Below are 55,392 nucleotides of genomic sequence, written 5' to 3' on the forward strand. Positions count from 1 at the left end.
AAATCATAGGAAGGGCCTACCCGATATGGTAATCCAACTAAAAGTCACGAAGTTTCGCAAAGCTCTCATCGCATTGGCCGTGTTTAGTAGCATGGCCTATTCTGTCAGTGCGGCATCACTGCCTTTGACGGATTTACCCTCTCGCCCTGCTGAGGTAACGGATAATGAGAAGGCCGATATTGATAGCCTCATCCGTGTAGCAAGAGAGCAACAAAAAAATGAAGAAGCTAATGCAAAGTCAGCGCGTGAAAATAACCGCGAAATGCTTCGAAAAATGCCAGAAACGCGTACTGACAATGAAATGATAAGTGACACTGTCACTGGCGCAATTGCAGATGCTGACGTTGCGGACGGTAAACAAAACAAAATGGCCGGTGATTTTTACTATGTGCTAGTTTCTGCATCACTGTCTGATAAGGAAATTAAAGACATGATGACCGACTACGATGGCCGCAGGGATGTCTCGTTGGTTATTCGTGGCGTTACTGATAAAGCAAAATTAATGGACGAACTCACTCGCTGGCAACAGCTGGTGCTCGACTCCGGTGCAGAAGTGACAGTTAATCTGGATCCGGTCATCTTCAAAGATAATGCCGTTACCGCAGTTCCAACCATCATCCATGAGAAAGATGGTGAGTTTGTAGCCAGCGTATCTGGCATCTCGAATATCGACTTCCTGAAGGGTAAAACCGGTAAGCTGGGTACCGCAGGCCCTACGAAAGAAGTCGTGGAGCGCAGCCTGCTGGACATGATTGAAGAAGGGGTTAAAAATCTCGACTTTGAGCAAATGAAAAAAGACGCTTTGAACAACTATTGGCCTCGCCAGCGCCAGGAATTTGAAGTGTTCCCGACAGTTAAGAAGCGCGCAACCCACACCATCGATCCTACGGTAATCATTCCCCAAGATATTGTCACGCCTGAAGGGGTTGTCGTCGCTAAAAAAGGAAAGGTGAATCCGTTAGATGTGATTCCGTTCGGCCAGAAGCTGATAGTGTTTGATGCCAGCGTGCCGTGGCAGCGTGACTTTGCGCGCCATGAGTACGAAAACACGGAGCCAGGCATCAATCCCATTCTGATCACAACGAACGTATACGGTGATGGCTGGGATACGTTCAAAGATGCAGCGCAGCATTACGGTGAGAAAGCCCGACTCTACATGATCCTGCCAGGTATGTCTGAGCGCTTTGGTATTGAAGCGGTACCCAGTATCGTCACTGCTGACAGAAAAGTATTCATCATCAATGAGTACCCTGAAGCCAACTATGCTAATAAGGTGGCAAAATGAAATCCTTACACAAAAAATTAAAATCATTCAGTTTGCACCTAATCGCTGCCACGGCTGTTTCCTTATGCTTTGCAGGCAATGCAATGGCTGATAAAACAGCCGAGACTGCGCCTGCGGTGAATGAGGTATGCCGTGATAATCAACTTCTTTCCTTCAAGCTTTTTACCGACGTATGCTGGGGGTGTATTTTCCCAATCAAGGTTGCAGGAATTACAATGGGCCCCTCCGGTAAAGTGCCAGACAATGCCGCTAGTGGTATGGCGTGTGCTTGCCAAGACGGTCTTGGGGTGTATCACCCAGGCGTGCTGACAGCTATGTGGGAGCCCCGCAAAATCATCGAACTAACACGCACGCCAGGCTGCATGTCTTCGCTGGGAGGGGTTAACCTTAACCTCGGCAATAACCTTCAGTACGGCATCCAAACCGACGGCGGTGATGAAGAGCGACGTAATAAGTTTTCAATCAGCTTCTATAACGCCCACATGTACGCTCTTCCTCTGTTGCGTATGCTTGACCTGTATTTGCCGGGGCAATGTACTGCTGACCCGTACAGTGACTTTGATGTGGTTAGTTTCTCTGAGATTGACCCAACCTGGAACAACACAGCTTTGGCTTTCTTCCAGAACCCGGAATCGGCTGCGGTTGCAAACGTCGTGGCACAGCAAGCTTGTGCATTAGAGGCAGCGGCTCAATTCGCGGGGAAACAACCAATGGACTCGCTTTGGTGGTGTGCGGGCTCTTGGGGAGGGCAATACCCATTGACGGGATCGGTGCGCAGTATGGACACGACTCGAACAACCAGCTTGGCCGGTATTCGCGAGCTTGCTGTTGAACACCGTCGTGGTTTGGCTTACCGGACTATGGGGAATGATACAGTCTGCCGGTCAAAGATCTACCCGACCTTACCTAAGCAGCAATACAAACTGAATATGTTCAGTCCGACACCTGAAACCAAAGAAGGCCATGAAGTCGGTGAATCCCCATATCAGTGGCAAGGTGGAATGTATCGCTACCCCACAGGAAAAGGCCAAGACTCAACATACATGATCTATCAATGGATGGATTGCTGCCGAACTATTTAACTCGCAGTTTTGATTGAATCAGACCCTTGTATATCTACAAGGGTTTTTTATTACCACCCTATTTGTGGAGTTACCGTAATATCACATTCTTTTGAAGAACTTTGTCTGCATGAATCTTTCAATTTTTCAAAAGCGATTATGTATTCTTCAGCTGGCTTATACCCTTTAACCTTTGCTTTATTAATCAGAAAAATACCGAAATCAACATCTTTGGGAAATCCAGCACCATCTATATACATTGTTCCTAATGTAAATTCCGCCCTGGCAGAGCCTTGACCTGCGGCCTGGTGAAACCAATATCCTGCTAACCGATAGTTAACCTTACCGTTTTTTCCGAAGTAATAATGTAACGCAAGGGATTCCTGGGATTTAAGATGGTTTTGTTTGGCAGCTTTAAGAAATGATTGTTCTGCGAGGTCGAACTTACCCTCGTTCGAATACCGCCAACCTTCTTGATACAGATTTTCAAGATCGTTCGTGATTTGCGTGTGGGGGGGATTTGTATTTTGTTGCTGTGTATTTGCACCTAGGGCAGGAAGGCACAAGGAGAAAGTTAGCAGAGCAATGGCTGTCTTCTTCATAGAAACCTATTTGTTATTTTATTAATTAAATCAAACAGAGGATGCGAAGAACGTTAACAAATATTTCACTAATTGCAAGCAAGCGCATACAGAAAAGGCAGGTGGGTGGCCTGCCTTGGTGAGGGGGCTTGATGAGAGGGTAATTACGCTTCGGTATGGCTTTCGGTTTGCGTGGCTTCAGCTTCGCTTTGCTCTTTGTTCGCTGGGCTCGCAACATCTGCATTCTTGCCATTATTGTCGTTCAGTTCTTCGACAGTGGCCGATGCGTGCCGGTCAAGGGTGTTAACCATGTTGCGAATACTGTCGCGCAAGCGGGTTTTATAGTCATCCACTTCATCCTGATTAAACAGGTTGTTCAACCACAAGCGATCAAGCAGCGTTATCAGCTCATCGAAGCTACGGAACAAACGCACTACACGCATGGCATCAGGAGTACGTACTCGAATGCTGTAGTCGCGCGGGGCCGTATACGAAACCTCTTCAATACGACTCGTTCCAGAAGCCTCGGCCTCTTCAAGAACTTTAGTCAGCGTTGAAATGCCGAAGCTAATTTCTTTTTCTGGTCCCGCCAGGATTTCACTCACGGCTTTTTTGGTGCGGTCAATCGCCCCTTTTACACCGAGGCGTTCCAGTCCGGTGCTGTTAATGGTCAGATTAAACAGCGCCTTTGACATCAAATTGTAGTGGCGTTGCTGCATGCGAATACCTTCTTGCGTTTGCAGCTGGAACGGTACGGTGATCTCCGGGTTAGAGTATTCGCGGCGTTCGCGTGTAGGTGCCTGCCCTTTGTTTTGCGTAGGCTCCGGCGAACGTGTACGGTTGCCACGGTTGTTACGTTTGATTTGACCCTGCTTTGCGTTATCAGTCACTTTAGCCTTCTCTGTAGTTGCCATGATTTATCCTCACATTTAGTCGCATTTAAGCCTGACTATTTAGTCATACGAAAACGGTCAAGTCATGGGAAAAGGCCAGCATTTCGCGGAAGAAAAACAGTTCTTGATTTGACTGGTTATCTGAAGTAGGCTTTTGTAACAGCCTAGCTGATGGCCTACTCTCTTCTCAGCATAACTTCAAACGCGAACCCGTAACTTCGGTGTGAATATACCACCGCCCCCTGGTAGCCTAACTGGCTTTCCTCACGGGTTTCGCACGCCTAAATCAGGCCAGAGCATCTCTGACGTGTTCTTGTTCTTTGAACAAAACATGTCACCTTGCCGCCCTAGCAAAGGGTATTTTTGGATCTCAATCCAAACCAAAAAAATTGTTAACTTCCTCTTATCTCAACTCCTGCGTTTTGTCTGTGTCCGGACTTCGTTTTTACGATGTCTGTCGCTTTGTTTACATCCATTGAATCCTCACATTTCAGGGTGTTTCTCTGTGGCCGGACTTCGCATATAAATTTATGGTGAATATTATGTCTTCTTTCGAATTGCAAGGCTTTGTTTATATTGGCATGTTCCTCTCGTTGTTCTGGCGTCCTAAGAACGCTTCGTTCGTAGTGCCAGCTGGCATTGCTTTTTATATTTTCACGGCTGGATTTGTGCAATCCACTATTCCTTTAATCATTGCCTGTGGCTGTCTGACTCTGTCAGCTGTTGTTCTGGCTGTTCAAATCATGTCTCGTTTCTCTACTGAAGATGACGAACTTGATGAGTCTGACGATTCTGATGATTCCACCACTTCAAGCGCCAAGCGTCCTTCTCGCACTGTTATCACTGAGCACGAAGGTAAGTTGGTTTCTTTTGGTATGGCTCATTGGAAAAATGACCGTTCAAACGATATGTCCTTCTATGTTGAAATCGAAGGGCAAAATAAAGTTTGGGCTATTGGTCTTAAAAAAGCTGTCGAGAATTCTGGTGCTAAAATTGGTGACACTGTTGTTTTCTGGAAAGACTCCGAAGTGCGCACCAGTAAAGCTCAGGTTCTTGATCGCAAGGGTAATGTGACTGGTTATCGCGACCTTGAAACTGACAAACGTCGTGGTCTCTGGATCATGGAAGTTGTTAGCTGATATTCACTAATCTCTCTTAAACAAGCCCAGATTCCTGGGCTTTTAACTATTTTAAATCTATTAATTTCAAGGTGATTTATGATTATCATTAATGCTTCCACGTTCGAAAACTGTATTCGTTGTGGTAGTCCTTGTCAGTTGGAAGGCTTTGATGCTTCCCGCAATACCTATACCCTCAATTGTAATGATTGTGGATGGCATTGCTGTCACCATGAAGGTGCTGATGATTGCCCTCTTTGTATCAGTCAAAATGATGATATTGCACTTCGTGAATGCGGCGTTAAAAACCGGACTGAAGCTATCAAGTTGATGGCCAAAGTTAAATTCATGTTGGCTTCAGTAGCATGCAATATTGGTAAGAATCGATTGAGAAAAAAAGATCGTTCACGTCTAGAAGACGCATTCATGATCTTTGTCCATCTGGATGGAACGAGCTACTCCAATAGCTTTACCTATCGCGCCACCCTGGACTTCATTCATCGTCGATACCTTCAATTAGCTGCTGCGTATCATTGAGTTTCGAATGTTCTTCTATCATTTTTCATCTTAACCTCCCAAGAAACCCAGCCTATGCTGGGTTTTTTTTTGCCTTTCGATTGACCCTTACGCTCCTATCGCTTACTCTGTTCTGGCGATTACATCGCATAACTTCCGGCAATAGCCCTTAACCAAAACACCTAATTTCGGCCACCAGCGCCTCTACGAATGAATCCCGCATTCATTCTCACGGCTTTTTCATGCCTACAAAACAGAATTCGACAGCCCGGTGCCCTATAAGGCTCCGGGCTTTTTGCTGCTCGTCGAACCGGTGTTTTTCCTCACGCTGAGGAATATCAGTGCGTCCAGTCACTCTACTGGGCATTGCAATACCCTTAACTTCCCTTCCTAAACAGACTGTACCTGAGATTTAACCTCAGGCTAGTCAGGCCTTTCCAGGCATAAACTTTCTAAATATTTTAAATCTATTAATTGAGGTATTAACTATGTTCTCCAAAGCTAAAGGTAAAGTAGCGATCGACCCTCGTTATACTCCCGCTAAAAACGGTAATGACTCTGTCATTTTTTTCCGTTTGGGTTGTGAAATGAAGATCAACTCGCAAAAAGTGATTGAGTTTTTCCCTATCAAGGCTTTCGGTAAAGTTGCTGATTTTCTCCACAATACCATCAAGAAAGACTCTGAGATCTCTATCGAAGCTATCGCTCGCACAGCTCGCTATGTGAAAGATGGTTCCGATGTTCAGCGTACTGAGTTCCATGCATTCTCCGTTCACGATATTGCGACCAACCTGGTCGTTGATACGCGAATTAATGATGCTAATCCTCAGTCTTACGTTGCTCCAATCACTGCTTCGACACCAACTCAACAACCACTGCGTTCGCCTGAATTACAGGCGCGTCTGGATGCTGAGTTAGTTGTTCAGAAGATGAGTTATGACGAAGTGAAAACGATCGGTAACAAGTTCCGTGCAGCACTCCAGCAAGCACAGAAAAGTGCCGCAGCCAAGAGAGAAGCCAAACAACAGCCGCCCGCTCAACAACCTACCGTTAAGCAAACTGTGACAGCTCGTAGCAGTGCGATCTTCGTACCTTCTACAAAGCCTACCGTCACAGACCAACTCATTGCAGCTCGTGCAATGGTTAGTAATGGCAGTTATTCCGATATGCGCGGTTAATACTCCGCAGTAAACGCCACTCGTTGAGTGGCGTTTTCATATCTGTTTGGTCAATTTTTAAATCTATTAAATATGAGGTACTACCATGTCTTATTCGAACAATGCCCGTCGCGCTTATGACAACAATAACGCGAAAAGAGCCAACACTGACATCACGGTCAGAGTTGACACAGTGACCCGTCACATGATGACTCTAGGTAGTCAGTTTGAAAAGGCTGCAATGCACCCACATATCTCTTTCCAGAGAGAGTGTGTGTTTGCCAAGCACATCATTAACAACAGTGACTATCTCACTGGTATTGCGTTAACTAACCCGCGTTCTTTCGAGACTGCGTTTTTACAGTTAGCGAGTTCCGGTTTGACACTCGACCCTGCACAGAAACAGGCATATCTGGTTCCACGCAATAATCGGGTGATCTTGGATGTCTCTTATCTCGGCCTGATCAAAATGGCTACAGATGAAGGACTCTGCCAAGACATTGTTGCTGAATTGGTGTTTGAGAATGATGCAGTATTTAAGCCACAAGGTCGTCGTAATAGTCCGATCCATGAGTTTGACCCATTTGCTAGCAAAGGGGATTTGATTCTGACGGTGACGGATAAAGGTACCTTAGGCGCTCGCGGTAACTTCCGTGGTGTCTATGTGGACTTTCTCATGCGAGATGGCCGCAACCTCGTTTACTTTGTAACTGTTGAAGATTTAGCCGCTGCTCGCGCAGTTTCTGAATCTTGGAAAAAAGTTGATAAAAGAGCATTATCTCCGTGGACAACATTCCCGTGGAAAATGGTTCTGAAATCCGCCCTTAAACAAACCGTTCATTTAATCCCAGGCAACCGAACTCGAATCAGCGCAGTGATTGATTATCTCAATACCTACGGTGAAGAAGGGTTCAAGTCTTCCGCTCATGTCCCTGTTGAAGCTGCTGCTGCTGAAATGGCTCAACGTCAAGCTGCTCAGGCTGCTAACAATGATGTTGCTTCATCTCAGCCTATTGTTGCTGACGACAGTGTTATTGAGGGTGAAATTGTTGCTCATGATGACGTCGCTCCCCCTGCGCAATCGGCCCAACCCGTTGAGAAGGCATCTCAGCCTGCGTCACAGGAAGCTCAGTCAGCTCCAGTTGATGTTCAACCCAAGTCTGATGCGGGTGGATCTCAGCCAGAAGAACTTCAAGTTCCGATGTCTGAAATTCCAGGTGTTCGTCAAAGCAGTTTCAAACGAATTGCGAAACTCGTTACCCGCGCAGAAAAAACGCTGGCTTACGAAACCATGATCGCCGAACTGAAAGACGCATTTTCTTTCAACGACAGCGAATTGGCTTACGCAAAACGTCAATTGGAACAATCGCGCCGTGACCTGCTCAGTACGAAAGTTTCTGAGTCAGTTCACATGTGTGATTTTGGGATCGCAAATGACTTTGTTAATCGTCTTGCTGACGGGGAGTTTAAAGCCAGTGCAGCCCAGTGGGTTTCTTCTGTTGAAGCTGAAACTAACTCCATGCAAGTGCTCTACTCTCAAGCTCTTCAGTCCGGTCAATTCGACGAACTTGAATCTGCCTTGAATTCAGTCAAACACAAAGGTCTCAAAGAGATGTTGTGCAACCTGATTTCAACAGCTAAAGCAGCATAAAACATAACCGGCATTTATTGCCGGTTTTTTAATTTTATAAATTTATTAATGGTGATCGTATGTCTGATTCAATCTGTGAAATTGTCGATATTGAACAAGGAACTCCAGAGTGGCACAAATGGCGTAGAACAGGTGTTACGGCAACATGCTCCCCAATTCTCTTGGGTGCGCCTGGAGCTATGAAAACGCCTTATCAGTTATACCTTCAGTATGCAGGCTTGCTTGCTTCTGAAGATCTATCTGCGATTAAGCAGGTGGATGCCGGTAACAAACTCGAAGCGCTTGCGCGGTCTTACTGCGAAAGTGAATTGGGGCAAATAGCCTCACCCTTTTGCGTTCGACATGCCAAGTACCCGTTCATGATAGCTTCGCTTGATGGACAGCTCGATGACCGTTCTGTACTGGAGATCAAGAATCTCTCAGAGAAAAAACATTTAGCTATCCTCGAACAAGGTTCAGCCTCGCCGGAATTTAAATATTACTTCTGGCAGGTGCAGCATCAGTTATTCGTAACAGGTGCCCCGCAAGCTTATCTTGTTTTCTGGTCCGCTAAAGATCAGCCGAAGATTTTCCTTATCAAACCTAACCAGGGCGCTTTCACACGTTTGTTTGCTGCATGCAAAGAGTTCTGGGAACGTTTAAATCAAAAGGTAGCTCCGGCTTTTGATAAACAGCAAGACATCCTGCTGGTTTCTGATGCCGATATTCTGGCCCAAACCAGTGAATTTACTGCTCCAGATGATCTCTCTGCTCGTATCGCTGACATCCGCCGTCAAGTTGCGAATGTCCGCGCCAAAGAAGCCGAGTTTGAAGCCGTGAAAGCCCAGTTGTCTAATCTTGAAGAAACGCTTAAGGCGTCGATTCAAGGTCTTGCAACAGGTCTTGGTTTCAAAAGCACAGACCCTGTCCGTATTGATGGGTTTGGTTTTCGCTATCTGGAAAGTAAAGTCAAAGGTCGCACTAACTGGAAAATGATCGCTGAGCGTCTTAATGTGACTGCTGAGCAATATCCGGACTGTGTGACTCAGGAGTCTCTTCGCTCCAGCCTGTCTGTCTATGAGTATGAAGCTTCCCCAGAGGACAGCGTTTATATTCCACCTGAAGCCATCAAACCTGTTGTGGCAGAAGGAGATGCACTCACCGGTGTTGAAGACAATGCCTTGTTGTTGTTTTAACTCTCTCACACCCGACTTCGGTCGGGTTTTTTCTTGTTGACCCAGCTGTAAGAATTGATTATTGTAGCGGTGCGGTACACACCGCCTAACTTCTGGCAACCTGCCCCTAAACACCTAATTTCGGCCATATCGCCATTCTGAATGCGTTTACTCTCATTCACACGGCACACGCATATCTGTACCAAATTCGATAGCCCGTTGCTTTTTAAGCAGCGGGTTTTTTTATGCGTCGAAAACGGTGTTTCGTTCTCAAGCTGAGAACAACAAGTGCCTCCAGTCACTCTACTGGAACTTTGCAATACCTTAAATCTCGCCTCTTTTCTGAGGCCTTAAACCTTTTAAATCTATTAATTTTAGGAGTCTCTCCATGTCCATCGTTAATCTGACTGCATATAAAGCATCCGACGCACAACGCGAAATGGGTGTGATTGATGTTGAACGTGACATTTCACAAATCATTCGTGAAAAACTCTCGTTCAATGACTGCCCCACCGTTTCGTTAATGCAGCAACGTGCCGACGAACTAGCAGATATCGCTTTGCTGCTGTGTTCCCGTCACCAGGCTGAAGGTGTTTTGGTTTATGCCAAAACCTACTTTATGCCAACCCTGATCACCGCGCTTTCCGAGCGTGGTATTACGGCGTTTGCCACTTATGCACCTAAGTCGATTGTCTGTGAACAAGGACAAATGAGTAGCCGGTATACACATTCCAATCTGGTTTGCTGTTCTCCTGCTGCTTAATTCGACGACTCTTCACTTTTAAATTCCCTAACTCTTTTAAATCTATCTAAATTATTGAGGTAATACATGTCTACTTTTAACACTACTCTAGCTGCTGATACCCTGGTTCGTAACGTCGCAATCTCTCCGGAATTATTCGGCGTTGTCATTCCAGAACACATGAAAGCGCAGGTTAAACCGTATGCTGGTTTCGCTGCGGATAATGCATTCAGTGCTGCCATCCCTAGCCGAAATGATCATTACGTGTTTGAGCCGTCTCTGCGTGCGTCTGTCCTGATGTGGATTAACTACCCTCAGGGTCAGTCGCTGTGGATCTCCGGCCCTACAGGCTGCGGTAAAACCAGTATTGTTGAGCAAGTTGCCGCTCGACTGAACTGGCCTTTGATGAAAACAACAGCTTCTCAGGATTTGGACATTAATAGTCTTGTCGGTGGTCTTCGTCTCGTTTGCGACACAATGACCGGTGATACCCGTACAGACTTCCTTTATGGTCCTCTGGCACTTGCTTACAAATTTGGCCTCATTTTCCTTTTGGATGAATACGACCAACTTGACCCAAGCTGTGCTAACGCTTTTAACGCGATCTTAGAAGGTGGGAATCTTGTTATTCCTGAAACCAACGAAGTGATCAAAAAGCATCCTAACTTCCGTTTTGTCGCTACAGCCAACTCGATCGGCCAAGGTGATTTAACGGGTGTCTATGGTGGTGTAAAAGTGCTGAACGTCGCGAACCTCGATCGCTATATGTTCATCAACGCGAATTACATGCCAAAAGACGTTGAAACCTCGTTAATCAAGAAGTTCATTTCAGATGAAGTGCTCGCAGGTAAGTTTGTTGAAATCGCTAACATCATTCGTAAGTTGTTTGTCGGCAGTGATATCGCTGGTGATTTTAATCAGTCCAATGACAGTTCTTCTGTCAAGGTATCCGCTGTTTCGCCAGACACGCGATTGTCTGTTACGTGCTCTACTCGCTCGCTGATTGCCTGGGTTGAACGTTTCTCGCTGATGAATAAGGCCAAAATGCCTGAAGCTCTGCAAGTTTCCTTCGACTTACAAATCGGTAACCGTGCCGGTGCTGATGATAAGCGTGCTCTGCATGCCATCCTCAAAGCGGTATTCGGTTAAACCTTGTTAACACCTCTCTAAATGCAATTCTCTAAATAAATAATGGCCCATTTCTGGGCCTTTTTAATATTTTAAATTTATAAATAAAAGGTAACTAATATGTCTACGAATAACCAAACTCACACTCAAGTTTTAGACCAATTAATCCTGGTTTCTCTTTCTGAGATTTCCTGCATTAGCGGCCGTAAAAAGCTGCAACGTCAAGACTTAGGTGAAAATGCCGAACTGCCACCAGAAGTCATGGTGTCTCTTGGTTCTAAGAAAGTGATTGACCCGCAGTTGATTAACCCGTTTGAACGCTTTAAGAACAAGGCTAAGAAAGCTTGTTTGTCCTACGGTGTTGCTTTCATGGGCGGCTATGCTGTCCCAACGGATAAGGTCAATGCACTCATCGATGAACTGAAGGATGTGAAGCAAGAGTTTTATGACTACAAAAAAGAATTTTTGAAGGCTGATTTTAATGGCTGGATTAATTCATTTGAGGAAAAGTATCGTGCAATCCTTGTGCGCGATGCCGCGATTGATATCGGCTATATGGATTCCCAAATTCAATTTGGGTTTACTGCGATTCATATCACTCCTTATGGCAATGCCATCATTCAAGATGGTTTTGCAAGTCAGGTAAAAAGTCTGGCAGATGAAGTCTATGAAGACGTTGCCTCCGTTGCTGACAAGTTCTTAAAGAACCTGAATAGCAAAGATGCAATCAGTCAACACACACTGAATCCGCTACGTCGTTCTGCTGAAAAACTTCGTACTCTGGCGTTTATTGACCCCAGTGTTGAAGGTCTGTGCGAGTACATGTCTCAAGTGCTTGATAACTTACCTTTGACAGGCAAAGTTACCGGTCAAGACTACAACAATGCATTATCCCTTCTAAACAACCTCCGCGATCCACAAGCTGCTAAGTCGTTTGTATCGTTGCTTTCAAATCCGCAAGCTGATTCTGGTTTGGATGCCTCTTTGGTTCTCGACGCCTCTTTTGAGTTGCCGACTACCGATTTGGTTTCTCCACCAGCACAACCTGCTTTGGAAACAACACCAGCCACTCCTGCTGACGTGGTTCCACACACGAACGCATTCGCTGTTGCTGAAACGATTGATGATAGCTTCTTGGCCGACCTGCCACTCGACTTGCCTCCGGCCGGTCCTGTTGCAGACCCGGTTGTTACAGTGGCTGATACGTCAAGCACTGTTGAAGTTAATCAGCCTGCTGGTTCTGTTGAAGTTGTTGATGATAGCGCGCTGCTGAGTTCTTTCGTCGTTCCTGCTGCCGCTGTCGATTTGAATGCCCCGGCTTCTGCTACTCCAGTTAATCTGGATTTTGCTGATACCGATTCAGACGATGGGATCATGATGTTCTAAATCTAAGGCCCCTTTACGGGCCTTTTTTAATTTCCTAAATATGGACTTGGTTATGCAAAAGTATCTTTTGTGCAACAACGAGTTACTTGTTGAGTTTAGTAAATACGGTGAGCAGCTTCCTATGGCTTTTGCTGTGTTGTTTGGTAATACCCTGCCCTGGCTTGGTGTTTCTGAAACTGATTTCGACATCCTCCGTTTAGGCCCGTCTCACTCTCTCTACCGCTTTACCTGGCAACAGGTACTGCAAAACGCCTCGGTGACTTTGGATAGCAAAACGTTTTTTTTACGTTTGGCTGACAACGGTGACCTTCGCACCTGTTTGAAACGTCCTTAACGACTCGTTTTCGTCCTTTTAAATTTATATTAAATCTATTGTGAGGTAAGTATGGGTATTTATAACTCTCTGCCCGTCGTTGCACGCGCCCTGAGCGATCAGCTCGGAGTGAATGTAACTGTTGGTGGTTCTACGGCTTGTGCTTCTCAGCAAGGTTCTTCATTCACTATCAACATTCCTTTCTATAAGGATGCTGAAAAATTGTCTGACGTCCTTCTGGGTTATTTGGTTCACGAAGCTGCGCATGTCAAATACACAGAATTTCCGATTCTGAAAGAAGACATTCCTGCTCGTGCCAAACAAGGCTACAACCCAAGTGTTCTTGGTAAGTTGGTAAACATAACCGAAGATCTTCGTATTGAACGTGCGATAGGTCGTCGCTTTCCCGGAGTGCCTTCATTTCTCAAAGCGTTAAATCACTTTGTTTTTAATGAGGACACGAAACCAACTGATGATCCTGCTGTAGCATTTATCAACGGTTTACTCTTGTGTGGTTTCAAACGGTATCACGCACTTAACATTCCTGTTGATCAAGCCCAATCAGACTTCATTCGCTTATTCGGACAAAACATGTTTGATACAGCGATGGACATTCTCGGTTTGGCGATTAACGCGCCTTCCATTGCCGACTGTCTGGATATTTCCTGTCGTCTTTACGATCTTGCAGTAGATGCTTTTAACGATAATCAACAAGACCAACATGATCTGCCTCCTGAGACCGGTGACGATTCACAATCCGAACCAAGCAGTGATAACTCACAGCCTGGCGAAGATAATGATAGTGCTGACTCTAATGTAGATGCTGGCGATGGCTCTTCTGACGGTCAATCGTCTCAAGGTACTTCCGCTCAGCCTGGTAATGAACCTGAAAATGGTGACAGCCCTGCTTCTGGCAGTGATGTTTCCACCAGCGTTTCTACCAGCTCAACACCGTCTAAATCAGACCATTCAGACCCTTTTGCCAATGTCACTGATGATAATCTCAACGAGGTTATTAAAGGTGCTGGTGAACGCTTGAATGACTGTATTAAAGACAACGTTTCTCCAAGTGAACGCACACCTGCTGCTACCCCGTTCGGTATTGCTCCGGCTAAGCGTCACGCAACCAGAGAAGCTTCGGTTCTCCGAGGTGTTCAGGCTGCGTCTGGCCTTCGTCAGTCAATGCACGGGCTACTACAAGGTATGCAACAAACTCGTCGTACACACAAAGAAACGGGTCGTGTTATGGATACGCGTCGGCTGACTTCGGCTCTTTTAGGAGAAACCAAGTTATTCCGACACAAATCTAAAGCTGTTGAGTTCAACTCTGCCTTTACTGTTCTGCTTGATTCAAGCAGTTCATTGGGTTCTGACATGGTTGAAGCTGAAGCCGCTGTTGTCTCCTTGCTCTTTGCGTTGGACGGCATCAAAGGTGTTTCGACTTCGGCCTATCATTTCCCACATGCCACCGCAAATAACGTTGGCTTGCTAAAAGCGCGTGAACAAAGCTTCCGGGCTGCGGTTAACGCTAAGCAATTTGGTATTAGCGCAAATGGTTGTACGCCACTGGAACAAGCTTTATGGCCTGCGTTCAGTGACTTGCTAAATGCGCGCGCTGATCGCCATGTCATGGTCGTGGTCACTGATGGTAAGCCCGATAACTCCGGGCCTGTTATTCAGATGGTTAATGACGCGAAAAAAGAAGGTGTGATTGTTATTGGTATTGGCTTCGGCGGTGCTAATTCAAACATTATGACTTCTCTATTCGATGATACTGGTGTTGCTGTAGGTTCTGTCTCTGCCCTTCGCGGAAAGCTTCTCGAAGTCTCCCGCAAAGCTTTAACTCGTTAATTTTAAAACCTTCCTAAACAAATCCTTAGCCTCCTGCTTTGCATGAGGCCGGGTTTTTAATTCCTAAATTTATTTTAAATCTATTAAAGGTGATCAAAATGACTATGTCCAAAAATGCATTTGCTCATGAAAATCAGCTGTCCTTCAACGAACTGTTTGAAGCTGACGACCGGACTTATGAAGCAATTTGCGCTGCCAAAGATGATCGTTATGAATTGCGTTATTCGCAACAGATGGCTTACGAAATTATTCGTGACTCTCTGTACATCATGACGGCCCCCAGAAGCAACGTTGAACAGCGTGTTGATGAAATTCTCTGGATCTTCTCTGATAAAAATCAGTCGGATCTGTGCTCTTTCACTAGCTGCTGCTTCTTCGCCAAACTGGACCCAGAAGAGACTCGTATGAGTGTTCTGCATCGCTGGAAGCATGACCTGGCTGAACAAGATCGTTTAATTCAGTCGAACCACTACGATGCGCCATCAAATATGGACTTCGTTGAATCACAGCGTCGCGGTTTCGAAAAATACAAGAAGGCGTTCTATCACTACTACCCGAACGAAGCTGCTCGGAAGTGTGCATAACCGCTTAAAGAATAACGCTGGCATTTGTCAGCGTTTTACTTTCTCTTGGAGATATTCATCATGGCTAAATATATTAATTTTGATACTTCTGTCGTTGAACCACAAAGCGGCTTTACCGTTGAAATGATTGATGACCTCATTGGTTACGTGCATGGCAATTCACCAAAGCGTAGTGTTAGTTTGTTTGAAAACCTACCCGTTTTTGAAGAGTCTTTCGTGATCAATACGTACCACCCAATGGCCCCGGATTCACTAGAAATACACTTCTTCCGTGATGAGACAGGTAATTGGTGGCCGTACATGACCGTTGATGCACTGTGTTTAGTGCATACGTTAACGACATACGGCTACGGTCTGATGGGCTCAGAGGGTTAAGCAATGCTGATACCTTATGTGTCTTTCACATCAAATAAACGGTCATATTTAATCCGCGAAACCTCAATTTCTCAGTCCTGGCCTGATAGTCGCCATGCTGATGTTGAGACCTTTGTGCTCTCTACTGGCAAAGTGCTTCGCGCCACCAACATTAAACGTTTTAACTTCATCGATATTGCTGCACATCAGGATCCTATTCCTGTCACAGTAAACGATAATATTAACTTCTGAAAAGCAAAGGCCCCGTAGCGGGCCTTTCGTTTTGGTGAACTGTATGAGTGCTTGTGCATTGATTGAATACAATAACGCTTCCGCGAAACTGCGTGGCGTTGTCGTTCCGGGTGATGAAGCTTGTATTAAATATGCTTTATCACGTTGGGCAGTGATTGCATTTCGTATCCGCAATACAGACGACAAATTCACCCGCATACCGGTTGAGGATTGGATGGAAGGCATTCAGGCAACTGTTAGCCCCTCCCCTGCTCGCGAACGCATTCTGGCCGCATTGGCTCGTTGCAAGCCCGGTATCTTTTAATTTTCTAAATTCATAAATCTATTAAAGAGGTACGTATGTCTCATTCTGTCGAATTGAGCATTTACGGATTCGTATCTGAAAAGATGCGCCTTTGGCCCACTTCTGATGTTCAGGAGCAAGCTGACTTGGCGTTAATTCATTCCGATATGTTAACTGTGAAATTGCTTAACGATCGTGGACTTGGCATTGCCAATACTGCGTTTGGTATTAATCAGAACGAATCCCAGGTATTAAAGCTGGCGACTCGTTTTGCGTATTGTTGTGCATGTGGCCGTTTCTCCGACCCTAGCCTTGACCTTCTCAAAAAAGAGATAGTCATGCTTGGCCGGAGTTTGTGTTCCAGGTTCTTCGACTCAACGATGGCTGAGGCTGTTCGTTTCGTGGCACATGAGCCCGAGTTCATGAAAGAACAATGTGTTTGGTAATCCTTACCCTTCATTTTTATCTACAGGAGTATTTCTCATGCGTTACGTTACCTCTGACAATAGCTACACCACAACTTTCCCTATCGCTGTTCGCAACATCCTTTTGGAAATTGTGCCCGTTGATGAAGAAGATTACTCGCGCGGTTCTGATTTACGCGATGATCTCGGTGTGGTGATTAATGAAGAAACCTATATTGACATCAATCATCGCTTTGCTGATTTGGAAGGCGAGGTTCGGACATTGCTTGCAATGAACCGAATTGGTGTTGGTACGGAATCGTTCAATGACCCTGACTGCCCTTCGCTGTCTGTTAATCAAGCATTATTGATTAACTTGGCGATGGACTTGAATGGGGTGATTCATACCAGTTTGTACCGGGATTTGTTTAAGAAAAACTCATTCTGCGCGCAGATGTTGGTGAGTATCGTGGAGATGGCTGAGGCTGTTTTGTCTGATAATGAAGAACCGGATGTTTTCAAAGATTCTCTCTTTGGTGGTATCTACTCTCGTTACACCATCGGTTTAAAAGCACACCTGTTTCACTAATTGCTTTTTTGCTGTCCACAAACTCTCTTTCACTGGTGATGTATGAAAAACATATTTAAATTCCTGCCGCTGATTCCTGCGGTAATCATTGTAGCTGCAACGGTATTTTTCAGCTTTGATGTCATGACTATGGTAGTTGTTATTGTTGTCATGTCTGTCATTGCTGCCGGTTGTGTTGCATTGGCCGCTTATTTCATCGTGCTCATCCTTCAGGATGTCTACGGTAAAATTATGAAACTGCGTCACTCTCTATAACTTCGATTTAACTTCCCCTCCGCACAACATCCTCGTTGTGCTTAACTTCCCTCAGTGAGCCCTAAAATGAAACTTAATACCCTTCGCTTCTTCTCTCTTGTTTTTACTGTTGCAATTGCTGTCATGGTGATTGTTTTCGGTAGTCACTTTGGCATCAAGGTGACAGAGGACTTTGTCATCAAAGTTCTTTTGATTGTCTCGATGCCGATCGCGTTTACTCGCAACAAGAGCAAATCGTAATTCCAGCCTAGGGTAACCACCCAAAACCCTGTCTTCGGACAGGGTTTTTTTTTGCTTTTTTTTACCAGCCATAACCGGAGCTGCATTCACAGACAACGGAAGGATGGTAAACAAAACGCAAGCACATGCGATTCCTTCAACCCTTTGAGAACACCGGTTTTTGGCCTCATTTTGCTGGCCTTTTTTGCCGTTTTCCTTGCCTGTGTATGACAAAATGACCGCTCATTGATTCATCAGATGAGGGATTTGATGAAACTTCTCGTATGTGCTCACAGCCGTTCGATGCTCATGCCTGTTTTTAAGCTGCCAGCCATACTCTGCACTGACTCTAACCGTCTCAGCTTGCAGCGTGAACTTGAACGTAAGTACGGCGGACGCATGACCCTCGATGAGGCCTGTAAGGAAATTGGTATAAAACCCGAAAGCATCATTAAGAAGATCGGGCAACAAAGATATAGACACTATCAACTGTGCCAACAGCTTGAAAAAGCCAGGGTTTTTAAGGGGAAAAACTCCTTTTTTTGGACTGACAGGATAGCGGCAATTCTTACCAAAGGTAATGAAGATGAAATTCCAAAGTTTCAATAAAACAGTCATCGCTACCCTGGTATTTGGGGTGCTCTCTGCTCATGCGGTAGCAGAGGGTGGCAAAGATAATAAACCAAAGGCTTCCAACGGGCAGGTTACCGCTGGAGGTACCTCGTTTCTGGATGGAAAAGAAGAAGGCTGGTTCTGGAAAAAAATGCCTCCTGAACCGCCGAAAGAAATCGAACCTGAGACTACTGTTGCTAAAGCGGACAAAACCGAAGAGCAGGACAAGCAAATGCCTGTCCCTGAACCTTCCGTTGCGGTTACTCCTGAAGAGGGGCCTGAAGCCTTTACCGTGGCCTGGTACCGTGAAAACGTACAGAAATTACGTGACCGCGCAATTGACGAGCCAACCCAGGAAAACGTCCGGGCCTATTACCTTGCGCAGCGCATTATGTTGGACAAGGCGAGCCGGTTTACTGATATGGCGCGCTTAGTGACATCTACAGATCCATTGATTGATGAAAGCAGTCGTCGCTCTACGTCTACCTTCGGCGCTATGGACCAGTCTGCGGAGGCTGAAAAAAACTCACGGCTTGTTATAAAAGACATTGCCACACGCGCTGGGGTTTTCTTTTTCTTCCGTGGCGAAGATTGCTCAATCTGTGTGAAACAAGCGGCGATCATGAATACGTTCACTTACATGACCGGTATGAAAGTTATTCCAATTTCGATTGATGGTAAACCAATGCCTGGAAACATCATGGAGAACTGGCGTGCAGATACTGGTCAAGCAGCAAAATTGCAGATCACCAACACTCCTGCGCTCGCACTGGCTATTCCTCCAGAGGCAACGCGGATTCTTTCATTCGGGCCTCTCAGTGCCGATCAGTTGATATCCCGCACAATCATGATTGCACATGACTCGGGGCTCATCACCAACGAGCAGTACAAAAGCACGCTTCCATATAACGACAATGGGTATATCGATTCGAGCATCCTGAAAGATATGCCGGAAGAGTACCTGGAGAACTCGGACGACTTTATCAAATACATTCAGAAGAAATCTGGTTACGCAGCATCTACAAAGGCGAAATAACAGTAGCGGGAGTAACAAAAAATGGTTTTACAACATCAAAAATCTAAAGGGCTCAAACGCACTATCTTAGCAATATCGATTGCTCTGTCGGGTGTGTTCACGTCTTCTTCCAATGCTGCGGATATCAGTACCCAGCTCGATAGTATGTTCGGTTCAATGTCCAATGTAACTGGCGCGGGAGATTATCACAGCATTACTCGTGATGGGTACACTGGTGGGGGCTTTGTTCTCCGAAATAAACTAAGAACTCTTACGCCAGTCACAATCGATCTTCCTGCCGCGTCGGGCGGCTGTGGAGGGATCGACCTTTTTGGTGGGTCTTTCTCATTTATCAATGCCGAGCAGTTTGTTCAGATGCTACGTAACATCGCCGCTAACGCGGCTGGTCTGGCTTTTCAGCTGGCACTTAACGCAATGGATGCAGTTCTGGATAATGCCATTTCAAAAATGCAGGCTGTTGTTCAGCAAATGAACGATCTGACCGTTAACTCCTGCCAATTAGCAAAAGGATTACTGGTAGATACAGCTTCCGCATTTGGTGAAAATGCCAAAATGTCCGTGTCATCCCAACTCTCGTCTGATGGTGTTGTTGACCAGTTCAAGGCAATGTGGGGTAACTCAGGTGGTGGTGAAGCCCCAGAGAAAGTCAAAGGTGATACAGGGAAACGTAAGCCTTGTGGCGACTATGGCAACCTCATGTGGTGCTTGCTGCAAAATGGACAGTTCTCATCTCAATTCGAAGGCTCTGAGCAACAACAGAAAGAATTGGTTATGTCTCTCACTGGTACGATTATTGTTGGAAAAGATATCAGTACAGACAAAGACGGATCCATTAAAAAAAGCGTTGTTCGACTTGGCCCTCTGGCAACTAGCTCCGTGTTGGATTCTATTATTCATGGTGACCCCGCCTTCCATATGTGGAGTTGCGTAAACCAAACCGAAACGTGCGAAAACCCAGTGCAACAGCAAATTGGCTTGAATGGCGTTGCTAACACCATTAATAAATTCTTCATTGATGATGGGTATCTGGTTTCGGCAAAATCGGGTGGTGAAGTATCTAGAGAGCGGCATGAACAGGCTGGGTATTACAACGTTGGTGGCGCTGGTAATAAAGCTATCATTTTGGCAAGGCATGACCTGAACGCCAGTCATTCGTATATTCGAGCCATCTCACCTGTCCTATCCTACTCGGCTGCGAATCAATACCTCAGTGATCTACTAACGGCCGCAGCAACAGGGGCCCGTATGGCGCAGTCTAACGATGATTCTGCTTCAGCTTACTACGAAGAGATGTATAAGTTGATAGAAGATGCGCGACGTAATTTGGCAATTTCCTATAGCACATTAGCGGCCAGATACGGCGGTGAAGAGAAGATCCAGGAAACCTTCCAGTCCTACATGCAATCCCTGCCTTTAACTGAATATCAAGGTGAAGGGTCGGTAGACGGCGCACTCTAAGAGGATATGAGTAAATGACTCAGTGGAACGTATATACCGTTGGTGACATTGAATTTATGCATAATGTTTTCAACGCAGTTGCAATGCTAATGAATAGTGGGATGTTCTCAGATCTATTTCGCATTGCTGCATTGTTAGGGGTGATCGGGATTGTTATTTCATCGGCTATTTCAGCAGGTAAAACCGTCTCCTTCCAAAACATGGCCGTCTGTATTGTCATGTATATGGTGTTCTTCCAGGTTTCGGCTCGTGTCAACATCGAAGATGTTACTAGCGGACGTTTCCGTGCAGTTGATAACGTTCCGGCAGGCCTTGCAGCATCGGCCTCCATCATATCCACTGTCGGGTATTCAATTACAGAAAAAATGGAGCAAGCATTCTCCACTCCTTCAATGACTGAGTATGGTGCATTGGATCCATTGGTGGCAATGACGTCTCTTTATGACACATTAAAAAACCCAATGCGCTGGTTTTTAGCCAACGAAAAACCGCGTGTAGATTTCGCCAGAAGCGTGGAAAGTTATATGAAAACCTGCGTGACTAAAGATGTTATTCGGGGGGCGAAAACCTACTCAACTCTTTATAGAGGCACTCAAGGCGTGCAAGGGCTGAGATCTGATGACCGCTTCCAGCACGTCGTGCTTTATGATGGCAATATGGTGGGCTGGGCTCCAGGAATGGAAGATATGAAAGGTGTATCTTCACAATATTCTTGTGCAGATGCTTTTGATAAATTGATCATGCAACATGCATCCTCTTCTGACATGTTCCGTAAAGCCTACCAGCGTTCTTATGCCGCTTTGGGCCGGACTTGTCAGGGCGATGGTGACGTCTGTAATACGAGCAGAAAAGTTCAGGAGATCATGAATTTTTACAACCTAAGCGGTACAACGATGCGTGATTTCCAAATGACGATGATCATGTACCCCTACCTTCGTGATGTGCCTAAGTATGGATATGAAGCCTCCTTCCGAGGTGCCGCTGCTATCACCCGAACTCAAACGCAAACCCAACAAGCCTTCCAGTGGGCATCCTCCGGCGCGTCTTTCCTGTCTTGGATGGCGGCGTTTATGCCAATTTTCCAAGGGCTAATCTATGCTCTTACGCCATTCATGGCCTTTTTATTCGGTCTGGGCATTATGGGTGTTCGCTTGGTTATGAAATATTTTCTGGTCATTATCTGGACTCAGACTTGGATGCCACTGGCAGCAGTTGTAAACATGTACGTGCTTGTTCACACTCAAACTAACTTGTCTGCCATTTTCAATGGTATAGATCCGATTTCATTCGATAAGCTATATCTGATGCTATTTGAAACTCAAAAAAGCATCGGCCTTGCTGGGAATTTATATGCGATGATCCCTGCATTGGGTGGCTTTATCGTATGGGGTAGTTCGGTCGCCTTTAACTCACTGGCAAACTCCGCCGCTGCGCCTCACGCAGCTGATACCAAGCAGATGGCTCCTGATGTATCGAACGCGCCAGCCATGAACAACCGAAGCGCTGATGTGAACTTCGATCGCTCCAGTGGGTCTGTCATGGGTGGTGCATCTTCCGCATTGCCTAAATTTGATATGAAGCAATCTGCTTCTACTAACCTCGCCAGCGCTAAACAGAACGTCGAGTCAGCCTCGGTTGAACGCTCTGCATCAGAAGGGAAAATGTTCCAAGAGGTTGCTTCCAACATGCGAAATGGAACCCAGTCTCAACAAAGCCAGGATGCCATGCAAGCTGCTTTGGGTTCTCTAACCTCTTCCCAGCGTTCGTTTGTTCAAGATGTCGCTTCGCGTAACGGGACTTCCGAAGCTGAAGCATTGACAGCTTTGAATATGGGCTCTGTTCAAGGTAGCGCTGAGGCATCTGCTGGTTTGAAAATTGGAGGGTCTGGTGCCTCAGTTTCTGGGTCGGCATCCTTACAGCGTAATGAGTCAGCTTCAAAAGGTAAAACTCACACGGCGGACGCGAGCTACTCAAGCAGTGATAACGCTTCAAACAGTGACGCGCTAAGCTCGCAACTCAGTCAAATCAGGTCACAGTCTTCAATGGCTTATTACAGCAGCATGCAGGCAGCAGGACAAAGCACTGCGGCAACCCAACAATACGGTGAAGCTTATAAAAAACAGGAGTCGGCTCAAAAATCCTATTCTGAAGCACAACAGTATTCGATGAGTAGCTCTCTGGGCCAAAACATGAACTCAGCACAGATTGCGCAATCCATTGGAGGTAGCAACGAAGCTCAAGCCGCACTAACTCAGGTATTGGCTGGTCGCGAAGACTTATCTCAGCGGATCAACGAAGATACAGCACGCCTCTCTTCACTAGGGATGACACAGGAAGATGCGCATACATTCGCTCAGTTCAGCGCAGCGGCTTCAATAGGTCAAGCTGGCGAAGTAGCTAAACTGTCAGGTTTCGTTAGTGGAGGTTCGCAACAACCAGAGGTCAGCGCTGATGCTGCCAGGGCAAACCAAGGGATCGCAGCTAACGCAGAGCAAGCCGAAGCGCATATCGATAGTATTGCTGGTGGTGTTAATAATGGTTCAAGTTCTACCCAGGGTCAGGCAGCAGCAGGCATAGCTGGTAATTATGCCCAATCAGCACCAGGCACAGCCCAGGGGCACGTTATTGATCAGCATTTCGATAATAAAGGACAGGTTGAGAATCATGAATCCCGTTCAACCCAAGAACTCAACACTATGAGAGGCAATGCTGCACGATATGAACTGGTGAACAAATCAAATTATGGAATGACGGGGGATGCGATGCCTAAGGTTCAAAGCGCCTTAGACAAGGTTTCAAACGGCATTAAGCCGGGGGGGTTCTCTTATCAGGAAGGTTACGGTCAGGGACAGGAAATGGCTTCTCAAGTAACTGGTGTTGGAGGTGAAAGAGGCGAATACGCTAAAAATGCCATCTCACACTTGTACGGTACCGTCAAAGACAAAGACAATACGCCAGAGCAAATGGAACACGCTCGTATTCAGGCCTTCCACGCTGTCACCCTCGCAACCGGCGGTGAATATGTGAACGGTAGGCTTGAAGGCGGCGATCAGCAGCTAGCAATGGCGATTATTGGCAAGGTAGAATCCACGAAGAGCAACATGCATCGTACTGATGCTCATGTCGTAAAAGAATCTGTCGAGGCGCTGATGTCTGATAACGAGAAGAAATAACCCTTAACATACAAAAGCCTCCAGTCGGAGGCTTTTTTTTGGCCTAAAAAACTCAACCGATATAGAGCATATAAGCAGCGGGAACGCTGAGTACCAGCCAAAACATGCAAAGCGCAATGTCTCTTTGGATCCCCGGTGGTTTGGGTGGTGACTTTTTCGTGCTTATTGGAACTCTGTGAACCACAATGGGGGGTAGATAGGCTACGCCGTGTGCGCCAAATGTACTCATGTTTTACTCCCAAATATCAGTAAAAGAAAAGCACCTCGTTTTGCTGCCCTTCTTTGTTGCCCGTATACGTCATTGATTTATGCTTGCTCAATGGCGTCTCTATGCATTGATTCTCTCACAGTTCTTTCAGGTGACGAAATTTTCTGTGATACGCCTAGCCATCAATGCCTGCAATCTACAAGGTGATTACGAATGATAACCCTTTTTAGGAAAAATTGGTTTTCAAAAACGGTCTGCACGTTGTTCACGATGAGCCACTTGGTTGTAGCGATGTATGCCCCCTACGCTTACTCGGCAAACTCGGCAGCAAATGCTCAGTCAGCGGTTGAATTCTATAAGTCTCTACCCGGTCTTTCTGCAAATAGTAACGGCACTGTTCAGTATGGGGATGGTGAGGCCGTTAACTTAAATAACGTGTATCCTGGCGAGGCGTCATCCACCTCCCTGGATCAGCTGAAATCCGTGTATGGTAATGATGGTGAAACCCAAAAGTTAGGCTTTGATACTGGTTCTGCACTTGCCTCTGAATCGTCATTGCGAGGCGAAGCCTATCGCGCCGTTTCAGGCTCAACGAAAACGACTGCAAAACTGAAAGCCACGGATTCTATCTTTGACAAACACAAAGATTTCTTGGCGAACCAGGATAAATACATGCAGGATCTGGATGACTGCTCAATGACCTCCGAACTGAATACGGACGGTGTTAAGCAACACATTCCTGATTATAAAGAGTGCACTCGCACCACCAGCGTCAGTGGCACCTATCGTTTAACCCACCCTTACGTGGCAGGCTTCCTGAGCCATAGCTCCGGTTCTGCCAACATTGAAGGTTGCGGTGAAGCCTGCGTAACTCTTTGGGTGGGTAGAGTCGGCGATAACTACTGGGATGGTCGTTGTAAAATATATGAAGAATATACAGGTGTTCGCGTTTACAACCCGCAAGCCATTTCCAGTGCAAAACTGACTTACGCAACCTGGGATGATTATATGCAGATCTACCTTGGTGAGAAAAAAGTATTTGCGGGCCCTGTTGCAGGAATGAAGGATGCAGGTACTGATGGGAAATACCGACCTTGGAACTACAGCAAAGGTGAGTTATTCCCACCAGAAACCGAAGGGCCTTGCGAGTTGGATACCAGTTGGCGTGTTGATCCACAGGCTGACGTGACTCAGAACTTCCAGGAAGTACAAGACGGCGATGAACTGATTTTCAAAACACGCGTTTCAGTTTATGGCAATGGTGAAGGCTATGCGAAATTGGAAGTTCGCTACGACCCATCTAAGGCCGTTAGCAAAGATGAATGGATTGCCGACAACCAAGAAGGGTTCAATACTTTTCTGGATGCAGTCAATCAGGGTTATTGCCAAAACTATTCGGTCACCTGCAATGAAACAGTCACACCTGACGCGAATGGCTGCGCTTATATCAATGGGGTTACTGTGTGCGAAAAGGATCTTAAAACACCACCGATCGGCGGGCTTTCCCCATTCTGCCGTAGTGCAACCGTTGTATCTAACTGTGGTACTGATGCCGGAGTGAATAACTCATGCAAAGACTTTGATAATAACAATGCCTGCAAATTTATTAAGTCTTCCTGCATCACAGGCGCAGCTGGTGGGCAAAGCGGTTGTTGGCAAGCTTCTGAGACCTGGGACTGCGGTCAAGATGTTACAGTGCCAAGCACTACACAAACCGAGACTTACCAGTGTGCTGGAGCGGTGCAGTGCATCAACGGTACCTGTTTAACGCCAGAATCGGAACCTAGTGGAGACTTCCAAACGGCAGTCGCAATGCTTCAAGCGGCGACTTACGCGGTTAACGAAATGACCTGCGGTGATGAAACTATCAACGTCAATCGCACTTGCACCTTATTCAAAGGTGAAGCTGCTACTTGTAAATCAGCACTGGGTGGCTGGGTCGATTGCTGCAACCAGCCTGTTGATGTCAGCTGGATTGAGTATCTTCAGCTAACCTACTACACCCTGAAAGTTTCAGATGCGCTGGCCGTTAAAGCGGGCATGTTCGAGCAAGGTAAAGGCATGTTCGACATGGGTTCTGAATTGGCTAACAGTGCTATTGATGCAATCACTAAACCTGCAATGTCTGCACTGGATAGCTTAACTGGTAATGCAGGGTCAGCGGTTGCAGATAAAATTGCAGATCTCGGTATCGGAGAAATGATGGATCAGGCGGTGGGCACTTTAACTAAACAAGTTGCTCAATGGACTTTGGACACCTTTGGTTCGAGCGTAACAAATGCGTTATTCCAGGCCGGGGGCACAGCTGCTGGGTCAGAATCGGTTGCTGCGGTCGGGTCCGACGGCGCATTAGCCAGTTCTGTAGAGCTGTCTTCCACCCTTACTTCCGCTATTTCCGTTGTCGGTTATGCCTACATGGCATATCAGGTTGCAAACATCTTGGTAAACATCATCTGGGCTTGTACAGCAGATGAATTTAAGCTTGCTGTGAAAAAAGAAACCAAACTTGCGACCTTCATCGATAGCTGGTGCCAATCCAAAGTGTTAGGGCAGTGCATTGAAAAACGGTCAAGTTACTGCACGTTCAACTCACAGATTGGGCGAATTTTCCAAGAACAAGGGCGCGCCCAGTTGGGCATTGGTTGGGGTGATAACAAGAATCCGGATTGCCGTGGCTTAACGTTGGAAGAGTTTGGTCGAATTGACTTCCAAAAAGTCGATCTGTCGGAATGGATTGGTTCACTTTACTCAGCCGATTTACTGCCAACGCCCGAATCAGTCAATCTCGACAGCATTACCGGTTCAGGCAGCATTCTCAACGTTGACGGTAAACGTAAAAACAGCCTCGACCGTTTCAAGGATGGCGTTGATAGCGTTGATATAAATGACCTGAAGGATAAAGCAGGCGCTTCAATACAAGTGCGTTAATCATAAAAAACCCCGCTCAGTTTTGGCGGGGTTTCTACTTTCGTCTGTAATATTAGTTTTTGAATTCAAGAACCTTACCGTTGTAAAACACATACGGAGCACTGAGAGATCCCCTCATAATTTCCCCAAAACGTAACCATGTGTGAATAGATTTTGAGTAAGCAGGGTTGCAGCCACGAGTGAGTCTTCCCTTGTTATTGTGTAGCCAGAATGCCGCAAAACTTCCATGCCTAAGCGAACTGTTGAGAGTACGTTTCGATTTCTGACTGTGTTAGCCTGGAAGTGCTTGTCCCAACCTTGTTTCTGAGCATGAACGCCCGCAAGCCAACATGTTAGTTGAAGCATCAGGGCGATTAGCAGCATGATATCAAAACGCTCTGAGCTGCTCGTTCGGCTATGGCGTAGGCCTAGTCCGTAGGCAGGACTTTTCAAGTCTCGGAAGGTTTCTTCAATCTGCATTCGCTTCGAATAGATATTAACAAGTTGTTTGGGTGTTCGAATTTCAACAGGTAAGTTAGTTGCTAGAATCCATGGCTCCTTTGCCGACGCTGAGTAGATTTTAGGTGACGGGTGGTGACAATGAGTCCGTGTCGAGCGCTGATTTTTTCGGCCTTTAGAGCGAGATTTATACAATAGAATTTGGCATGAGATTGGATTGCTTTTAGTCAGCCTCTTATAGCCTAAAGTCTTTGAGTGACTAGATGACATATCATGTAAGTTGCTGATAGGTTTCCAGTTTTCCGCTCCTAGGTCTGCATATTGTACTTTTCCTCTTACTCGACTTAACCAGTACCAACCCAGCTTCTCAACGGATTTATACCATGGCACTTTAAAGCCAGCATCACTGACAATGAGCGGTGTGGTGTTACTCGGTAGAATGCTCGCAAGGTCGGCTAGAAATTGGTCATGAGCTTTCTTTGAACATTGCTCTGAAAGCGGGAACGCTTTCTCATAAAGAGTAACAGAACGACCGTGTAGTGCGACTGAAGCTCGCAATACCATAAGCCGTTTTTGCTCACGGATATCAGACCAGTCAACAAGTACAATGGGCATCGTATTGCCCGAACAGATAAAGCTAGCATGCCAACGGTATACAGCGAGTCGCTCTTTGTGGAGGTGACGATTACCTAACAATCGGTCGATTCGTTTGATGTTATGTTTTGTTCTCGCTTTGGTTGGCAGGTTACGGCCAAGTTCGGTAAGAGTGAGAGTTTTACAGTCAAGTAAGGCGTGGCAAGCCAACGTTAAGCTGTTGAGTCGTTTTAAGTGTAATTCGGGGCAGAATTGGTAAAGAGAGTCGTGTAAAATATCGAGTTCGCACATTTTGTTGTCTGATTATTGATTTTTGGCGAAACCATTTGATCATATGACAAGATGTGTATCTACCTTAACTTAATGATTTTGATAAAAATCATTAGGGGATTCATCAGTACGGAGCATGCTCTTGGGAGGCTGGCACAAACAGAGCTCGTTTTGCACCAAGGGCCACAGATAGTTCCTTCATCAATGGCATGTTTTCTTTTTTCGCCGCAAGATAGAAGAAACAGGCCGATGCGTACCCAGAGCGATACTCTTCAGGGCTGACTAAAACAGGCGGTTTTGGTAGGTGCCCGGTTTCTTTAGCTTTACTTAACGAGAACCAACTCCAGCTCTTGTCCTGCCCGCATAGTTCATATTCATTAAAACCTGCCATTTTAGGGGCGAAGGTTTTAAAGGCTTCAAACATTTGAGACTGATCTACTTCCCGGTCTCCCCCTGCCCAGGAACCGAATAAAACAACCCCATCAGTATAAGGCTGAGGTCTTTTCGCGGTTAAAAAACCTGTTAAAGCAATGAATGGATCTTTAATAGCCAACCCACCAACAACATCTGCCGTACCGGCACCTGACCGTTGAGTTTTGGCAACCTCTCCTGCTCTTACTGGATTCTCAAGTGGGAGAATACGCCCGCCGTCAACCAGCTTGTTATAGATGACATAATTATCACCTGCATCTGTAATTTGGCGCATCTCCATTGCACGGGCAAACTGTAAAGCCTCCGACGGATTGGTATCCACCGGCATCGGAACAGGTTTAGAAGCACAGCCCGTCATTGCCATTGCCAGAGTAATCAAAGAAGCGGTCAGAATCTTTTTCATGTTCGGTACCTTATTCGTAGAGTTGCAGGTAAGTAGTTTTTCGTGTTGAGAGCATAGTAACCCCGCCATGACAGCTGACGAAGAAATCTGGCTAAAAAAAATCCCCTATTGTTTAAATAAGGGATCTAACACTGTGAATTTGATTTAAATTGAATCTTTCCAAGCGGTTAGCACTTGCTGGTGGCTGCATGTCGCATCTTTCGTGCAAGGTACTTTAAGGGCTGGTTCGAAATTTCCCGGAATAAATTCCCCTTCCAGAGGGGGGATTTCTGTCTTCAGTTCCGGGTCGTAGAAAACAAAAGGTGCATTCACTTTGTTTACCACCCATCCCCAACCAACAGAATCTGGAATGATATACCCCGCCGTGGAGGAAATGTCTTTCACGATCAGCCGTTTCTTGAACTCGCCAAACTTCGACTTGCAAAGCTCGGGCGAGTCCAGCTTTTGGCACAGATTCACGCGCATATAACCGGGAGCAACCAACTGGCTGCCAGGCAACGTATGAAAAGTGCATCCCTGCAAAGCTAACGCTGTGAATATTCCAATCAAAGTTCGCGTTTGCATTAATGAGCCTTATCTTCGCAGAACGGGCACTTATGCTTTTTATTCGAACGATCACCATCAAAGGGAGTGATAAAGGACATTTTACAATGTACGCATTTCACCATTCGGATCTCATCAGAACGGAAGTCACGCGCCAGTGTCCAGGCTTCGTTCGGATGAAGCATAACATCCGCCGCAATAGTCGGTCTGAATCGCATATTTAACTCGCGATACACTTCAAACGAATCGACCACTTCACTGATGTCATCCTGATTGCTAGGGTCCTTCGCGCGACGTAGATAGATGCTCATAAAGTTGGTTGCCTCCATCTTTTTTGGCTGCGAAGCCAAGAAGGTTTCCGACAGTTTCAAGCGTCCGATTGCCACTTCTTCCTGACCGAACTGTTTTTTCAAATGGTCAATGAGTCGGTCACTTGCATTAAGCGACGTGGTAATGATACGACGACGGAAGCCCAGTTTGACCATCCGCTGTGCCAAAGCAAAAATGTCTTCATCTTTTACGAGTGCGGCTTTCATAGATCTGTGCTCCAATGTTCAAAACGTAATTGCAAATAAGCTGGCAAAGTCATGTGCGGGTTATCACTGCCAAAAACAGAGCTCCACTCCCCAGAAGCGAGCTCCCGCAGCGAACGAACCGGTTTGATATACAGTTCGCCCTTGATGATGGCGTCAATGGTTTGACTATCGTCAAGCCGCTCAATGAAATTCAACGCTTCATCGGAGCCCAACCAGTAAAATGACTCGGCCAGCGTGCCGTTGAGAATTTTCACCCTGATGCTGTACACGAGAAGTGCAAGCCGAAGAATATAGGAGTCATGCCGGACGAAGTTATCCACTTCTGTAAGTTTGCGTCCAGGCATGTAGTCAACTATAAAAACAGGTACGTTGTATGATTTAACAGATTTTGTCAGCTGCGCTAGAAGGTCTTTGTCTTTTAACACTAAGCGATCATCTTCAGACAGAACAAACGGACTGCGGAAAAAAGATTGCGCGCGTGTTTCCAGTGAAGCAGCGCAGCTCAATAGCGATATGTTTTCATTAACCATTTTCAATCAGCCTCTTCCAGATTCTGAGCACATTCGTACCGTACCAACGCGCTTTGTCACGCAGTTCCGGGTTCGGAGTGTGATAACTACCTATTGCTAAAACGATGTCATCTGGGGAGTTTTTGATAGCGTTACATAACACTTTCGCGCCAACCCGAATGTTAGTGTCTACATCCAGAAGATCCTCTGGCTTGCTGACATACTTCCCGTTCCAGCGATAGTTGACCTGGGCGATACCGATATCGGTTACTTTAGATGCGGCTATGTAGCGCTTAAGCGCGCGCTTCGCATCTTCGTAGTTTTTTGGATAGTAGGCACCGTAAACTGCATTATTCAGTGCCCAAGGGCTTGGGGCGACATAACCGCCGCCACCGGCACGCTGTTTGCTTTCCCACAAAGCAACGGCGTATAAGAGATGCGGGTCCAGACCGCATTCATTCTTGGCATGTTTTTCCCATGCCGTTCCTTTCAAATCAACCACCCCAGCTTGTGCCGGGAGTATTTGAGATGAGAGGATTACTGCTGCCACACTGGCGCTTAACAGTAATTTACCCATTTTGTTTACCCCTAACCCAACAGAGTGGCTTAGCCTAAGCGGAACCGCTTACGCGGCAACGCGGTCTCTGTATGGATCGATTTTTCAGCGTTAACATCGGTATCCCTCTCAGTAGATTGAGTATCTACTGATACCGACAATGTATTTTCGCTTCCTGCCTCGCTCTTCATCAACACCGCCCCACGCGGCTCCGAAGACTCAATATTGCTTCCTGGTATAACGGATACTGCTTCTACTGCTTTTGATGCCAACGGCTGAGCTACTTGCTGCTTTGCTAACTCAGGTTGGTTTTCAGAATAAGACGATTGTAGACCGGTCCCCACCGGCGACGAAATATTCTGCCCTGTTTTTCCTCCTTTTGCCAATTTTTGTGAGCGCGGCTTCTCGCTTACCTTTCCTTTCTTGTAGATGTTGGGCGTTGCCTCACGCCCTAACCCTTCAAGATAAGCCCTGTTCGCCAGGGCAACCAGTGCGCTACTTCTTTTGCCTGGTGGACAGGACTCAAGGTACGCAGCGAGCTCGGGACAAAGAATGTCATTAATCGTCACCCGTAACTGCATTACGTATCCTTATCCGTTATTCGTCACCGTAGATGACGGTGTCAACGCCGTAGTTCCAGAAGCCAATTGCGTTGCTTGCGACCGGATTTGGGCTCGTTACAATACGGGCATTCTGGAACGCTTCGCGCACGGCCTGCTCATAATAAGGAGCTCCACCACCAGCGGTCACAATGATGTGAATAGCCCCTAACGCACGGACATTTTTGCGCAATTCTTTTACTACGCCACCAGCGATTTGCGGAATAACTTTGCTTAGCAGCGGTTTTACTTCAATGTGGCGGGCACCATTGAAGAACGAAGCCGCATCTTTGCGTAACGCAATTTCGACCATTTCAGGAAGATCATCACGCCGCTCATGCGGGTTTTCTTCATTGAGAGTGCGAACAATTCCTTCAATGATCGTGCTGGTGGCTTTCAGTGAAGAGCCGCTGGAGCCCATCACGCGGCTACCATTACTGAAGGCCACATAGTCCATCGAGAAAAAACCAGGGTCGATGACCAGAATATTAGATTCTGACAGTTCATCTTCACTGATAAAGCCTTCGCGGTTCGCGACATCGTTGATAACACCAACACCTTGCGGGATTACCATCACTTGCTTGACCGTCACTTTTGTGGACGGATTAATCGTGAATGTACCTGTCAACCTGGCGACCAACTTGGAGCGCTCGTTATCATCACTGGCGAGCCTTACAGGCAAACCAGTTACCAACAGGTCAATGGTGCTACCGACCTTCTCGGCAATTTTTGCCAACGAGCCAAAGTACAGCGCCAAGTACATTTCCGTGGTGTGATAACTGTCATGTAGTTCACGCCCATCTGGACGATCAGTAAATGCTCGCCACATGTTTCCGTTCGGGTAGACGGTGACTTCGTGGTCACGATTGCGCTTCACCAGATTTACATCCTCTTCTTCTTCCGTGGTGGCATACGCTGGGAAGATTGAGACGTCTGGTACAGAAGCAAAAGCATCGCCAGTCGCAATTTTGACGTTGCTATAACCAATGTCCACACCACATACGATCGCGTTTTTCTTACTCATTTGTTAACCTTTTATTAACACAATTACAGCTTGTGATACCCTTCCGTCCCCCCCATCCTTGCCACTTCATGCTGCTAACAAAGTGAGACAGTCGAGATATCACCCCGAAAAATTCGTTCGCCCCGAGACAATCGGAGCACATCATAGCCATTCGAAAATCACAAAACATCCTTTTTCATCGACAAAACGAGGACGAAAAAGGACATGATTTACGGCTATATTTAGCCAATTTTTAAGGCCAGATTTAGCCTTCATTCATGGCCTTTTTTATCCCTGATTTACGGCTAGATATGGCCGTAAATCAGGGCTATCGACTTAAAAATAATTCTTGTTTTTGGTACGGATTACCCCTCTCGTTTTATCATGGGGATAACCGCTGACGAAATTAACTAACCCAAATACAGGTCAGAAACTCACCGATTGAACCAAATTATTTTGAGTGGCAACACCTGCTAATCTTCATCTCTTTTCCACGATGTTTCGGCTGTTACCAGGATAGATTTTGATGGGACGATTTCGATCGCAAGCCGGAAAAGCGCCTCGTTTCGGGGACGAAAAACCTTGAGTTGATGTGCTGTTTTAGTGCTTAGTGTGCCTGGTGACTGGATTACGTAACGACTATTGAACTCTTATGCCTTTCTTTTCGCCATAAGAGTGTTAATCAAGGGAAATGCCACAAGATCACTCTGCTGCCATATTATATACGGGGTTAGTTAAAAGGCAGTGATTTAGCCTCTTTGCCCCCCAAAATCGCAGTCTTGCTCAAAAAGGTATTTTCATGTGTTCACCCAACAACTCTGATGCCTTTCTTTTCGCCATGAGAGTGCAAAAGAAGAGAAACAGTCCATGAGATCACTAAGGCGGCGTAATAATATTACCGCTTTTTTTGGGGGGGCTGAGTTTTTGAACCTATTTAGGGTGTTTTTGCTTTAGCCGGAAGAGATCTCATGTGGGGTAATAATAGGGGTTCCGTTTTTTTGGTCTTTTTGAATTTTTAAAGTGAGGGTAACTCTATGGATGTGGAAAGCTACATCAAGCATCTGGAGGAAAGCGTCAAAGCCTTGGACAGATCGGCTGATGTTTTGACTGCCGAAGCAACGACGCTGAGAGAAGATTTTTGGAAGCTGGCAACGGCCGGTGGTGAAAAAGCGCATTACTCATTCAACGTTGTTAAGCAGGGTCCATCCGTTCGGATCCGCTGGGCGAGGATGACTCCATTGCGAAAGGCGGGAGGGGAAATTGCAAGGGTGGTTCCGAAGTATTTGAAAGTGAACAAAGGGGAAAGCTATCCAGCGAAAGTTTTCACGGATGCTACACCCCGTGAATTGACGCTCATTGTTACTTACGAACCGCAGCTGAGTTTGATCCGTTCTGAGATGAAAAAGAACCGGGCAATTCGCCAGCTGTTATCCCGGCGGATAACAGAGAGTAGGAAGCAGCTTTAGCGTGGGGTTATAGCTGCGTAAACAAAACGACCGGTATGGTTAAAATCAACTCAAGAGGAATGTTGAGAATGTCTCACGAAAACGTTAACAGACACGCAACAATTGCAATCAGTGAAGTGTGCGCAAATTTCACCCGCAACCTGGGTACAAAACACGAAGAGTTACTTTGGGGACTAAAGGCGACCCATGAAGTTTTGGACGGTACTGTCGAAACGGTAATGACAATGGCGAATCACAAAAAGATCGCGGCCGTTAAGGTGTTGGCTGATACCAATAGTGATCTGGCTGCACTTGAAGTATTTGCGAAGGGTCTGCAACGCAACACTCTGGTGTATATCCATCATGCTGATGAATGGGATCAGGACGTTCTCTTGAAGGTGATGGCATTGTTCGGGGCGAGGGAATCGAAATGCATGCTGGGCTTCACTGAGCCTTCACGCTTGTGCTTCGGGATTTACATGTTCCTGGTCAGCTATCAAGTTGATGCTGAGAACAAGGTCTCCCGCTGGTCTCTCAATATGAGCGCGCCAATCCATGAGCTTGCCTCTATGAGCTAACTTAACGCATCGCCATAGCACATCTGAAGCCGGGCACCGTCCCGGTTTTTTACGCCTAATTTTAAACACGTCTCCCTCTGTAAAGTGAGCCTTCAGGCGATCAGTTAGTGAGCCTTTAGGCGACTCTCGGGCTTTCAACGGGCGCTGGGGTATCAAGAATGAATTCGGGATGGCCGGGTTTGTTTTTTTTGCGGTGACTATTTGCGATCGGGAAAGGTGGGAAGGTAAACGAAACAAGAAGGAGCGATTTTGTTTTTGTTTTGTTCTCGATGTGAATGTAATTCGGGTAAACAAAGTGAGAATGAGGTACGGAAATGGCGCTTTGTTTTTTCTCAGGGATTGCGGGCAATGATATGGGTGGGATTGTTTAGGGTGTTGAGTTAGAGCACTTCGCGGGTCGCGGATGGCGGGTTCAGTATGAGGTTTAGATGAGCAGGATGCCTCGAATGATTTTCCTCCGGGGGTTGTTGAGGGGTGTGAATGCATTTTGGATTTTTGGAGTGAGTTTCCTCCGGGGGTTTTGGGGTTTTTTACGGTTTATTCCACTGGGGGTGTTAACGGATTTGGTTTTGAGTCCGTCCCAAAACGGGCGCAAAACGAGGCCGATAACCTTTGCCTGATTTTTTTGGCTCCCGTACTCTTTGAGTCGTTTCTCGGGTGTGAAAGAGGGTTCAGCTTTCCACCCGGTTATTTGAGAAGGAAGCCCTGAGGGAGAGTTTTGGGGGTCCCCATAGTTCACGCTGTTGAAAAGTGTGGAGCCGAGCTTGTCGGATGCGGCGGAATTGCCACAGAGCGATCGGCGCAACGAGCATCTGGGGTGGGAGAGCGCACAGAGGTAGTTGCGTTGACGTTGAGCCTGGCGCTGGTGGATGAGATAGGTTTGGTGAAGTTACTTTGTGATTTCGCGGGCAAGGCATTCAGTGACGAAATTGGATACTCATCATTGGCTTCGTTAAGCAATTTCGTCACGGAGCGTATGGGTCTTAATATTCATCTGGTGATGTTGTGTCACAAGGTGGGTCACTCTGTCGGGGGCGAAGAAAGTGGCTTTATCGCGATTTGGTGATGAGGCTGGGCAGGGTTTTAAAGTTCTGAGTTTTGCTCTCGTTATCCGTGGGGGATGTCGAGGGCTCAAGTGATTGGATTGGCCGATCACGAACTAACAATCAACGAGGGGTAAGCATGAGCATCGAAGCGGCAAAGGCACCGAGTGAGTCTGGATTGTTTGGCACTAAAATACCGGCACCGGGATCTCTGTACTGGTTTAACGTATCGTTACTGTTTCTGGTTGTGGCGGGGATGAATGCCCTGGCTGATGGAGCGTTTCCGAGCCTGTTTATCTGTTTCGCTTTATTTGGTTGCGCGGTGTATGGGTGGCTAAGGCCATTGACAAACGGAGAGCAACGTTTGGTATCCGTTCCTGGTTTTCTGTGTTACGCCGGTTGCATGTGGGCGATCATGAACATTCAGCAGCATGTACTGCATGAACCAATTGGGTTTACTGGAACCATGTGTGTGGTGTTGAGCTCGTTCGTCGGGTTCTATCTGGGTCGCTATACCCGGATTGGGCGTTTCTCGTTGAAGCCTCTGACCGAGGAATAACGCGAGCAATATGCTGGATTTGAAACCGCCTTCACTTGGGCGGTTTTTTCATTTTGGGAACCGTGAACAGGAAAATAACTTGTTGTTCTCCTGTGAGGGGTTGGCCGAGAGAATCGCTGGCAAGTTGTGTTAATCCCGCTTTGTCGGAGGGTGCTTGGTGGTAGGATTGACCACAGACAAGAAAACGACACAGGAGAAGCGTATGGAGTTGGCAGGCAAGGTAAAAACGGCAAATGGTTATGCGCATGTTTCAGTGGAAGCGAGCTTCAGCCGATCGGTACATGGTGAACAAGTAGAGTTTCTGGTTACCCGCTCCATGAATGACCATCACCTGGTGGTCACCCATAAGCTGTCTGGCCGCATGGTGTGCCCGATCGACTTCCTGGCAACGGCATTGGAAGGGGCTGAGTTAGCGGGCCGTAAAGCGCTGGACTCGTTCTTGTTTGGTGTTGGGGAAAAACGTTTTATCGACGCCGTGAGTCGCTCCACGGCGTCGTAAAGTAGATCGGAGAAGGATCGGGATCCCTTCTCATTCGCCATGAAAACGTCTCAGGGCGACTTTTTGATTTAAATCCACATACGATTGCACTGGAAACAAAGAAACGCCTCTGGGAGCCGCTGAGGCGTTTTTAGCACATTTTAAGATCCCTTGGTTCAGTATCACTACATAGGGTGGAATTATGTCTGGGTGTATCCATGCAGTACATAGCAAAAAGCGGATTGAAGCCACCAGCGACGTGAGTACCATCCTCGAACGACTGGAGTCAGTAGGCATTGTGGTTGAGTATCAGTGCCGGGAAGGTTACTGCGGTTCGTGCCGAGTGTCTTTACTGGCCGGTACGGTGGAGTATGTGACTAAGCCCCTGGCCTTTGTGAATCCAGGCGAAGTGTTGCCTTGTTGTTGTCGTCCCCGAACTGACGTTGAGCTGGATATCTAATCGCTTCCGTCTGTTCCGTTCGATAATTCATACACGATATGATTAAGCGCCACCAGCAACAGTGGCGTTTTTTTCTGGTATCTCTCATACGTAATCAAGCGCTCTCACTTACCCAAAAAAGACGTTCTACTGTGGCCGCTCGCTATTCGTCAGCCAAATGCACCGTGCTAGCTTTGTTTTAAGATTAACAACCGGAGTATTTACGATGGCACTCTACGACCCCTCTCAAGGTGTTCTCCTTTCCATCCGGGATGACCGCTTCAGTACCATTCGCCCAATCATGCGCCCAGTAGTTCTATTGGTCATTGCGGTGCTGGTGGTAAAGCTGTCTATGTGGATTAACGACGGCAGTTCCTCTATGCCGATGACATCACTCCCAGCCATTTCCTTCTCGCTGATCGGTAGTGGGGTATTGGTATTTGCTCTCTTTGTTATGCGTATACAGCGGCGTGCTCGCTATCACCTCTATCTCGATTCCATTCTGGAGGAACAAATCACATTGCAGGCCGGTGACATGGATGCTGATTCTCAAAGAGAGATTGAGGCCTGGCAACAAATTCAGAAGAGCAAAATCAGTCAGTAAGCAGTAAAGACCCGTTACAAGTTGGCTTTAAAATCTGCGCGTTAAAGCGTTTATGAAATCGGAGAGAAGATGACTTTGCCGAAGTACACTAAACAGCAGCTTGAATTCCTTCAGGCAGATACGTCTGGTAATTTGACTGTGTTGGAGCGGTCGCTGGTGGCGCAGTTGTTGGCAGCTATGCACGTACAAGTAAAACAAGGCTCCGCCCCGGATTGGATACTGACCCACAGCGGGAAATGTTTTTCGTTCCAAGATATCAACCCTGATGCGATTAATATTGAGGATATCGCGACGGCTCTGTCCAATATCTGTCGTTTTACCGGTCACCTGGATCAGCATTACAGCGTGGCTCAGCATTGCGTGCTGGTCAGCCATTTGGTTGAACCGCATCTTGCGTTCGAAGCCTTGATGCATGATGCCAGTGAAGCATACTGCGGTGATGTGAGCAGCCCTCTTAAAGCGCGCTTGCCGGACTACCGTGAAATCGAAGGTCGTGTCGATCGCGCTATTCGAGCAAAGTATGGTTTGCCGCTGGTGGAGTCGCCGGAGGTGAAAGTGGCTGATTTGCGTATGCTCGCAACTGAAATGAGTATGTTCGGCCGACATGGTGCCCAGGCGTTTCCGGATCCCGCTAAATATCCACCAGCGGATTTGATGGGGTTACGACTTCTCCCGGCGGAGGAAGCCCGCGTTGCTTTCCTTCAACGTTTCGAGTTGCTTTACCCTGGCGGATAACCCAAAAAAACAGAACCGAGGTATATCAGAAATGATATGCTTCGGCAGATTATAATCCCAACAGGTTAATATCCAATGAAAAGATTGCTTATTTTATTGTCGCTGACCCTTGCGTTACCTACATTGGCTCAAGCTACTACGGCTGAGGGTGAGTTGCCAAAACTGCATCTGAACGAAGAGAACGAGCACATCGCTCGCAAGGTTGCATTTGATTATTTAGCAAATGCAAAGATTTTCATTTCCCAGGGTACGGTTTCTAAAGACACGTTAACCTATGAAGCCATCATTGCAGACCAGAGATGTACCATTGAAATGGAGTTAGAGACCCTCCCGGTTCAGCGCTGGCTCGTCAAAAAGCTCGACTGCAAAAACTGAGATCTGCTGCGCCATTCATATCGGCAGACCTAAGCATGATGTGGTTTGCCAATCTCTTTGCAATTAATCCCCGTTTTAACACCTTCCAAATTTGTCGTCCTTTTAACTTCGTCAGCGGTAAAGGTCATGGTTAACTATTAACACAAAAATAATTAACACATGGAGTTACAATGTTAAATCTGATTGCTCACCTGGCAGAAAGTGGTCATCAAGTTTGGTTCGGTGAAAACGATACTGTGACGGTGACACAGGTTCGTGGTGATTCGCGAGTGGTTCTTGAAAGCATCCTCGCTAAGGAACCAGCGGCCATCCTGAATCTGTTATCCCGTTATGGGGCTAGCGTTAAGGCTGTAGATGATAAACTGCTTATCTGGCGTGACGTAGATGGTGATGACTGGGCCTGCGATCGTGGTCACCTCTATCGTGGCATCAGAGGTGAATATGGTGTTCGCTGGGAAGTGAAGCTGATACATGGCATCAATATCCACTCCCCATTCGATGCCGTGTTCTGGTTTGCTATACCTTGGGCGTCCCGCGTTGATGTGAACGTCCATTTCTCTATCGGTAATTCGCTCCTGGTTGCCGCTCCGGCTTACATCACCCTGAGCGGCCAGTTGGACAAAGAACAAGTTATGGCCTGGGTGAAACTTTCCGGAATGCAAAATGCCACCAGCATTACCGAACGGTAATACGCCATCTAAACTATGGGGGGATCTCCCCCATTCTGTTTTGCCCTCCCCTCTCAAAAAAATATCTTTTTTTCCTTCGATTTGCTTCGTCAGCGGTTACCCGTGGGTGATACTGTTTTTAGAGGCAGTAAACAAAACGAATAACAGTTATCGAGGTCATTACTATGAACGCTATCAACCAAAAACCAAAACGCCCGAGCCAGACTCCGGCTCAGTTCATGCGCATAGCAAACGAGTCCGACCTGTTCAAGAAAGGTCGCACGTTGTGGTACCACTACAGCAGCAGCTTTGGTTATGAGCGTGAGCTGGTTCGTTCTAACACTCAGCGCCTGGCGCATGGCAGTGGTCTGCCGGTCTCGTTCGTTGAGCGTGCCATCAACCATTATCTGACCCACTGATCCACCAGCGTAAGGACAAAAGCGATGAGCGCAATCAACGGTACATACTGGGTCAAGAACGGCCACACATTTGGTTATACCTTTCCTGAGCAACCGAACATCTTAGGCGTTCTGGCAAGCAAGCCGCAGTTAGGTGCGTGCCTGTCTATGGAGCCGCAGCTGATCACCCCATCGGATGACATGCGTAAGGCCACCGTGCAGGACTTCGATTTTTTCCGCGTTGTCGTCCCTTCGGACTTCAAGCCTGAATAAAACCCTCGGTGCTCTTCGGGGCACCCTGCATTGAGAGTTACCTCCATGATTGACGAACTGAAGGGCCTGATCGTAATGCTCCTGGAAGATGCAACGCGTATTCAGCAGTTGGAACCAAACGCCGGAACATCGGCACGCATTCAAGCCGCTAAAAAAGCCTTGGCCTCTGGAGTATTCGACACACTGTTAATGCTGGTGGCTTCCAATTATCGCTTAGCAATTGCAGAAGCTGGGTATGAGTATGTCATTGGCGCTGATGGTTCGCTGATTGTCAGGGATCCTGTCCAATGCAGTAACGGTGCTTTCAAGTGGGTGGAGCACAAAGACGTTGTTCTGCGTAGCAACGATGATGCTATGCAATTCCTCATTGAGCGAAGTTAGGGGGTAGGTATGTTTCCTCAGGGTATAGAGGTGCGCGCACACCGTTACACTCAGGCGGGTGGCAAGCGCATGGTGCAATACAGCACCCCAGGCACCAATGGTTGGCTGATCACTAACGGCAGCGTAAGTGACTTGGCAGATGTACAGTCACGGCACAATGCTTTGCTAATACATGCCCGCGATAACGGCCTATTGGTGAAATCCCTACACTGATTAGCCATTTCAAAACTCGATACCCTGCCCGAACGCGCGTCGAGCGGGGTATGTCTGCTTGCCAATTTTGCGGCCAAGAGTTTGGCTCTGGTTTTCCTGGGGAATGGGATGAAAGGGCGCGTATTTTTTATCGTGATTCACTTCGTCAGCAGTTCGGGTCGTGTGAGAATTTAATGAGTAAACAAAACAAATAACACGAGGAAAACCGATGCATACTTTAGCTGAGTTGTTACGTTACGCAGGTATCACTTCCCATAAACGTACCCTGCTATCCATCCGTCAGCACACGACCAATTGGGGTCGCTCCGGTCGCGGTGTGCGTCAGAAGCCTCGTTACACGGTCTGGTACGACACCGAAGACAATAACGACCGTATTGTCTTTACCTTCGATGCTGTGCTTAACCTCAAACGTACCGCGCCGGAAAAGCTGGCGGATATCGATATTCAAATCAGTCATTACAGTGGCTGGGATCCCGTGAAGCGCAGATTGACCGTCACCCACCCAGAACGCTACCTGAAGGTCGATGGCATGGTTGAAGGTGGCGGTGAGAAGACCAAAGCCCTCTGGCAAGAAATCATCGCGCTGACTGAAGGCATGGAACGTGACGATAAACTGAGTTCGTATGAGATCACGTTCCTCGCAGCTTAATTGACTGACGACTGACCGCTCCGGCGGTCACTCCCCCTTCCCTATACCAATAACGAGGCAATAATGGGATATGAGATAATCATCACCTCTGACGAGGTACAAGCTGTTTTCGATTCACTCTTGGCAAGCGCGCTTACGGGTGTGGCATCTACCCTTTGGGACAATAACCGTCCATCGGGGCCGAGGGATAGCGAAGCGGCTAACGTGGCATTCAATCTTGCTGAAGAAGCCTTTAAACTCAGACAGGCATATTGCCGTCGAGCGTAATTGTATCGCCTCCGGTTACGGGGGCTAATTTCCCAATCTGAGGAATTTGTATGAATTTCGGCACTCGTGAGTACCTGATCAATTATCTGATGAGCAATTTCAAAGAAGGCCAGATGATTGCCATCGATACACTGACGCTCGAAAACGTCGCGGATGTTGCTTCTGACCTTTCCCTGGAACGCGCCCTTACTCCAGCCGAACAGGTACAGGTGCTGAATGCGGTAGTCAGTGATTATGATGTGAATACTGGGGCTGGCTTTGACCATATTCGCAAAGAGATCGCAGCTCTGGGTATTGCCCAACAGGACGGTGACAAATGAAAAAGGGGCTGCGCAAATTTTACTGCACACTGCCAAATGGCAAAGTGCAAGAAGCGGAACTGACGTGGAAAGCTACCCATGCTGTTGCCTGCCGAACTGGAGAGCGTGACTGGTATGCGCACTCGTGGTGCTCTGCAAAATCTGCGGCGTTGCGCTGTGTCGAGTTAACGCAAAAGGAACAGGGCGCTGAAGTTGAGATCTTGGTCGTTAAAGAAGTTCCACCCGCTGCGTAGCGAGTGAATCAAGTCGCGTGAGGTAGAACAATGCTGATACTTACAACCGATCTCATTCCTGATATTTATGCCATACAAAAAATTCATGGGATGGTTCAAGTCATCGCTAATTTTGAAGCCAATAGGCGGGGAGTGATACCGTCAAGGCAAGCTCGCGTCGCATTGGAGGAATTAAGTGCGGCTGCATCCGAGGCGTCAAATGGCGAGGCGAATGCCGTGTACGGTGTTAAAGCAACACCACTCCTGAACGGCGGCATGCTGTATATCGGAACTGCGGTAACCCTCAAGTGATGCAGCGGTAATAAATATGTTTTTTTCATCCTTTTGCCTTCGTCACCGGTTGGTGCTGGTGGATACTGGAAGTCCAACAACTGATAACACAAACGAGGATACACCATGTCTCTGAACCCAACTCTGGTCGCGATGTTCATCTTCAGCAGCTTCAACGAAACCCGCGTCCCACTCATCGTGAATGATGACACCGCGCAGGAACGTATCGACTTCAACGTTGCTGGTGGTGGTGAAATCGAATGTGCCGATTGGATCCGTGAACTGGCTATCGACATCGTTGAAGAGTGCGATGAGACCTTCACCGGGAAAGAAGGGCCGGGAACTCTGCTATGGTCATTAGCAAACTGAAGGTGGGCGATACCGTATGGTCTATCACTCGCCACAAACTGGGGAGCACGAATATTCCCACCGTGTCTGTACACCCTGTCCTGATCGTCGAGGTCAATGAGACCAGTGTTATCGCAAGCTGGAATCACAACAAGCCGAAGCCGTTTGGCTTGAACTCCATCAAGGGATGGAAAAAAGAGAAACCTGTTCTGATCAAGGGGTTGTTTGGTAGTCAGCGCCTTGCCACAAGAGCGGAAGTCGCTGCGTTACAGACTCAATAATTCGTCAAACGTACATTCCCTCTCAAACACAGTAATGCCAGTGCATTGGAGGGGGTGACCTATCTTTTAAATGTGAAAACAACCCCCTTGTTCGCCAACCCCCACCCTGACATTCACGATGCGAATATTTAATAATTATGCATTACAATGCACTTTTACCTTGTCTTGCGCTCAATTTGCATTAATAATAATGAAAAACAATTAGAGGGCTATTTATGTCAATTCTTGATCAAATCCTGGTCATCGGCCAGCGAATGAAAGCCGAGCAAATTTCTCTGAAAGAATCCATCACCGAAGCCAATACCATCAAGGTCACTGATGAGCAGGTAGATGGCTTAGATAGACTCATTTATAACCATTGCCTGAACAAAACGATGCTCGCTGATTTCTTCGGCAAGTCACGTAATACGTTCACTAAAATTCTGACCGAGTTACAAGATCAGAAAATTATTGGTGAGCCTATCTTCCAAAACAAAAACCACCTTTACACACGATTTGACGTGCAGGCCATCATGAATGAGTTGGGCGCGCCCCGTTACTCCGACATGTATGAGTCTCGGGTTATCGTCGTTGAAAACCACAAAGGTGGTACAGGCAAAAGTACCACGACCGCGACGATCGCCTTGGCGTCAGCTTTGGATTTAAATCTGAACGCGCGTTGCTGCATCATTGACCTTGACCCCCAAGGGTCTATCGGTAACAACCTGATCCGCTCCACCAGCGAAGATGATATCTATCTGACTATCACTGATGTGCTGTTAGCCGAATACGAGCCTGAGGGTGATTTCTCACAGTACATCAACGCCGGTTACTCAGAAGCGGACATCATTGCCAACATTCCGTTTAGCACTCACCTGCCAAATATGGACGTCATCACGGCCTTCCCTACTGATGACCGTTTTACTGATACCTATTGGCGGTTGAACAAGGAAGAGCGCAATACGCTTTTAACGCGCTTTAGAGATGTTGTTATCCCTGTGCTGAAACAGCATTACGACCTAATCTTCATCGACACCCCACCGCAGGACTCACCAATTATCTGGTCTACGAACGAAGCCGCCGACGCCCTTCTCGTTCCTATCACTCCGCGTGAATATGACTTTGCATCCACGACGAACTACATGTTGACGATCGGCGCTCGTCTGCAACAACTTCCATCCAGGGGTGAAAACATCAAATGGATGAAGGTGCTGGCTGTTAATGTCGATGATAAAAGCCAGCACGAAGTTCGCACTCTGAATAAGCTGGTGCGAACTGTGCAGGACAAGTTTATGACTACGAACATCAAACACTCTGAAGCGTTTGTTGCTGCGGCCGAACGAGGCCGCACCGTCTTGGATATCAAGAAGTCAGAAGACCTGTGCCCTGCAAAACAATTTGACATGGCAGAAATGTCAGTCACTTCTGTGTATCAGCAATTTATTAATGAAATCAAAAGTTTTTCGGCGAAAAGTGAGAAATAAAAATGACCGACGTAGAAAGAGGCACAAGCAAGGATATGTATCTGGGTGCAGGCAAGCGAACCGGCTTTGAGCAAAAAAGCGGATTACCACCACTGCGGGGTGCAGGCGCACCTAAGAGAACATTCACCTTAAAAGATGGCCGTAAAGTCGATGCCGAGCATGTTGTCGTTCCTGGCAGTAAAGTATCTGAGCAAACAGTGGTTCACGCCCTCAACCCACGCAACCAGGAAGCGCTCGACGAGAACTCCATGCGTGACATCCTTGAGCAGATCAGGGAAAGAGGGGTGGATACCGAAGGTATCGCTGTCCGCGTAGATGGAATCTATCAACTCATTGAAGGTAGCCGACGCCGCTACTGCTGTGAAAAGCTATCAGCTGATTTACCGCTGTGGGTATTACCAAACGATATCTCAAACGAAGATATCTTCTCTATCATCAGCGCCGCACAAAGCTCTCGCAAATTCTCGTATCGCGAAGTTGGTATGCAGTATTTGAAACTGATGGAAGAGAATGGTTTCACGACCAATGAGGAACTTGCGCAGCATATCGGCATTAGTACCGAGTCTGTCCGTAAGCGGATTCAAGCTGCCCAAATCGACCCTCGCCTGATCGCTCTGTTCCCAGATTGCGAAGGTATCCCGAATACTTTCTATAGCCGTTTAGCGAAGGTGCAGGGTTCGGCGAAGAAGGAAATGATCGACATTGGTGAGCTGTGCCAGGAAGTCCAAGACAACCGTAAGGACAAGCCTGTTGAGAATATTCAGGAGACGCAGAAAGATATCCTGGAAGAAGTAGCCACTATGTTGGAAATCATGGCTGATAAAGCGAAGCCCGCCGCTGCATGGAAAACATCTGATATTGTCGCATTCGAGAACAAGGATCAGTATGCACGAATCAGTTACAGTGGTAACGGCCGGAAAGTCCGCTTTGAGTTTAACAGGCTCAATCAAAAAGTCGTCGAAGACATAGAGCGTCTGATACGTCTGAAGCTAACAAAAAGTCTTCAGGAAGACAGTGAGTAAGTTCTTTTCTAAGCCACCTACCCCGGTGGCTTTTTCTTTACAGCCCTCCCCTCCCCTCATTTCCTGTAGCAAAAACCATTTTTTTCGCCAAAAAAACCAAAGTTTAAAATCGCTTAATAAACAGCGTGTTACGATAGAATATCAACTAAAGCAGAAGAAAAACCAATAAAAACCACCCCCTTGTTCGCCAAAACAAAAAACACCTCCATCCCCCTTCGTCAACTGTAGAACTGCTGGATAATAGAACTCAATACCGCCCTTACTCGTGGATTAAAAATGCAGATCTCAAAGACAACCCATAGCTTTGCCGAGCGTCGCGGTTTGGAACTGACGACCGAAAACAACGACGGTACCGAGTTGCTGTGTATTTGGGAAACCAATAACGATTGGGAGTGGATTTGCAGCTTCCAACCAACTCAAGATCAGCTGGTATTCTTCGGTAATATCTACCTGCCCCAGGAATGCCTGAACGCCATCCCGGCTATCATCGCCGATGAAACTCAGCTGCGTGCGGTGCTCACCAAAATTGCCGAATCACTGAAAACCAAATCCTGACGCTGGAAAGGAAAATCATGAAGACGTGGACGCCGAACGAGAACATCACACAGGTCATTCTGGCATTTGGGCCTCCGGACATTGAAAAGTTTCTGCCAAAATGGGATCTCATCCCTGACGAATTCAAACAGGGAAAGAACCCCTGGATTGTATTCATTGAGCGTTGGTTTTACCACGGGCTTGAATGCCCACCAGCAGCCAAGGAAGGTGTCGAACTGAAATGGGCGCTGGCGCATATCGTGGTTATCCTGAAAAGCTTCGACCCGAAGCACGAACAAAAGATTGCCGGGTGCGCCTATCTTGCCTCGCTCTGGTTTGTGGAGTAAGTGAACTAAACCGCCTTTGTGGCGGTTTAATTTTGGATGTCACTTTGTCAGCGCTGGTGGTGCGATAAAATTAAATCAGTAAATAATAAATCTATGGGATAGAACGATGAGCAGCAAAACCAAATTGACCGCCGAAGAACAAACGGCAAAAGCATACAGCAACTTCCTGGAATCCAAGGGACTGAAGCCGCGTGCTGGTCAACAAGACATGATCCGCTTTTGCTCATCCATCATTACCAACATTCCCGAAGATAACGACAAGCCTATTGTCGGTGTAGTTGAAGCCGGTACCGGCACCGGTAAAACGCTGGGGTACTGCCTGCCGCTGATCCCGTTGGCGATGGAAAAGGGAAAGACTCTCGTTCTGTCTACAGCAACCGTGGCGCTTCAGGAGCAAGTTGTCGTTAAAGACCTGCCGGAAATCCAAAGCCAGGGCGGTCTTAAATTTTCATACGCTATGGCGAAAGGTCGTGGCCGTTACTTCTGCCGACTGCGCTACGATGCGCACGTCGATGCCGAGCATAATGCGTATGGTTACGTTCGCGACGACATGACGAGTCTGGGTAACGAATTCGCAAGTGGTGACTGGAATGGTGAGCGTGATACATATCCGCTGGAGCTTGCCGACAAATCCTGGAACAAAGTTAATGCGGTCGCCAGCCAGTGCCCTAAGATTAAATGCCCGCATTACAAAAACTGCCCCTTCTTTGCCGCGCGTAGCCGACTGGAAGAAGTCGATGTGGTGATAGCTAACCACGATATCGTTTTGAGCGATCTGTCTTTGGGTGGTGGTGTCATCCTGCCACCGCCGAAAGAAACCATCTACGTTTTCGACGAAGGCCATCACCTTACAAGTAAGGCCATTGAGCACTTTGCCGCAAATGCCTCGTTGGATAACACGGCGCGCTGGTTGGGTGACGTCAGTGACATGGTGATGGACATGCAGACCCCTTACGGTGAGAAGATGAATGACCACGTTTACAAGCTGGTGGCGCTGGCATCGGACACGGCTGCCGAGATGATGACAGTTCGCGGAACTCTTTTATCTTCACTCAACTTCCGGAACGACCACGGTAACATTGACGTCTATCGGTTCCCTGAAGGTGACGTACCCAATGATGTGCGCGCACTGTTTAAAAACGGGCTGTACCTGGCAAACCAAATGCAGAGTTTGGTTGAGAAAATGATAATCATCATTGATGAGGCAGGCGATAAAATTGTCGCTGAGGATAATGCCCGCCACAAAATGGCTATCGGTGATTTAAAGAACCGTGTAGAAAACTTGCTTGAAGCGATGAGTCGTTTTGCTGCCCCGGCGAAGAAAGGTGAGTTTGCAGTACCGGTAGCGCGCTGGGTAAACATCAAGCGTGACAATAAATCCGAGGTCATTATTCATAGCAGCCCAGTGCATGCTGGTGAGCAATTGGATAGAGAGCTGTGGAACGAAGCCTATGGGGTGATCATTACTTCAGCGACTTTGCGGACAATGGGCAACTTCAATGCCTACCTGAATGAAGCGGGTTTGAAAATGGACACGCCAACGTTGCTGGCGAGAAGCCCGTTCGACTACGAGAACAACGGTGTTCTGTTCGTACCCAGGATGCGCAGTACCCCAAAGAATGCCGAGGCGCATACCGATGAGCTGATCGAGTTGATGCCTAAGCTGATGTTACGGCGTAAAGGATGTCTGGTGCTGTTTTCATCCCGCAAGCAAATGACAGAGGTGTGTGAGGGTATGCCGGAGGACATCAAAGAGCACATCCTCATGCAGACCACGATGCCGAAAACGGAAATCGTTTCCCGTCATAAGCTGCGTATTGATCGTGGCGAGCCAAGCATTATCTTCGGCATGGCCTCTTTCAGTGAAGGCGTGGACCTGCCTGGGGATTACTGCGATAACGTGATTATTGCCAAGCTGCCATTTAGCGTACCGAGCGATCCGGTTAGTCAGACGATGACTGAGTGGATGGAGAAGGCGGGGCGTAACACCTTTGAAGAAATAACCGTTCCTCAGGCGTGTATCAAACTTATCCAGGCTGTGGGGCGACTCATCCGAACCGAGACCGATACAGGTGCAGTGACGATACTGGACTCTCGCATCAAGAACACACGGTACGGCCAGAACATTCTCGACTCGCTTCCGCCGTTTCGCCGTGTGATCAGATAGTGGTATCATTCGGTAAACAAAACGAATGAATAGGTGTGTAATGGAAAAGTATGAAAGTGTCATCACTGTGGTATTTCAGTTTGTAGGCAAAGTGCCCGCACCTTTTTCCACAAGCAGCCTGTTTGCCGAAAACCTACTGAAGGGCGAGAAACTGTGGAATGACCCTGGGACAGCAGGCAACCTGATGCTGCAAAAAATTCTGGCAGAGCAGGGCGCAGCCGATCACGACGATGGTAAAATTCATACTCGCACTACGGAGCTGAAAACACACGATGAACGTATGGCTTTCCAAAAGCTGGTGGGTTTACCGCCTTACAGCGATTTGACCAATGCCGTAGGTATCCTGATCGGTGGACTGGAGAAAGCAGGGCGGTTGATTAGTGTGAAAACCACTTCAGCCACCCCGCTACCAAACGGGGAAACTATTATCTCTACCCGTGATGCACAACGTCGTTTGTTCTTCATGAACCAGCACGGGATATGCTTTACGGTAGATAGCCAGTTACTGATCGCTGTCGATAAACTGGAAGGAGCAAAGTTCTTCGCCACAGAAGAAGAGCTGGACGCTGCTGGTGTTAAGCTTTGGGGTGAGAATGGTACAGGTCGCTGGCGCGTGCTGGTGGCTCCGATCGGGGAAGAGATTTGCGGCCTCTTTGAATTCGGCGAGATGACGACCTTGGGTAAACGGCCGGAGGGCAGGATTAACGAACTGTCGTTGTAAGGCAAATCCCACTATGCATAGAAAGCACCTTTTTTGGTGCTTTTTTTGTTTTAGCTATTCGTCAGCGGGTGGAGTGGGATGATACTGATTGCAGGTAAACAAAACAAACAACATAAGGGAATCATCATGAAAACTCTTCTTGCTGCTCTGCGTGTTACTGATCAGGTTCAGCCTGATATTGCTATCCCGGCTTCAGGTAAAACTACTGGCTTTACCTACGACGCTGCCAAGATCGGTTCGTTCAAAGGTGAAACCATTGCTATTTATCCGGCCTGGTCAAAACCTAACTCACACGGCGCGGCCGGTAACCCAACTGAATTCTACGGTGGCTTGCCGCTGTATTCGACCAAGCTACTTGCCTATCAGGCACTGCGTAACGAAATCGAAAAGCGTTTCGCTGCACAGCTTCAGGCGATTGATAAACAGATCCTGGCACTGGAAGACCGTCCATAACCAATAGGGCAGGGGGGTTCCCCCTGTTTATGACAACCACCAGCTGAGGAACGAAAAATGAAAGAACAAGAACTGGTCACCAAAGCGGAACAGCTTATTCAGCGCAATGATGGTTCGCAGGCAAAAATTGTTGCTACGGCAATGTTTGGCGCTGGCCTGCACATGTCGGTCGATGTCTTCGTGCTTCGCCGCGATAGCGCTGACCAGAATTGGCAGCTTTGTAACGACAGGCCACATCCGGATTACAAAACCATGTCCCGTGAGGATTACGTTAAGTTCGGGCGCTCCGAAATGCTGCGCACAGTCACCGCTGGAGAACTGTTGAAGGTCACTGGGATGATCGGTCAACCACTTTCCAATTATCAGTAAAAGCACGGTTGCAGCGCCCCCCATTTTTCCACCAAACATCATGCGGGCCTGGCGTTTTAAAATACCAAAATAAAAGCATCTTTCGAGGTGCTTTTTTTATGTCAAATGCTTCGTCAGCCGTTGGGGGGAGGGGATACTGGTTGCAGGTAAACAAACTAACCGATAACAGGGGTCACCATGAAAGTCATTATCTTCAGCCTCCCAAATTGCCAGCCTTGCCGTATGACCAAAGAGCGCCTGGCCGCAAACGGTGTTGAGTTCGTAGAAGGCAGCATCGAAATTCATCGCGAGCTGTTCCGCAATATGGGCTTCAAGTCTGCGCCGGTTGTGCTGGTGGAGCCTGATGCAGGCGAAGCGGTGTCCTGGTCGGGTTATCGCCCCGATTGTATCAAGGCGCTGATTGACGGAAAGCCAGAAGGCGATGCTATCTCTGGTTATACCCGGATGTGTGTCATGATCGAGATGCGCGAGCCTGAACTGTTTTCGGCTCCTGGCGAAGCCAAGTAAGAAGGTGAATGCCGTGAGCTATCAAACCGTCGCAATCCCTCCAGCCTTAGGGCTTCAACCACCAAGCGGGGCTGACGTTGTCTTGCTCGCCGAGCTGACACAAGCGCTGGTGGATGCAAAAGTCGAAATGAAAGTGATGCTGGAGCCTATCAACTGGACGCCGCCTTCCGGCCGTCCGGTGATGTACCGACAGGACGCTATCGACGTACTGTTTAAAGCCGGGGTTCCTGTTGATCCGGGCGAAGTAGTGTCGGCCACCAGCAATGCCGTGCAGCCGATCGACGATGCCGAGCTGGAAGCGCTGCTGGATATGCGTGACGAAATGGCTGGCACAGATTCGTTTTACAAAGCGCTGGATGGCGCGCTGGATGGCATTCTGGCTCGCCTGTATGCCGCTGAACGTCAAACCAATCACTAAGAGTATCGATAATGACTGTACACGACTTTGTATCAGGAGCGAGTGGCATTTCACCCTTTGCCATTGTTATGTTGGCCTTTTTCATCCTCTTTTTCGTCGTAGCGTGCTGTATCCCTCGCCCATCATTGGGTCTGATGGTGGCGGGCGGAATTGCTGGGCTGGGTGCAATTGCCACAATTCTTTGGATTAACTTTGCTTAGACCTTAAGGCGATTTGTCATTAATGGGCCATTTAAACCAGATTTTATCGGCTATCGGTAAAACACCAGAAGGGCACGCTACCCTGGGTTATTTTCTTCTTGGGCTGATGAGTGTGATATTCGGTTGGGCCCTTTTTCAATTCAACAGCGAGAATGACATTCCTAAACGTTACCGCGTGATGTTGTCACTTTCTCTCTGTGCAATATGGCTGAGCATAGCCATAGAAATCATCGACCATCTCTGAGGAAAGTCGAATGTCACCAGTTCTGATGAACAGTTATTTTTGCGGTGCCGGGCTGATGGATATCGGCCTGAAGAATGCCGGTATTCAGATCGCCCAGTCTTTCGAACTGGACGAAGATGCCGTTAAGACCTATCGCCACAACCTGGGCGACCATATCAAACACTGCGATATCACACAGGAAATGGTGCTGGAGCAGGATAGCTGCCACGGCATGTCGTTTACCTATCCCTGTACGAAGTATTCGACGATCGGCGACATCCACGGCACGCGAACGGGTGATGAGCTATTCCTTCACGCACTGCGCCACCTGGCTGTCGCCCGGCCTGAGTTCTATGTCATTGAAAACGTGCCGGGCATGCAGGCTTTCCCGGTCGTTATGGAAGCCATGACCAAGCTGGCGGGCTATTTCATTCAGGTATTCTGCCCCGTGAAATCTGAGCTGTGGGTACCGCAGCGTCGGCACCGCCTGATCATCATTGGCACACGACGCCCGTTCGATATCCGCCCGCCGGAAAATACGCGCCCAATCCCCCTCAGCGCGATTTTAGAGGATAACCCGGATGTTCGTATCCCTAAGTCGGTAGAAACACGCCTACAGGGCGGATATCGCGATTTACCCATCATTAGCGACCCGGCCAAAGACGATATCGCGCCGACGTGTGTAGCTCACTATGCAAAGGATAAATCGACACGATTAGTCGTTGATAAACGTTTCCCTCTGGGAGCGCGTCCGTATTCAGTGCGTGAATATGCACGTTTGCAAGGGGTTCCAGACTGGTTTGAATTCCCGGTATGCGATACCTCCGCGTATAAGCAGATCGGTAACGGTGTCAGCACCTACGTCGGCGAGTGGGTAGGGATTGAGATGATCCGCTACATGGCGCAGGTTAGCGATAAGTTTTCCCTCATTCATTAACCCTGGAGAAAAAGATGAAATTAACGGAAGAGCAAAAAGCCGACCGTCGGGAACTTGCCATGCTGGTTCAGTATGCCGCTTTGGCATACGCACTGTTTGGTGCAGGCGTCGCGGGAATTCTGGGAGCGTTGGATATCAACTCACTGTGGATGGGAGTCGCGATTGCGCTGGTTTCTCATGTTCTCATTTTTTCCAGGCCTTCTGTCCGAGAGAACTTCCCTGAAACCATCTATTGGTTATCGCTGTGGGCGTGTGCCCTTGGCGGGCCGATCGTGATCGGTTTCGGTCCCTTTGAACCACCGTTTAAAAACCCACTCATTATGGCCGCGCTGATTGTGTTCATCGTTACAGCGCTATACCGTCGGCAGGAAAAAAAGGATATGCAGTAATGAGCCACTCACCAGCTAAAACCACCAGCGAACAGATACTGGAAGCGGGGCTGCGGATAATTCACACCTGCACGCACAGCGATCACCAGGGGTATTATGTGATAGGCAAAAACAGGGCTGTCTTATCCGATTGTGCAACGGTTAAGGCCTATGACGGCGGGGCTGTATCGGTTGAGTATTTCCGTCCTGGCAATATCCCCCTGGTGGTCGTTAACAATGATGATTGGCTCAAAATCATCACTCACCTGTTAAATGAGCCACCTGCACCATCATCGCTAGGCCGGATCCCTTTAGAACTGGTGAATTTTCTGGAGAAGATTGCGGGGCAAACACTGTCGCCTGAAGCCCGCATCCGCGCGCGCGATCTGGCTGAAGGTGAGTGCTTTAAAAATGAAGTGCTCACGTTAACGACGCTGTTCAACGTCTGGATGAGGGATCCGCTGCTGACTGAGTTCGTCTCGCCGCTGAAGCAATATACATTGCCAGGAGAGCACGCCAAACATTTCTGGTCATGTTGCAAATGACAGGGGCGAAAGCCCCTTTTTTTGTACCTGCAATAGCTTCGTTGGCTGAGAGGGCGGGGCGATACTGGTTGTGGAATATAAGCGCCCTTTGGATGGAAAAACGAAACAATGACTACTGAACAGAAACCCTCGCTCGCGACCGGTGCGCCATTAAACGCGGAAACCTGGGCTGATTTTGTCTCCCGCCTGAAATATCACTGCGTCGGCAAAGGCGTTGATGAGCACTGTACCGCAGACCCGTTGTTCGTCGTTCAAAAGAAACGCCTGATCACGGGGCTGGATATGGACTACATCGAAGACCGGCTGGTGGCCGTAGATGATGCTCGCTGGTTTAGCCCCCAAGAATACTGGGATGACCTGGATACGGACGAGCGAAACGAGCTCAACCAAAAATGCCAGGCCGAATACCAAGCTGATTTTCTGGCTATTCGCGTCGATCAGCAATGGGATGTGCTCGGCGAGTTACCAGAGCATACCGTAACCGGCTACGTCTGGGAGTAGGAATACGTCAACGCACACTTCACGCGCGAAGCCGCGCAGGCCTTCATTCAACGCAAAAAGCACGACTACAACAAGTTGGAAATTTTCGTCGATTCGCAGTATTGGGCGAAGGAGTTCAACACCATCCGCGACGCCATTTTGACTGGCAAACTGGTATATCAGGAGAAGAAAGATGACACCAATTGAGATCCAAGGTCTGCTGGACGGCAAATGCATTCCTCGCGACATGAAGGTCAACGAGCCGCTGGTGAATTATCTGGCGCGCAAATTGACTGAAGGCGAGCAGATGCGCGCTGAGAACATCCATCTGGTGGAAGAGCTCAAGCGCGTGACCGACGGTTTGGAGTTTTTCTCCTACAGTACCGACGGCGGTTACGATGAGCACGACAGCGCCGACAAAGCCCGAAAAGCCGCTGAAGAGCATATCGACTACTACCGGGGAGAGGCCTGTGACGGCTGGCCTGAAGAAACAGACCAGGTTGTTTGGGGTATCGTCGTGCAACGCGCCAGTCAGACCGACCTGCGCGAAGTGGGGCCGGAAGACAGCGTGGGCCGTCACATCACTCAGGTTTGTGGCTATGCACTGATGCCTGCACTGGAAAACAGCCCGACGAAAGGTTACATCCCGACGTCTGAAGTGGAACAGCTGATGGCTGAAGGTAAAATGCTGAAAGATGCTCATGCGGCCATTCTTGAGCACATCGACGTGACGGACAAAGGCGCGGCCGGTACTGCGGCTATGATCGCAAACGACGCTCTCCACAACACGGACTACCCGGCGATTGAACGCGGCCTGCGGAAAATCAAGAAGGATGCCACCATCGCAGCGGCAAACCATGCCGGTAACATTGCGCAGGAAATGACGCGTGAAACTAGCCAGGAAGTTGTCAAGGCCGTCGGTCGTCGCCTCCTTGTGCTGGCGGAACATGTAGGGAACGGCCAATGAACAACCTGAAGGCAACGATGCGCCGGATGTTGGATGGCGA

General features: G+C 47.6%; 74 protein-coding genes (2 of these 74 running past the window's edge). 63 read left to right on the plus strand and 11 right to left on the minus strand.

Going from position 1 to position 55,392, the window contains the following annotated elements; genetic code table 11:
- The 3 genes from lepB to LG402_RS21600 form a co-directional block, all read left to right on the plus strand.
- A protein-coding gene (gene lepB, locus LG402_RS21590) for a signal peptidase I (RefSeq protein WP_042847239.1) crosses the window boundary here: on the plus strand, positions 1-32 show its 3' portion. It extends 493 nt beyond the left edge of the window; the window shows 32 of its 525 coding nt (coding positions 494-525); its start codon lies off the left edge, out of view; the stop codon is at positions 30-32.
- Positions 26-1,285 carry a TrbC family F-type conjugative pilus assembly protein gene (locus tag LG402_RS21595; RefSeq protein ID WP_191901260.1) on the plus strand — a complete coding sequence of 420 codons (1,260 nt, stop codon included), beginning with the start codon at positions 26-28 and terminating at the stop codon, positions 1,283-1,285. Before lepB ends, LG402_RS21595 begins: the two co-directional genes overlap by 7 nt.
- Before the next feature lie 83 nt (positions 1,286-1,368).
- Positions 1,369-2,367 (plus strand): TraU family protein, encoded by a 999-nt coding sequence (locus tag LG402_RS21600; RefSeq protein WP_144139479.1) that lies wholly within the window; start codon positions 1,369-1,371, stop codon positions 2,365-2,367.
- A 50-nt stretch (positions 2,368-2,417) separates the two neighbouring features.
- Here LG402_RS21600 and LG402_RS21605 read toward each other — a convergent pair whose 3' ends face one another.
- Both LG402_RS21605 and LG402_RS21610 read right to left on the minus strand, forming a co-directional pair.
- A complete protein-coding gene (locus LG402_RS21605; protein ID WP_042847238.1) occupies positions 2,418-2,948 on the minus strand; it encodes a tetratricopeptide repeat protein in 531 nt (176 codons plus the stop codon).
- Positions 2,949-3,091: 143 nt separating this feature from the next.
- Positions 3,092-3,841, minus strand: coding sequence for an AcaB family transcriptional regulator (locus tag LG402_RS21610; protein WP_052219379.1), 750 nt, complete (start codon positions 3,839-3,841; stop codon positions 3,092-3,094).
- A gap of 560 nt (positions 3,842-4,401) precedes the next feature.
- Here LG402_RS21610 and LG402_RS21615 point away from each other — a divergent pair.
- From LG402_RS21615 to LG402_RS21695, 17 genes are all read left to right on the plus strand, one after another.
- Positions 4,402-4,959 (plus strand): hypothetical protein, encoded by a 558-nt coding sequence (locus LG402_RS21615; protein WP_196053748.1) that lies wholly within the window; start codon positions 4,402-4,404, stop codon positions 4,957-4,959.
- A gap of 78 nt (positions 4,960-5,037) precedes the next feature.
- The gene (locus LG402_RS21620; protein WP_042847236.1) at positions 5,038-5,475 is read left to right on the plus strand and encodes a hypothetical protein; all 438 of its coding nucleotides are present in this window, start codon (positions 5,038-5,040) and stop codon (positions 5,473-5,475) included.
- 467 nt (positions 5,476-5,942) lie between these two features.
- Entirely contained in the window at positions 5,943-6,632 is a 690-nt protein-coding gene (locus LG402_RS21625; RefSeq protein ID WP_052219378.1) for a single-stranded DNA-binding protein, read from the plus strand.
- An 85-nt stretch (positions 6,633-6,717) separates the two neighbouring features.
- Entirely contained in the window at positions 6,718-8,262 is a 1,545-nt protein-coding gene (locus tag LG402_RS21630; RefSeq protein WP_042847235.1) for a recombinase RecT, read from the plus strand.
- Between the two features lie 59 nt (positions 8,263-8,321).
- Complete coding sequence (locus tag LG402_RS21635) at positions 8,322-9,437, plus strand: lambda-exonuclease family protein (protein WP_052219377.1); 1,116 nt, start codon at positions 8,322-8,324, stop codon at positions 9,435-9,437.
- Between the two features lie 367 nt (positions 9,438-9,804).
- The gene (locus LG402_RS21640; RefSeq protein WP_042847234.1) at positions 9,805-10,179 is read left to right on the plus strand and encodes a hypothetical protein; all 375 of its coding nucleotides are present in this window, start codon (positions 9,805-9,807) and stop codon (positions 10,177-10,179) included.
- Between the two features lie 66 nt (positions 10,180-10,245).
- A complete protein-coding gene (locus LG402_RS21645; protein ID WP_042847233.1) occupies positions 10,246-11,307 on the plus strand; it encodes an AAA family ATPase in 1,062 nt (353 codons plus the stop codon).
- 99 nt (positions 11,308-11,406) lie between these two features.
- Positions 11,407-12,672, plus strand: coding sequence for a DUF3150 domain-containing protein (locus tag LG402_RS21650; protein ID WP_052219376.1), 1,266 nt, complete (start codon positions 11,407-11,409; stop codon positions 12,670-12,672).
- 52 nt (positions 12,673-12,724) lie between these two features.
- Entirely contained in the window at positions 12,725-13,006 is a 282-nt protein-coding gene (locus LG402_RS21655; protein ID WP_042847232.1) for a hypothetical protein, read from the plus strand.
- A gap of 201 nt (positions 13,007-13,207) precedes the next feature.
- Positions 13,208-14,836: a VWA domain-containing protein gene (locus tag LG402_RS21660; RefSeq protein ID WP_227336989.1), complete on the plus strand. Its 1,629-nt coding sequence runs from the start codon at positions 13,208-13,210 to the stop codon at positions 14,834-14,836.
- A gap of 98 nt (positions 14,837-14,934) precedes the next feature.
- Complete coding sequence (locus LG402_RS21665; RefSeq protein WP_042847230.1) at positions 14,935-15,420, plus strand: hypothetical protein; 486 nt, start codon at positions 14,935-14,937, stop codon at positions 15,418-15,420.
- Positions 15,421-15,480: 60 nt separating this feature from the next.
- Complete coding sequence (locus LG402_RS21670; protein WP_042847229.1) at positions 15,481-15,795, plus strand: hypothetical protein; 315 nt, start codon at positions 15,481-15,483, stop codon at positions 15,793-15,795.
- A 3-nt stretch (positions 15,796-15,798) separates the two neighbouring features.
- Positions 15,799-16,026, plus strand: a complete 228-nt coding sequence (locus LG402_RS21675; protein WP_042847228.1) for a hypothetical protein — start codon at positions 15,799-15,801, stop codon at positions 16,024-16,026.
- 31 nt (positions 16,027-16,057) lie between these two features.
- Positions 16,058-16,330, plus strand: a complete 273-nt coding sequence (locus tag LG402_RS21680) for a hypothetical protein (RefSeq protein ID WP_196738661.1) — start codon at positions 16,058-16,060, stop codon at positions 16,328-16,330.
- A gap of 35 nt (positions 16,331-16,365) precedes the next feature.
- The gene (locus LG402_RS21685; RefSeq protein WP_042847226.1) at positions 16,366-16,755 is read left to right on the plus strand and encodes a hypothetical protein; all 390 of its coding nucleotides are present in this window, start codon (positions 16,366-16,368) and stop codon (positions 16,753-16,755) included.
- A 37-nt stretch (positions 16,756-16,792) separates the two neighbouring features.
- The gene (locus LG402_RS21690; RefSeq protein ID WP_042847225.1) at positions 16,793-17,302 is read left to right on the plus strand and encodes a hypothetical protein; all 510 of its coding nucleotides are present in this window, start codon (positions 16,793-16,795) and stop codon (positions 17,300-17,302) included.
- Positions 17,303-17,344: 42 nt separating this feature from the next.
- A complete protein-coding gene (locus LG402_RS21695) occupies positions 17,345-17,557 on the plus strand; it encodes a hypothetical protein (RefSeq protein ID WP_042847224.1) in 213 nt (70 codons plus the stop codon).
- A gap of 51 nt (positions 17,558-17,608) precedes the next feature.
- Here LG402_RS21695 and LG402_RS21700 read toward each other — a convergent pair whose 3' ends face one another.
- Positions 17,609-18,010, minus strand: coding sequence for a hypothetical protein (locus LG402_RS21700; RefSeq protein WP_042847223.1), 402 nt, complete (start codon positions 18,008-18,010; stop codon positions 17,609-17,611).
- Positions 18,011-18,046: 36 nt separating this feature from the next.
- Between LG402_RS21700 and LG402_RS21705 the strand changes: the two genes are divergently transcribed.
- The 5 genes from LG402_RS21705 to traN all read left to right on the plus strand — a co-directional run bounded on the left by LG402_RS21705 (position 18,047) and on the right by traN (position 27,191).
- Positions 18,047-18,385: a hypothetical protein gene (locus tag LG402_RS21705; RefSeq protein WP_166268095.1), complete on the plus strand. Its 339-nt coding sequence runs from the start codon at positions 18,047-18,049 to the stop codon at positions 18,383-18,385.
- Positions 18,363-19,424 carry a conjugal transfer protein TraF gene (gene traF, locus LG402_RS21710; RefSeq protein ID WP_042847222.1) on the plus strand — a complete coding sequence of 354 codons (1,062 nt, stop codon included), beginning with the start codon at positions 18,363-18,365 and terminating at the stop codon, positions 19,422-19,424. The genes LG402_RS21705 and traF overlap by 23 nt, the downstream gene beginning before the upstream one ends.
- Positions 19,425-19,445: 21 nt before the next feature.
- Positions 19,446-20,882, plus strand: a complete 1,437-nt coding sequence (locus LG402_RS21715; RefSeq protein ID WP_042847221.1) for a conjugal transfer protein TraH — start codon at positions 19,446-19,448, stop codon at positions 20,880-20,882.
- 14 nt (positions 20,883-20,896) lie between these two features.
- Positions 20,897-24,055, plus strand: a complete 3,159-nt coding sequence (locus LG402_RS21720) for a conjugal transfer protein TraG N-terminal domain-containing protein (RefSeq protein ID WP_052219375.1) — start codon at positions 20,897-20,899, stop codon at positions 24,053-24,055.
- Positions 24,056-24,476: 421 nt separating this feature from the next.
- Positions 24,477-27,191, plus strand: coding sequence for a conjugal transfer mating pair stabilization protein TraN (gene traN / locus LG402_RS21725; protein WP_191901261.1), 2,715 nt, complete (start codon positions 24,477-24,479; stop codon positions 27,189-27,191).
- Positions 27,192-27,305: 114 nt separating this feature from the next.
- On the opposite strand, the gene LG402_RS21730 is transcribed toward traN, so the two are convergent.
- The 8 genes from LG402_RS21730 to LG402_RS21765 form a co-directional block, all read right to left on the minus strand.
- On the minus strand, positions 27,306-28,514 hold the full coding sequence (locus LG402_RS21730) for an IS4-like element ISVsa5 family transposase (protein WP_001352368.1): 1,209 nt from the start codon (positions 28,512-28,514) through the stop codon (positions 27,306-27,308).
- A gap of 103 nt (positions 28,515-28,617) precedes the next feature.
- Positions 28,618-29,328 (minus strand): hypothetical protein, encoded by a 711-nt coding sequence (locus tag LG402_RS21735; protein ID WP_191901262.1) that lies wholly within the window; start codon positions 29,326-29,328, stop codon positions 28,618-28,620.
- A gap of 144 nt (positions 29,329-29,472) precedes the next feature.
- Positions 29,473-29,892 carry a hypothetical protein gene (locus LG402_RS21740; protein WP_042847219.1) on the minus strand — a complete coding sequence of 140 codons (420 nt, stop codon included), beginning with the start codon at positions 29,890-29,892 and terminating at the stop codon, positions 29,473-29,475.
- Positions 29,892-30,407 carry a FlhC family transcriptional regulator gene (locus tag LG402_RS21745; RefSeq protein WP_042847218.1) on the minus strand — a complete coding sequence of 172 codons (516 nt, stop codon included), beginning with the start codon at positions 30,405-30,407 and terminating at the stop codon, positions 29,892-29,894. Before LG402_RS21745 ends, LG402_RS21740 begins: the two co-directional genes overlap by 1 nt.
- Complete coding sequence (locus LG402_RS21750) at positions 30,404-30,937, minus strand: hypothetical protein (protein ID WP_042847215.1); 534 nt, start codon at positions 30,935-30,937, stop codon at positions 30,404-30,406. The genes LG402_RS21745 and LG402_RS21750 overlap by 4 nt, the downstream gene beginning before the upstream one ends.
- Positions 30,930-31,493 carry a transglycosylase SLT domain-containing protein gene (locus tag LG402_RS21755; protein WP_042847212.1) on the minus strand — a complete coding sequence of 188 codons (564 nt, stop codon included), beginning with the start codon at positions 31,491-31,493 and terminating at the stop codon, positions 30,930-30,932. The genes LG402_RS21750 and LG402_RS21755 overlap by 8 nt, the downstream gene beginning before the upstream one ends.
- Before the next feature lie 29 nt (positions 31,494-31,522).
- A complete protein-coding gene (locus tag LG402_RS21760; protein ID WP_042847210.1) occupies positions 31,523-32,053 on the minus strand; it encodes a hypothetical protein in 531 nt (176 codons plus the stop codon).
- Between the two features lie 16 nt (positions 32,054-32,069).
- Positions 32,070-33,095 (minus strand): ParM/StbA family protein, encoded by a 1,026-nt coding sequence (locus LG402_RS21765; protein ID WP_042847207.1) that lies wholly within the window; start codon positions 33,093-33,095, stop codon positions 32,070-32,072.
- A 1,013-nt stretch (positions 33,096-34,108) separates the two neighbouring features.
- On the opposite strand from LG402_RS21765, the gene mobI reads away from it, so the two are divergent.
- From mobI to LG402_RS21955, 38 genes are all read left to right on the plus strand, one after another.
- On the plus strand, positions 34,109-34,540 hold the full coding sequence (gene mobI, locus LG402_RS21770; RefSeq protein ID WP_042847206.1) for a conjugative transfer protein MobI(A/C): 432 nt from the start codon (positions 34,109-34,111) through the stop codon (positions 34,538-34,540).
- 68 nt (positions 34,541-34,608) lie between these two features.
- Positions 34,609-35,097: a hypothetical protein gene (locus tag LG402_RS21775; RefSeq protein WP_042847204.1), complete on the plus strand. Its 489-nt coding sequence runs from the start codon at positions 34,609-34,611 to the stop codon at positions 35,095-35,097.
- Positions 35,098-35,941: 844 nt separating this feature from the next.
- Positions 35,942-36,163 (plus strand): hypothetical protein, encoded by a 222-nt coding sequence (locus LG402_RS21780; protein ID WP_191901263.1) that lies wholly within the window; start codon positions 35,942-35,944, stop codon positions 36,161-36,163.
- A 116-nt stretch (positions 36,164-36,279) separates the two neighbouring features.
- Positions 36,280-36,699: a hypothetical protein gene (locus LG402_RS21785; RefSeq protein WP_144139060.1), complete on the plus strand. Its 420-nt coding sequence runs from the start codon at positions 36,280-36,282 to the stop codon at positions 36,697-36,699.
- Between the two features lie 202 nt (positions 36,700-36,901).
- Positions 36,902-37,198, plus strand: coding sequence for a hypothetical protein (locus LG402_RS21790; RefSeq protein WP_042847195.1), 297 nt, complete (start codon positions 36,902-36,904; stop codon positions 37,196-37,198).
- A gap of 181 nt (positions 37,199-37,379) precedes the next feature.
- Positions 37,380-37,637, plus strand: a complete 258-nt coding sequence (gene yfaE / locus LG402_RS21795) for a class I ribonucleotide reductase maintenance protein YfaE (protein WP_080750913.1) — start codon at positions 37,380-37,382, stop codon at positions 37,635-37,637.
- A gap of 205 nt (positions 37,638-37,842) precedes the next feature.
- Positions 37,843-38,220 carry a hypothetical protein gene (locus LG402_RS21800; protein WP_042847192.1) on the plus strand — a complete coding sequence of 126 codons (378 nt, stop codon included), beginning with the start codon at positions 37,843-37,845 and terminating at the stop codon, positions 38,218-38,220.
- A 177-nt stretch (positions 38,221-38,397) separates the two neighbouring features.
- The gene (locus LG402_RS21805) at positions 38,398-38,955 is read left to right on the plus strand and encodes an HD family hydrolase (RefSeq protein WP_227336998.1); all 558 of its coding nucleotides are present in this window, start codon (positions 38,398-38,400) and stop codon (positions 38,953-38,955) included.
- A 75-nt stretch (positions 38,956-39,030) separates the two neighbouring features.
- Positions 39,031-39,330, plus strand: coding sequence for a hypothetical protein (locus LG402_RS21810; RefSeq protein ID WP_042847189.1), 300 nt, complete (start codon positions 39,031-39,033; stop codon positions 39,328-39,330).
- Between the two features lie 170 nt (positions 39,331-39,500).
- Positions 39,501-40,019, plus strand: a complete 519-nt coding sequence (locus LG402_RS21815; protein WP_042847185.1) for a hypothetical protein — start codon at positions 39,501-39,503, stop codon at positions 40,017-40,019.
- Positions 40,020-40,183: 164 nt separating this feature from the next.
- Positions 40,184-40,417, plus strand: coding sequence for a hypothetical protein (locus LG402_RS21820; RefSeq protein ID WP_162762200.1), 234 nt, complete (start codon positions 40,184-40,186; stop codon positions 40,415-40,417).
- Positions 40,418-40,441: 24 nt separating this feature from the next.
- Entirely contained in the window at positions 40,442-40,669 is a 228-nt protein-coding gene (locus tag LG402_RS21825; protein ID WP_042847181.1) for a hypothetical protein, read from the plus strand.
- A 108-nt stretch (positions 40,670-40,777) separates the two neighbouring features.
- A complete protein-coding gene (locus LG402_RS21830) occupies positions 40,778-41,050 on the plus strand; it encodes a hypothetical protein (protein ID WP_196738675.1) in 273 nt (90 codons plus the stop codon).
- Positions 41,051-41,471: 421 nt separating this feature from the next.
- Positions 41,472-41,912 carry a hypothetical protein gene (locus LG402_RS21835; protein WP_042847174.1) on the plus strand — a complete coding sequence of 147 codons (441 nt, stop codon included), beginning with the start codon at positions 41,472-41,474 and terminating at the stop codon, positions 41,910-41,912.
- 120 nt (positions 41,913-42,032) lie between these two features.
- Positions 42,033-42,179, plus strand: coding sequence for a hypothetical protein (locus LG402_RS21840; protein WP_161595377.1), 147 nt, complete (start codon positions 42,033-42,035; stop codon positions 42,177-42,179).
- Between the two features lie 50 nt (positions 42,180-42,229).
- Positions 42,230-42,499 (plus strand): hypothetical protein, encoded by a 270-nt coding sequence (locus LG402_RS21845; protein WP_042847169.1) that lies wholly within the window; start codon positions 42,230-42,232, stop codon positions 42,497-42,499.
- Complete coding sequence (locus LG402_RS21850; protein WP_042847168.1) at positions 42,496-42,732, plus strand: hypothetical protein; 237 nt, start codon at positions 42,496-42,498, stop codon at positions 42,730-42,732. The genes LG402_RS21845 and LG402_RS21850 overlap by 4 nt, the downstream gene beginning before the upstream one ends.
- A gap of 30 nt (positions 42,733-42,762) precedes the next feature.
- Positions 42,763-43,023 (plus strand): hypothetical protein, encoded by a 261-nt coding sequence (locus tag LG402_RS21855; protein WP_042847166.1) that lies wholly within the window; start codon positions 42,763-42,765, stop codon positions 43,021-43,023.
- A gap of 105 nt (positions 43,024-43,128) precedes the next feature.
- Entirely contained in the window at positions 43,129-43,371 is a 243-nt protein-coding gene (locus LG402_RS21860) for a hypothetical protein (RefSeq protein WP_206086755.1), read from the plus strand.
- On the plus strand, positions 43,353-43,631 hold the full coding sequence (locus tag LG402_RS21865) for a hypothetical protein (RefSeq protein WP_042847162.1): 279 nt from the start codon (positions 43,353-43,355) through the stop codon (positions 43,629-43,631). Before LG402_RS21860 ends, LG402_RS21865 begins: the two co-directional genes overlap by 19 nt.
- A gap of 215 nt (positions 43,632-43,846) precedes the next feature.
- Positions 43,847-45,094: a ParA family protein gene (locus tag LG402_RS21870; protein ID WP_042847160.1), complete on the plus strand. Its 1,248-nt coding sequence runs from the start codon at positions 43,847-43,849 to the stop codon at positions 45,092-45,094.
- A gap of 2 nt (positions 45,095-45,096) precedes the next feature.
- Positions 45,097-46,116, plus strand: a complete 1,020-nt coding sequence (locus LG402_RS21875; protein ID WP_042847158.1) for a ParB family protein — start codon at positions 45,097-45,099, stop codon at positions 46,114-46,116.
- Positions 46,117-46,392: 276 nt separating this feature from the next.
- Positions 46,393-46,671, plus strand: a complete 279-nt coding sequence (locus tag LG402_RS21880) for a hypothetical protein (protein WP_166268101.1) — start codon at positions 46,393-46,395, stop codon at positions 46,669-46,671.
- Positions 46,672-46,688: 17 nt separating this feature from the next.
- Complete coding sequence (locus tag LG402_RS21885; protein ID WP_206086754.1) at positions 46,689-46,997, plus strand: hypothetical protein; 309 nt, start codon at positions 46,689-46,691, stop codon at positions 46,995-46,997.
- 106 nt (positions 46,998-47,103) lie between these two features.
- The gene (gene dinG, locus LG402_RS21890) at positions 47,104-49,164 is read left to right on the plus strand and encodes an ATP-dependent DNA helicase DinG (protein ID WP_072035186.1); all 2,061 of its coding nucleotides are present in this window, start codon (positions 47,104-47,106) and stop codon (positions 49,162-49,164) included.
- A gap of 40 nt (positions 49,165-49,204) precedes the next feature.
- Positions 49,205-49,885 (plus strand): hypothetical protein, encoded by a 681-nt coding sequence (locus LG402_RS21895; protein WP_052219373.1) that lies wholly within the window; start codon positions 49,205-49,207, stop codon positions 49,883-49,885.
- 78 nt (positions 49,886-49,963) lie between these two features.
- Entirely contained in the window at positions 49,964-50,338 is a 375-nt protein-coding gene (locus LG402_RS21900; RefSeq protein ID WP_042847151.1) for a hypothetical protein, read from the plus strand.
- A gap of 57 nt (positions 50,339-50,395) precedes the next feature.
- A complete protein-coding gene (locus tag LG402_RS21905) occupies positions 50,396-50,707 on the plus strand; it encodes a hypothetical protein (RefSeq protein WP_042847150.1) in 312 nt (103 codons plus the stop codon).
- Positions 50,708-50,884: 177 nt separating this feature from the next.
- Positions 50,885-51,214 carry a glutaredoxin domain-containing protein gene (locus LG402_RS21910; protein ID WP_052219372.1) on the plus strand — a complete coding sequence of 110 codons (330 nt, stop codon included), beginning with the start codon at positions 50,885-50,887 and terminating at the stop codon, positions 51,212-51,214.
- Positions 51,215-51,227: 13 nt separating this feature from the next.
- Positions 51,228-51,632 (plus strand): hypothetical protein, encoded by a 405-nt coding sequence (locus LG402_RS21915; protein ID WP_166268103.1) that lies wholly within the window; start codon positions 51,228-51,230, stop codon positions 51,630-51,632.
- An 11-nt stretch (positions 51,633-51,643) separates the two neighbouring features.
- The gene (locus LG402_RS21920; protein ID WP_042847147.1) at positions 51,644-51,832 is read left to right on the plus strand and encodes a hypothetical protein; all 189 of its coding nucleotides are present in this window, start codon (positions 51,644-51,646) and stop codon (positions 51,830-51,832) included.
- Between the two features lie 22 nt (positions 51,833-51,854).
- Positions 51,855-52,076 carry a hypothetical protein gene (locus LG402_RS21925; protein ID WP_042847145.1) on the plus strand — a complete coding sequence of 74 codons (222 nt, stop codon included), beginning with the start codon at positions 51,855-51,857 and terminating at the stop codon, positions 52,074-52,076.
- A 10-nt stretch (positions 52,077-52,086) separates the two neighbouring features.
- Entirely contained in the window at positions 52,087-52,992 is a 906-nt protein-coding gene (locus LG402_RS21930) for a DNA cytosine methyltransferase (protein WP_080750912.1), read from the plus strand.
- A 14-nt stretch (positions 52,993-53,006) separates the two neighbouring features.
- A complete protein-coding gene (locus LG402_RS21935) occupies positions 53,007-53,381 on the plus strand; it encodes a hypothetical protein (protein WP_042847144.1) in 375 nt (124 codons plus the stop codon).
- Positions 53,381-53,905: a hypothetical protein gene (locus LG402_RS21940; protein WP_042847142.1), complete on the plus strand. Its 525-nt coding sequence runs from the start codon at positions 53,381-53,383 to the stop codon at positions 53,903-53,905. Before LG402_RS21935 ends, LG402_RS21940 begins: the two co-directional genes overlap by 1 nt.
- 108 nt (positions 53,906-54,013) lie before the next feature.
- Complete coding sequence (locus tag LG402_RS21945; RefSeq protein ID WP_227336990.1) at positions 54,014-54,406, plus strand: hypothetical protein; 393 nt, start codon at positions 54,014-54,016, stop codon at positions 54,404-54,406.
- A 172-nt stretch (positions 54,407-54,578) separates the two neighbouring features.
- Positions 54,579-55,352: a hypothetical protein gene (locus LG402_RS21950; RefSeq protein WP_166268107.1), complete on the plus strand. Its 774-nt coding sequence runs from the start codon at positions 54,579-54,581 to the stop codon at positions 55,350-55,352.
- On the plus strand, positions 55,349-55,392 hold the 5' end (the start) of the coding sequence (locus LG402_RS21955; RefSeq protein WP_042847137.1) for a hypothetical protein. 286 nt of this gene lie beyond the right edge of the window; the window shows 44 of its 330 coding nt (coding positions 1-44); the start codon lies at positions 55,349-55,351; its stop codon lies off the right edge, out of view. Before LG402_RS21950 ends, LG402_RS21955 begins: the two co-directional genes overlap by 4 nt.

Source organism: Proteus sp. NMG38-2 (genome assembly GCF_020640995.1).
Taxonomy (GTDB): domain Bacteria; phylum Pseudomonadota; class Gammaproteobacteria; order Enterobacterales; family Enterobacteriaceae; genus Proteus.

Coding starts and splice junctions, on each gene's coding strand:
- LG402_RS21595 (WP_191901260.1), top strand. CDS start 26: ATGGTAATCCAACTAAAAGTCACGAAGTTTCGCAAAGCTCTCATCGCA.
- LG402_RS21600 (WP_144139479.1), top strand. CDS start 1,369: ATGGCTGATAAAACAGCCGAGACTGCGCCTGCGGTGAATGAGGTATGC.
- LG402_RS21605 (WP_042847238.1), bottom strand. CDS start 2,948: ATGAAGAAGACAGCCATTGCTCTGCTAACTTTCTCCTTGTGCCTTCCT.
- LG402_RS21610 (WP_052219379.1), bottom strand. CDS start 3,841: ATGGCAACTACAGAGAAGGCTAAAGTGACTGATAACGCAAAGCAGGGT.
- LG402_RS21615 (WP_196053748.1), top strand. CDS start 4,402: ATGTTCCTCTCGTTGTTCTGGCGTCCTAAGAACGCTTCGTTCGTAGTG.
- LG402_RS21620 (WP_042847236.1), top strand. CDS start 5,038: ATGATTATCATTAATGCTTCCACGTTCGAAAACTGTATTCGTTGTGGT.
- LG402_RS21625 (WP_052219378.1), top strand. CDS start 5,943: ATGTTCTCCAAAGCTAAAGGTAAAGTAGCGATCGACCCTCGTTATACT.
- LG402_RS21630 (WP_042847235.1), top strand. CDS start 6,718: ATGTCTTATTCGAACAATGCCCGTCGCGCTTATGACAACAATAACGCG.
- LG402_RS21635 (WP_052219377.1), top strand. CDS start 8,322: ATGTCTGATTCAATCTGTGAAATTGTCGATATTGAACAAGGAACTCCA.
- LG402_RS21640 (WP_042847234.1), top strand. CDS start 9,805: ATGTCCATCGTTAATCTGACTGCATATAAAGCATCCGACGCACAACGC.
- LG402_RS21645 (WP_042847233.1), top strand. CDS start 10,246: ATGTCTACTTTTAACACTACTCTAGCTGCTGATACCCTGGTTCGTAAC.
- LG402_RS21650 (WP_052219376.1), top strand. CDS start 11,407: ATGTCTACGAATAACCAAACTCACACTCAAGTTTTAGACCAATTAATC.
- LG402_RS21655 (WP_042847232.1), top strand. CDS start 12,725: ATGCAAAAGTATCTTTTGTGCAACAACGAGTTACTTGTTGAGTTTAGT.
- LG402_RS21665 (WP_042847230.1), top strand. CDS start 14,935: ATGACTATGTCCAAAAATGCATTTGCTCATGAAAATCAGCTGTCCTTC.
- LG402_RS21670 (WP_042847229.1), top strand. CDS start 15,481: ATGGCTAAATATATTAATTTTGATACTTCTGTCGTTGAACCACAAAGC.
- LG402_RS21675 (WP_042847228.1), top strand. CDS start 15,799: ATGCTGATACCTTATGTGTCTTTCACATCAAATAAACGGTCATATTTA.
- LG402_RS21685 (WP_042847226.1), top strand. CDS start 16,366: ATGTCTCATTCTGTCGAATTGAGCATTTACGGATTCGTATCTGAAAAG.
- LG402_RS21690 (WP_042847225.1), top strand. CDS start 16,793: ATGCGTTACGTTACCTCTGACAATAGCTACACCACAACTTTCCCTATC.
- LG402_RS21695 (WP_042847224.1), top strand. CDS start 17,345: ATGAAAAACATATTTAAATTCCTGCCGCTGATTCCTGCGGTAATCATT.
- LG402_RS21705 (WP_166268095.1), top strand. CDS start 18,047: ATGAAACTTCTCGTATGTGCTCACAGCCGTTCGATGCTCATGCCTGTT.
- traF (WP_042847222.1), top strand. CDS start 18,363: ATGAAATTCCAAAGTTTCAATAAAACAGTCATCGCTACCCTGGTATTT.
- LG402_RS21715 (WP_042847221.1), top strand. CDS start 19,446: ATGGTTTTACAACATCAAAAATCTAAAGGGCTCAAACGCACTATCTTA.
- LG402_RS21720 (WP_052219375.1), top strand. CDS start 20,897: ATGACTCAGTGGAACGTATATACCGTTGGTGACATTGAATTTATGCAT.
- traN (WP_191901261.1), top strand. CDS start 24,477: ATGATAACCCTTTTTAGGAAAAATTGGTTTTCAAAAACGGTCTGCACG.
- LG402_RS21730 (WP_001352368.1), bottom strand. CDS start 28,514: ATGTGCGAACTCGATATTTTACACGACTCTCTTTACCAATTCTGCCCC.
- LG402_RS21735 (WP_191901262.1), bottom strand. CDS start 29,328: ATGAAAAAGATTCTGACCGCTTCTTTGATTACTCTGGCAATGGCAATG.
- LG402_RS21740 (WP_042847219.1), bottom strand. CDS start 29,892: ATGCAAACGCGAACTTTGATTGGAATATTCACAGCGTTAGCTTTGCAG.
- LG402_RS21745 (WP_042847218.1), bottom strand. CDS start 30,407: ATGAAAGCCGCACTCGTAAAAGATGAAGACATTTTTGCTTTGGCACAG.
- LG402_RS21750 (WP_042847215.1), bottom strand. CDS start 30,937: ATGGTTAATGAAAACATATCGCTATTGAGCTGCGCTGCTTCACTGGAA.
- LG402_RS21755 (WP_042847212.1), bottom strand. CDS start 31,493: ATGGGTAAATTACTGTTAAGCGCCAGTGTGGCAGCAGTAATCCTCTCA.
- LG402_RS21760 (WP_042847210.1), bottom strand. CDS start 32,053: ATGCAGTTACGGGTGACGATTAATGACATTCTTTGTCCCGAGCTCGCT.
- LG402_RS21765 (WP_042847207.1), bottom strand. CDS start 33,095: ATGAGTAAGAAAAACGCGATCGTATGTGGTGTGGACATTGGTTATAGC.
- mobI (WP_042847206.1), top strand. CDS start 34,109: ATGGATGTGGAAAGCTACATCAAGCATCTGGAGGAAAGCGTCAAAGCC.
- LG402_RS21775 (WP_042847204.1), top strand. CDS start 34,609: ATGTCTCACGAAAACGTTAACAGACACGCAACAATTGCAATCAGTGAA.
- LG402_RS21785 (WP_144139060.1), top strand. CDS start 36,280: ATGAGCATCGAAGCGGCAAAGGCACCGAGTGAGTCTGGATTGTTTGGC.
- LG402_RS21790 (WP_042847195.1), top strand. CDS start 36,902: ATGGAGTTGGCAGGCAAGGTAAAAACGGCAAATGGTTATGCGCATGTT.
- yfaE (WP_080750913.1), top strand. CDS start 37,380: ATGTCTGGGTGTATCCATGCAGTACATAGCAAAAAGCGGATTGAAGCC.
- LG402_RS21800 (WP_042847192.1), top strand. CDS start 37,843: ATGGCACTCTACGACCCCTCTCAAGGTGTTCTCCTTTCCATCCGGGAT.
- LG402_RS21805 (WP_227336998.1), top strand. CDS start 38,398: ATGCACGTACAAGTAAAACAAGGCTCCGCCCCGGATTGGATACTGACC.
- LG402_RS21810 (WP_042847189.1), top strand. CDS start 39,031: ATGAAAAGATTGCTTATTTTATTGTCGCTGACCCTTGCGTTACCTACA.
- LG402_RS21815 (WP_042847185.1), top strand. CDS start 39,501: ATGTTAAATCTGATTGCTCACCTGGCAGAAAGTGGTCATCAAGTTTGG.
- LG402_RS21820 (WP_162762200.1), top strand. CDS start 40,184: ATGAACGCTATCAACCAAAAACCAAAACGCCCGAGCCAGACTCCGGCT.
- LG402_RS21825 (WP_042847181.1), top strand. CDS start 40,442: ATGAGCGCAATCAACGGTACATACTGGGTCAAGAACGGCCACACATTT.
- LG402_RS21835 (WP_042847174.1), top strand. CDS start 41,472: ATGCATACTTTAGCTGAGTTGTTACGTTACGCAGGTATCACTTCCCAT.
- LG402_RS21845 (WP_042847169.1), top strand. CDS start 42,230: ATGAATTTCGGCACTCGTGAGTACCTGATCAATTATCTGATGAGCAAT.
- LG402_RS21850 (WP_042847168.1), top strand. CDS start 42,496: ATGAAAAAGGGGCTGCGCAAATTTTACTGCACACTGCCAAATGGCAAA.
- LG402_RS21855 (WP_042847166.1), top strand. CDS start 42,763: ATGCTGATACTTACAACCGATCTCATTCCTGATATTTATGCCATACAA.
- LG402_RS21860 (WP_206086755.1), top strand. CDS start 43,129: ATGTCTCTGAACCCAACTCTGGTCGCGATGTTCATCTTCAGCAGCTTC.
- LG402_RS21865 (WP_042847162.1), top strand. CDS start 43,353: ATGGTCATTAGCAAACTGAAGGTGGGCGATACCGTATGGTCTATCACT.
- LG402_RS21870 (WP_042847160.1), top strand. CDS start 43,847: ATGTCAATTCTTGATCAAATCCTGGTCATCGGCCAGCGAATGAAAGCC.
- LG402_RS21875 (WP_042847158.1), top strand. CDS start 45,097: ATGACCGACGTAGAAAGAGGCACAAGCAAGGATATGTATCTGGGTGCA.
- LG402_RS21880 (WP_166268101.1), top strand. CDS start 46,393: ATGCAGATCTCAAAGACAACCCATAGCTTTGCCGAGCGTCGCGGTTTG.
- LG402_RS21885 (WP_206086754.1), top strand. CDS start 46,689: ATGAAGACGTGGACGCCGAACGAGAACATCACACAGGTCATTCTGGCA.
- dinG (WP_072035186.1), top strand. CDS start 47,104: ATGAGCAGCAAAACCAAATTGACCGCCGAAGAACAAACGGCAAAAGCA.
- LG402_RS21895 (WP_052219373.1), top strand. CDS start 49,205: ATGGAAAAGTATGAAAGTGTCATCACTGTGGTATTTCAGTTTGTAGGC.
- LG402_RS21900 (WP_042847151.1), top strand. CDS start 49,964: ATGATACTGATTGCAGGTAAACAAAACAAACAACATAAGGGAATCATC.
- LG402_RS21905 (WP_042847150.1), top strand. CDS start 50,396: ATGAAAGAACAAGAACTGGTCACCAAAGCGGAACAGCTTATTCAGCGC.
- LG402_RS21910 (WP_052219372.1), top strand. CDS start 50,885: ATGAAAGTCATTATCTTCAGCCTCCCAAATTGCCAGCCTTGCCGTATG.
- LG402_RS21920 (WP_042847147.1), top strand. CDS start 51,644: ATGACTGTACACGACTTTGTATCAGGAGCGAGTGGCATTTCACCCTTT.
- LG402_RS21925 (WP_042847145.1), top strand. CDS start 51,855: ATGGGCCATTTAAACCAGATTTTATCGGCTATCGGTAAAACACCAGAA.
- LG402_RS21930 (WP_080750912.1), top strand. CDS start 52,087: ATGTCACCAGTTCTGATGAACAGTTATTTTTGCGGTGCCGGGCTGATG.
- LG402_RS21935 (WP_042847144.1), top strand. CDS start 53,007: ATGAAATTAACGGAAGAGCAAAAAGCCGACCGTCGGGAACTTGCCATG.
- LG402_RS21940 (WP_042847142.1), top strand. CDS start 53,381: ATGAGCCACTCACCAGCTAAAACCACCAGCGAACAGATACTGGAAGCG.
- LG402_RS21945 (WP_227336990.1), top strand. CDS start 54,014: ATGACTACTGAACAGAAACCCTCGCTCGCGACCGGTGCGCCATTAAAC.
- LG402_RS21950 (WP_166268107.1), top strand. CDS start 54,579: ATGACACCAATTGAGATCCAAGGTCTGCTGGACGGCAAATGCATTCCT.